At 39.2% G+C, this 57,671-nt stretch carries 55 protein-coding genes, 1 tRNA gene, 3 pseudogenes and 1 riboswitch; of the genes and pseudogenes, 11 read left to right on the top strand and 48 right to left on the bottom strand.

Annotation, left to right across the window (positions count from 1 at the left end; genetic code table 11):
- Positions 1–333 precede the first annotated feature (333 nt).
- The 13 genes and pseudogenes from guaA to leuS form a co-directional block, all read right to left on the bottom strand.
- Positions 334–1,878, bottom strand: a complete 1,545-nt coding sequence (gene guaA, locus BMG01_RS00005) for a glutamine-hydrolyzing GMP synthase (RefSeq protein WP_036067708.1) — start codon at positions 1,876–1,878, stop codon at positions 334–336.
- Between the two features lie 3 nt (positions 1,879–1,881).
- Positions 1,882–2,868 carry an IMP dehydrogenase gene (locus BMG01_RS00010; RefSeq protein WP_004913718.1) on the bottom strand — a complete coding sequence of 329 codons (987 nt, stop codon included), beginning with the start codon at positions 2,866–2,868 and terminating at the stop codon, positions 1,882–1,884.
- 19 nt (positions 2,869–2,887) lie between these two features.
- Positions 2,888–4,021, bottom strand: a complete 1,134-nt coding sequence (locus BMG01_RS00015) for an IMP dehydrogenase (protein WP_004913721.1) — start codon at positions 4,019–4,021, stop codon at positions 2,888–2,890.
- A gap of 183 nt (positions 4,022–4,204) precedes the next feature.
- Positions 4,205–4,301: riboswitch (purine riboswitch) on the bottom strand.
- Positions 4,302–4,375: 74 nt separating this feature from the next.
- Entirely contained in the window at positions 4,376–5,659 is a 1,284-nt protein-coding gene (locus BMG01_RS00020) for a C40 family peptidase (protein ID WP_004913724.1), read from the bottom strand.
- Positions 5,660–5,859: 200 nt separating this feature from the next.
- On the bottom strand, positions 5,860–6,045 hold the full coding sequence (locus BMG01_RS00025) for a 2-hydroxymuconate tautomerase (protein WP_004913726.1): 186 nt from the start codon (positions 6,043–6,045) through the stop codon (positions 5,860–5,862).
- A 26-nt stretch (positions 6,046–6,071) separates the two neighbouring features.
- Positions 6,072–7,055, bottom strand: coding sequence for a YitT family protein (locus BMG01_RS00030; RefSeq protein ID WP_004913729.1), 984 nt, complete (start codon positions 7,053–7,055; stop codon positions 6,072–6,074).
- Between the two features lie 124 nt (positions 7,056–7,179).
- A complete protein-coding gene (locus tag BMG01_RS00035; protein WP_004913732.1) occupies positions 7,180–8,397 on the bottom strand; it encodes an OFA family MFS transporter in 1,218 nt (405 codons plus the stop codon).
- 224 nt (positions 8,398–8,621) lie between these two features.
- Entirely contained in the window at positions 8,622–9,515 is an 894-nt protein-coding gene (gene htpX / locus BMG01_RS00040) for a zinc metalloprotease HtpX (protein WP_004913735.1), read from the bottom strand.
- The gene (locus BMG01_RS00045) at positions 9,515–10,063 is read right to left on the bottom strand and encodes a LemA family protein (RefSeq protein ID WP_036066952.1); all 549 of its coding nucleotides are present in this window, start codon (positions 10,061–10,063) and stop codon (positions 9,515–9,517) included. The genes htpX and BMG01_RS00045 overlap by 1 nt, the downstream gene beginning before the upstream one ends.
- Before the next feature lie 10 nt (positions 10,064–10,073).
- A pseudogene (locus tag BMG01_RS00050) lies at positions 10,074–10,988 on the bottom strand (hypothetical protein).
- 1 nt (position 10,989) lies between these two features.
- Positions 10,990–11,838, bottom strand: coding sequence for a hypothetical protein (locus tag BMG01_RS00055; protein WP_004913744.1), 849 nt, complete (start codon positions 11,836–11,838; stop codon positions 10,990–10,992).
- Between the two features lie 114 nt (positions 11,839–11,952).
- Positions 11,953–13,896, bottom strand: coding sequence for a polysaccharide biosynthesis protein (locus BMG01_RS00060; RefSeq protein WP_036067710.1), 1,944 nt, complete (start codon positions 13,894–13,896; stop codon positions 11,953–11,955).
- A 91-nt stretch (positions 13,897–13,987) separates the two neighbouring features.
- Positions 13,988–16,414 carry a leucine--tRNA ligase gene (leuS, locus tag BMG01_RS00065; RefSeq protein WP_004913750.1) on the bottom strand — a complete coding sequence of 809 codons (2,427 nt, stop codon included), beginning with the start codon at positions 16,412–16,414 and terminating at the stop codon, positions 13,988–13,990.
- Positions 16,415–16,760: 346 nt separating this feature from the next.
- On the opposite strand from leuS, the gene BMG01_RS00070 reads away from it, so the two are divergent.
- Genes BMG01_RS00070 through BMG01_RS00080 form a run of 3 tightly spaced genes read left to right on the top strand, consistent with a single transcriptional unit; the run spans position 16,761 to position 18,677 of the window.
- Positions 16,761–17,402, top strand: coding sequence for a phosphatase PAP2 family protein (locus BMG01_RS00070; protein ID WP_036067711.1), 642 nt, complete (start codon positions 16,761–16,763; stop codon positions 17,400–17,402).
- Positions 17,386–17,907 (top strand): hypothetical protein, encoded by a 522-nt coding sequence (locus BMG01_RS00075; RefSeq protein WP_004913756.1) that lies wholly within the window; start codon positions 17,386–17,388, stop codon positions 17,905–17,907. The genes BMG01_RS00070 and BMG01_RS00075 overlap by 17 nt, the downstream gene beginning before the upstream one ends.
- A 2-nt stretch (positions 17,908–17,909) precedes the next feature.
- Positions 17,910–18,677 carry a peptidylprolyl isomerase gene (locus BMG01_RS00080; RefSeq protein ID WP_004913759.1) on the top strand — a complete coding sequence of 256 codons (768 nt, stop codon included), beginning with the start codon at positions 17,910–17,912 and terminating at the stop codon, positions 18,675–18,677.
- Between the two features lie 35 nt (positions 18,678–18,712).
- Here BMG01_RS00080 and BMG01_RS00085 read toward each other — a convergent pair whose 3' ends face one another.
- Positions 18,713–19,153: a universal stress protein gene (locus BMG01_RS00085; protein ID WP_004913761.1), complete on the bottom strand. Its 441-nt coding sequence runs from the start codon at positions 19,151–19,153 to the stop codon at positions 18,713–18,715.
- A 119-nt stretch (positions 19,154–19,272) separates the two neighbouring features.
- Positions 19,273–20,007, bottom strand: a complete 735-nt coding sequence (locus BMG01_RS00090) for an amino acid ABC transporter ATP-binding protein (RefSeq protein ID WP_004913764.1) — start codon at positions 20,005–20,007, stop codon at positions 19,273–19,275.
- Positions 20,008–20,146: 139 nt separating this feature from the next.
- Between BMG01_RS00090 and BMG01_RS11245 the strand changes: the two genes are divergently transcribed.
- Positions 20,147–20,284 carry a hypothetical protein gene (locus BMG01_RS11245; protein ID WP_004913767.1) on the top strand — a complete coding sequence of 46 codons (138 nt, stop codon included), beginning with the start codon at positions 20,147–20,149 and terminating at the stop codon, positions 20,282–20,284.
- 86 nt (positions 20,285–20,370) lie between these two features.
- On the opposite strand, the gene tuf is transcribed toward BMG01_RS11245, so the two are convergent.
- The 3 genes from tuf to BMG01_RS00105 all read right to left on the bottom strand — a co-directional run bounded on the left by tuf (position 20,371) and on the right by BMG01_RS00105 (position 24,602).
- The gene (tuf, locus tag BMG01_RS00095) at positions 20,371–21,558 is read right to left on the bottom strand and encodes an elongation factor Tu (protein ID WP_004913772.1); all 1,188 of its coding nucleotides are present in this window, start codon (positions 21,556–21,558) and stop codon (positions 20,371–20,373) included.
- Between the two features lie 164 nt (positions 21,559–21,722).
- Positions 21,723–22,646 (bottom strand): hypothetical protein, encoded by a 924-nt coding sequence (locus BMG01_RS00100; RefSeq protein WP_004913774.1) that lies wholly within the window; start codon positions 22,644–22,646, stop codon positions 21,723–21,725.
- Between the two features lie 108 nt (positions 22,647–22,754).
- Complete coding sequence (locus BMG01_RS00105; RefSeq protein WP_004913777.1) at positions 22,755–24,602, bottom strand: ribonuclease J; 1,848 nt, start codon at positions 24,600–24,602, stop codon at positions 22,755–22,757.
- 264 nt (positions 24,603–24,866) lie between these two features.
- Between BMG01_RS00105 and BMG01_RS00110 the strand changes: the two genes are divergently transcribed.
- Positions 24,867–25,508, top strand: coding sequence for a hypothetical protein (locus tag BMG01_RS00110; RefSeq protein ID WP_004913779.1), 642 nt, complete (start codon positions 24,867–24,869; stop codon positions 25,506–25,508).
- A gap of 76 nt (positions 25,509–25,584) precedes the next feature.
- Here BMG01_RS00110 and BMG01_RS00115 read toward each other — a convergent pair whose 3' ends face one another.
- Complete coding sequence (locus tag BMG01_RS00115) at positions 25,585–26,199, bottom strand: ECF transporter S component (RefSeq protein WP_004914897.1); 615 nt, start codon at positions 26,197–26,199, stop codon at positions 25,585–25,587.
- A gap of 109 nt (positions 26,200–26,308) precedes the next feature.
- Here BMG01_RS00115 and BMG01_RS00120 point away from each other — a divergent pair.
- A tRNA-Arg gene (locus BMG01_RS00120) sits at positions 26,309–26,381 on the top strand.
- Between the two features lie 5 nt (positions 26,382–26,386).
- On the opposite strand, the gene BMG01_RS00125 is transcribed toward BMG01_RS00120, so the two are convergent.
- The 3 genes and pseudogenes from BMG01_RS00125 to BMG01_RS00135 form a co-directional block, all read right to left on the bottom strand.
- Positions 26,387–27,001, bottom strand: a complete 615-nt coding sequence (locus BMG01_RS00125; protein ID WP_004914894.1) for an ECF transporter S component — start codon at positions 26,999–27,001, stop codon at positions 26,387–26,389.
- Between the two features lie 139 nt (positions 27,002–27,140).
- Positions 27,141–27,800: pseudogene (locus tag BMG01_RS00130) on the bottom strand (ABC transporter ATP-binding protein).
- 32 nt (positions 27,801–27,832) lie between these two features.
- The gene (locus BMG01_RS00135) at positions 27,833–29,296 is read right to left on the bottom strand and encodes an ABC transporter permease (protein ID WP_004914886.1); all 1,464 of its coding nucleotides are present in this window, start codon (positions 29,294–29,296) and stop codon (positions 27,833–27,835) included.
- A 167-nt stretch (positions 29,297–29,463) separates the two neighbouring features.
- On the opposite strand from BMG01_RS00135, the gene mscL reads away from it, so the two are divergent.
- On the top strand, positions 29,464–29,844 hold the full coding sequence (gene mscL, locus BMG01_RS00140; RefSeq protein WP_004914883.1) for a large conductance mechanosensitive channel protein MscL: 381 nt from the start codon (positions 29,464–29,466) through the stop codon (positions 29,842–29,844).
- 77 nt (positions 29,845–29,921) lie between these two features.
- Here the strand turns inward: mscL and BMG01_RS00145 are convergent, their stop codons facing one another.
- The 9 genes from BMG01_RS00145 to murI all read right to left on the bottom strand — a co-directional run bounded on the left by BMG01_RS00145 (position 29,922) and on the right by murI (position 37,387).
- Entirely contained in the window at positions 29,922–30,554 is a 633-nt protein-coding gene (locus BMG01_RS00145) for a deoxynucleoside kinase (RefSeq protein WP_004914881.1), read from the bottom strand.
- Between the two features lie 95 nt (positions 30,555–30,649).
- Positions 30,650–31,240 carry a Holliday junction branch migration protein RuvA gene (gene ruvA / locus BMG01_RS00150; protein WP_004914880.1) on the bottom strand — a complete coding sequence of 197 codons (591 nt, stop codon included), beginning with the start codon at positions 31,238–31,240 and terminating at the stop codon, positions 30,650–30,652.
- Positions 31,241–31,377: 137 nt separating this feature from the next.
- Positions 31,378–32,289, bottom strand: coding sequence for an alpha/beta hydrolase (locus BMG01_RS00155; protein ID WP_004914878.1), 912 nt, complete (start codon positions 32,287–32,289; stop codon positions 31,378–31,380).
- Positions 32,290–32,304: 15 nt separating this feature from the next.
- Entirely contained in the window at positions 32,305–33,366 is a 1,062-nt protein-coding gene (gene queA / locus BMG01_RS00160; RefSeq protein ID WP_004914876.1) for a tRNA preQ1(34) S-adenosylmethionine ribosyltransferase-isomerase QueA, read from the bottom strand.
- A gap of 2 nt (positions 33,367–33,368) precedes the next feature.
- The gene (locus tag BMG01_RS00165) at positions 33,369–34,229 is read right to left on the bottom strand and encodes a metallophosphoesterase (protein WP_036067712.1); all 861 of its coding nucleotides are present in this window, start codon (positions 34,227–34,229) and stop codon (positions 33,369–33,371) included.
- Entirely contained in the window at positions 34,226–35,284 is a 1,059-nt protein-coding gene (gene ruvB / locus BMG01_RS00170; RefSeq protein WP_004914871.1) for a Holliday junction branch migration DNA helicase RuvB, read from the bottom strand. Before ruvB ends, BMG01_RS00165 begins: the two co-directional genes overlap by 4 nt.
- Positions 35,285–35,382: 98 nt before the next feature.
- Positions 35,383–35,919 carry a YfcE family phosphodiesterase gene (locus BMG01_RS00175; protein ID WP_036067714.1) on the bottom strand — a complete coding sequence of 179 codons (537 nt, stop codon included), beginning with the start codon at positions 35,917–35,919 and terminating at the stop codon, positions 35,383–35,385.
- Positions 35,920–35,948: 29 nt separating this feature from the next.
- On the bottom strand, positions 35,949–36,551 hold the full coding sequence (locus BMG01_RS00180; protein WP_004913335.1) for an XTP/dITP diphosphatase: 603 nt from the start codon (positions 36,549–36,551) through the stop codon (positions 35,949–35,951).
- Positions 36,548–37,387, bottom strand: a complete 840-nt coding sequence (gene murI, locus BMG01_RS00185) for a glutamate racemase (RefSeq protein WP_004913333.1) — start codon at positions 37,385–37,387, stop codon at positions 36,548–36,550. The genes BMG01_RS00180 and murI overlap by 4 nt, the downstream gene beginning before the upstream one ends.
- A gap of 86 nt (positions 37,388–37,473) precedes the next feature.
- On the opposite strand from murI, the gene BMG01_RS00190 reads away from it, so the two are divergent.
- Complete coding sequence (locus BMG01_RS00190) at positions 37,474–38,175, top strand: YslB family protein (RefSeq protein WP_004913330.1); 702 nt, start codon at positions 37,474–37,476, stop codon at positions 38,173–38,175.
- A gap of 323 nt (positions 38,176–38,498) precedes the next feature.
- Here the strand turns inward: BMG01_RS00190 and BMG01_RS00195 are convergent.
- The 5 genes and pseudogenes from BMG01_RS00195 to BMG01_RS00215 form a co-directional block, all read right to left on the bottom strand.
- A pseudogene (locus BMG01_RS00195) lies at positions 38,499–39,850 on the bottom strand (gluconate:H+ symporter).
- A gap of 126 nt (positions 39,851–39,976) precedes the next feature.
- Entirely contained in the window at positions 39,977–40,336 is a 360-nt protein-coding gene (gene rplS, locus BMG01_RS00200; protein ID WP_004913322.1) for a 50S ribosomal protein L19, read from the bottom strand.
- 123 nt (positions 40,337–40,459) lie between these two features.
- Positions 40,460–42,160, bottom strand: a complete 1,701-nt coding sequence (locus tag BMG01_RS00205; RefSeq protein WP_004913319.1) for a phospho-sugar mutase — start codon at positions 42,158–42,160, stop codon at positions 40,460–40,462.
- Positions 42,161–42,200: 40 nt separating this feature from the next.
- On the bottom strand, positions 42,201–42,860 hold the full coding sequence (locus tag BMG01_RS00210) for a DedA family protein (protein WP_004913315.1): 660 nt from the start codon (positions 42,858–42,860) through the stop codon (positions 42,201–42,203).
- 26 nt (positions 42,861–42,886) lie between these two features.
- On the bottom strand, positions 42,887–43,867 hold the full coding sequence (locus BMG01_RS00215; protein WP_004913313.1) for a LacI family DNA-binding transcriptional regulator: 981 nt from the start codon (positions 43,865–43,867) through the stop codon (positions 42,887–42,889).
- A 148-nt stretch (positions 43,868–44,015) separates the two neighbouring features.
- On the opposite strand from BMG01_RS00215, the gene BMG01_RS00220 reads away from it, so the two are divergent.
- The 3 genes from BMG01_RS00220 to BMG01_RS00230 are packed head-to-tail and all read left to right on the top strand — an operon-like array spanning position 44,016 to position 46,209.
- On the top strand, positions 44,016–45,032 hold the full coding sequence (locus BMG01_RS00220) for a zinc-dependent alcohol dehydrogenase family protein (RefSeq protein ID WP_004913310.1): 1,017 nt from the start codon (positions 44,016–44,018) through the stop codon (positions 45,030–45,032).
- A gap of 1 nt (position 45,033) precedes the next feature.
- Positions 45,034–45,768, top strand: coding sequence for a hypothetical protein (locus BMG01_RS00225; RefSeq protein ID WP_004913307.1), 735 nt, complete (start codon positions 45,034–45,036; stop codon positions 45,766–45,768).
- Positions 45,769–45,825: 57 nt separating this feature from the next.
- A complete protein-coding gene (locus BMG01_RS00230; RefSeq protein ID WP_004913303.1) occupies positions 45,826–46,209 on the top strand; it encodes a VOC family protein in 384 nt (127 codons plus the stop codon).
- A gap of 77 nt (positions 46,210–46,286) precedes the next feature.
- On the opposite strand, the gene trxB is transcribed toward BMG01_RS00230, so the two are convergent.
- From trxB to BMG01_RS00290, 12 genes are all read right to left on the bottom strand, one after another.
- Entirely contained in the window at positions 46,287–47,246 is a 960-nt protein-coding gene (gene trxB / locus BMG01_RS00235; RefSeq protein WP_004913300.1) for a thioredoxin-disulfide reductase, read from the bottom strand.
- Between the two features lie 132 nt (positions 47,247–47,378).
- The gene (galU, locus tag BMG01_RS00240; protein WP_004913298.1) at positions 47,379–48,254 is read right to left on the bottom strand and encodes a UTP--glucose-1-phosphate uridylyltransferase GalU; all 876 of its coding nucleotides are present in this window, start codon (positions 48,252–48,254) and stop codon (positions 47,379–47,381) included.
- A 16-nt stretch (positions 48,255–48,270) separates the two neighbouring features.
- Positions 48,271–49,281, bottom strand: a complete 1,011-nt coding sequence (locus BMG01_RS00245) for an NAD(P)H-dependent glycerol-3-phosphate dehydrogenase (RefSeq protein ID WP_004913295.1) — start codon at positions 49,279–49,281, stop codon at positions 48,271–48,273.
- Positions 49,274–50,239, bottom strand: coding sequence for an HPr(Ser) kinase/phosphatase (hprK, locus tag BMG01_RS00250; protein ID WP_004913291.1), 966 nt, complete (start codon positions 50,237–50,239; stop codon positions 49,274–49,276). Before hprK ends, BMG01_RS00245 begins: the two co-directional genes overlap by 8 nt.
- A gap of 1 nt (position 50,240) precedes the next feature.
- On the bottom strand, positions 50,241–50,597 hold the full coding sequence (locus tag BMG01_RS00255; RefSeq protein ID WP_004913287.1) for a phage holin family protein: 357 nt from the start codon (positions 50,595–50,597) through the stop codon (positions 50,241–50,243).
- Positions 50,598–50,715: 118 nt separating this feature from the next.
- A complete protein-coding gene (gene phoU / locus BMG01_RS00260) occupies positions 50,716–51,390 on the bottom strand; it encodes a phosphate signaling complex protein PhoU (RefSeq protein WP_004913284.1) in 675 nt (224 codons plus the stop codon).
- Between the two features lie 58 nt (positions 51,391–51,448).
- Complete coding sequence (gene pstB, locus BMG01_RS00265) at positions 51,449–52,219, bottom strand: phosphate ABC transporter ATP-binding protein PstB (RefSeq protein ID WP_004913281.1); 771 nt, start codon at positions 52,217–52,219, stop codon at positions 51,449–51,451.
- Positions 52,216–53,058 carry a phosphate ABC transporter ATP-binding protein PstB gene (gene pstB / locus BMG01_RS00270; protein ID WP_004913279.1) on the bottom strand — a complete coding sequence of 281 codons (843 nt, stop codon included), beginning with the start codon at positions 53,056–53,058 and terminating at the stop codon, positions 52,216–52,218. Before pstB (BMG01_RS00270) ends, pstB (BMG01_RS00265) begins: the two co-directional genes overlap by 4 nt.
- A 7-nt stretch (positions 53,059–53,065) precedes the next feature.
- Positions 53,066–53,950, bottom strand: coding sequence for a phosphate ABC transporter permease PstA (gene pstA, locus BMG01_RS00275; protein WP_004913276.1), 885 nt, complete (start codon positions 53,948–53,950; stop codon positions 53,066–53,068).
- On the bottom strand, positions 53,950–54,873 hold the full coding sequence (pstC, locus tag BMG01_RS00280) for a phosphate ABC transporter permease subunit PstC (RefSeq protein WP_004913273.1): 924 nt from the start codon (positions 54,871–54,873) through the stop codon (positions 53,950–53,952). Before pstC ends, pstA begins: the two co-directional genes overlap by 1 nt.
- Positions 54,874–54,926: 53 nt before the next feature.
- On the bottom strand, positions 54,927–55,808 hold the full coding sequence (locus tag BMG01_RS00285; RefSeq protein ID WP_036067717.1) for a phosphate ABC transporter substrate-binding protein PstS family protein: 882 nt from the start codon (positions 55,806–55,808) through the stop codon (positions 54,927–54,929).
- A 197-nt stretch (positions 55,809–56,005) separates the two neighbouring features.
- A complete protein-coding gene (locus tag BMG01_RS00290; protein ID WP_004913267.1) occupies positions 56,006–57,346 on the bottom strand; it encodes a cell wall metabolism sensor histidine kinase WalK in 1,341 nt (446 codons plus the stop codon).
- Positions 57,347–57,671: the final 325 nt, after the last annotated feature.

Consider the following 57,671-nt stretch of genomic DNA (forward strand, 5'->3'; position numbering starts at 1 on the left):
GACAGTGCGTTCTTGAGATGATAAACTAGTCATGAGTCGCAGTTCCTTTATGGTTGTTTTAGACAATTACCATTAAAGGCGCTGCGGCTTTTTTATTCAAGTGTTCGGTTTAATTTTACAATCTACCATATATCATGCCTCATTTAATTTTCAAATATCGTCTTTTCTTGCTGATACTCACTATTAAAATGACAAGATTTCATCGTTATCGATTAATTATCATGTTGCCTAATTGATAAATTGCATATTCATTAACTATAAAAAGCAAACATGTTGTCCATGTTTGCTTTTAAAAATTTAAAACGTAAAAAACTTTTGTTTTGATTAGTTGGGTTATTCCCACTCAACAGTTGCCGGTGGCTTAGCGGTAATATCATACACGACACGGTTAATATGTCCTACTTCATTAACGATTCGTGCTGAGATTTTTTGAAGTAATTCCCACGGAATATGAGCAAAGTCAGCCGTCATACCATCAACAGATGTGATTGCGCGAATAGCAATTGTATAATCATACGTACGGTAATCACCCATCACACCGACCGAGCGGACACCAGTTAATACGGTGAAATATTGCCAAATATCACCTTCAAGACCAGCTTTAGCAATTTCATCGCGTAAAATCCAATCCGAATCACGCACAATTTCTAATTTATCTTCGGTAATATCGCCAAGAATACGGATACCCAGCCCTGGTCCTGGGAAAGGTTGACGCCAAACCATTTCATGAGGCATATTCAACTTTTCACCTAACTCACGAACTTCATCCTTGAATAAAGTATTAAGAGGTTCAATCAACTTAAATTGCATGTCTTCAGGTAACCCGCCAACATTGTGGTGAGACTTAATAGTTTGTGCAGTATCTGTACCCGACTCGATGACATCTGTATACAGTGTGCCTTGTGCTAAAAACTCAATCCCATCAAGTTTTTTAGCTTCATCATTGAAAACTTGAATAAACTCATTACCAATAATTTTACGTTTTCTTTCCGGATCTGTTACACCAGCTAACTTGTCCAAGAAACGCGATTGTGCATCAACTTTGATAATATTCAGACCAAATTTACCACCAAGCATGGACATGACTTGTTCAGCTTCATTTTTACGCAACAAACCATGATCTACAAAAATGGAAGTTAATTGATTCCCGATTGCACGATGCAATAAAACTCCAACAACGGAAGAATCAACACCACCTGACAAACCAAGTAGCACTTTTTTATCACCAACGATTTCACGAATTTTGGCAATTTGATCATCAATGAACCCACTCATGTCCCAATTTGCCGTCGCACCAGCAATATCTTTAACAAAGTTCTGCAAGATTTGCTTTCCGTTCTCCGACAATGTTGTCTCGGCGTGGAATTGGACACCATAGAGACGTCGCTTCTCATCAGCAATGGCTGCAATCGGTGTTTTGTCCGAACCACCAATTACTTCAAATCCTGCCGGCAATGCGGTCACATTATCAGAATGGCTCATCAGAACCGTCTGTGAAACTGGCGTATTCGCCAAAAGTCGCCCCGCGTGTTCAGTATGATTTAAAATTGTTTGCCCAAATTCACCATTACCTGGATTTGCTTCGACTTTTCCACCTAAGTTTTGCGCCATTAATTGCATGCCATAACAAACACCCAAAACAGGGACACCTAACTCAAATATTTCATTATCAATTGTAAAAGCATTTTCTTCATAAACGGATTTAGGACCGCCAGAAAGAATAATTGCCTTTGGATTGTAATCTCTAATTTCTGAAGCCGTCATTTTTCGTGACTTTAATTCAGAAAAGACACCCATTTCTCGAAAACGACGAGTAATGAGTTGATTATATTGACTACCGTAGTCAAGAACTAAAACTTTATCTAGTGCGTCAGCCATGAATTATCCTTTCGCGTAGTTAGGGGCTTGCTTGGTGATTTCAACATCATGCGGATGTGATTCACGAAGGCCATTATCTGTAATCTGCACAAACTTAGCATGTAATTTTAAATCTTGAATTGTTGCAGACCCAGTATAACCCATACCAGCCCGAAGGCCACCATCAGTTTGGAAGATGGCATCATCAATTGCCATATCACCGCCCTTAAACGAGCCATCTGCTTCCAGAACTTCTCCTTTTAAAAGATCCGAAACAAGCGTTGCATCTGCACCAGCAGCCAATGCTTTCACGACATCCCCAGAGTAATGAACACCGCCAACAGCAATGACTGATTTGTTGTCATAATTAGATGCTACATCTGCTATACCCATCGTCACTGTCAAAAATGGATAAGTCAAATCATTTGGCAAGGATGAATTGACACAGCGTCCTGCTAGAACCGCGTCGGCACCAGAATCATAGATTTGTGCAGCTACATTTGGATCCTCTATAACACCAACAGCTACCAACAACTGTGGATATGCTTGTCTAGTTGCCTTTATGATTGTTATTACACTATCATCCAAATCAGCGTGTAAATAGAAGAAAATAGCGTTCACACCAGCATTTACCAAGGCGTCTACACGCTTGCTAGCGTCAGCACCCAACCAAACTTCAGCACCAACAACCAATTTTCCTTGATCATCTGTCAAAGCATTTGGAAATTTTTGTTCATCGATGACAGTAGATTTTGCTGACTTGACTAGTTCAACTTGTTCATCCACTGATTCTTGTTGCACAAAGATACCCAAGCCACCATTAAGTGCAATTGGTACAACCCGTTCATCTGTTTCAGAATCATACGCTTCAGAAATTAGTGGTATATTTAATTTGAAATTTGGTGCTAATTGACTTGTTAATGAGACTGTATGTGGTAAAACATTTGAGGCGCCTGGTACAAGTAAAGCTTGATCATAACCTAGGCCAATAAATTGAGTTGATTCAGACATGATTTCTCCTAAGATTAATTTAAAAAAGAGTGGGTGCTTTTTGTGTCAAAATGGCTTCAAAATCAACAGCTTGAGTAGATTTTGCTAAATGATCATTTGCCACTAGTCCAGCTACCGCTGATTCACCTACTGATGCCATTTCTTGACGCATACCTGTCAAAATACCATTTAACACATCAACCAATGCGCCTTTATAGGCAACTCTAGCTTCAATACCTTCTGGCACCATCTTATTTGCTTCATTAACTTCGCCTTGAAAATAACGATCTTTTGAGCCATTTTCCATAGCAGCAATCGACCCCATACCACGATAACTTTTGTATAGGCATCCGTTATCTTCAAACGAATCGCCTGGTGTTTCTTCTGTACCAGAAAACATTGACCCCAACATCACAGCATTACCACCAGCAACCATTGCTTTGACAATATCTTCAGGTGTTTTGGCACCACCATCAGCTATGATTTTTTTCCCCCGCGAAGCGGCTTCTTTGGCGGCCTCACGTACAGCAGAGATTTGCGGTACACCAATACCTGCTACAACTCGAGTCGTGCAAATTGAACCAGGACCAATACCAACTTTGACAACATCTGCTCCGGCATCATATAGGGCAGCAGCCCCTTCGCGCGTCGCAATATTACCAGCAATAATATTAAGTTCTGGGAAGGCATTACGAACTTCTGAAACCTTACGCAAAACACCTTCTGAGTGCCCATGAGCGGAATCTAAAACAATGGCATCAACACCAGCTTCTGCCATAGCAGCAACGCGATCAACAGTATCATTTGTCACACCAACTGCACCAGCAACTAGCAAACGGCCTTTAGCATCCACGGCAGCTTGGGGATAATCTTGTCGTTCAAATTTTGCTGTCTTAACTTGGAGCACCTGCTCCGCCTGTTGGGCAATCGTCATATTCTTATGAATAACACCCAATCCACCCAATTTAGCAATTTCAATGGCAAATCGTGCCTCAGTTACAGTATCCATCGCTGCCGAAAGCAGTGGGATATGTAAATTCAACGTTGGTGTCAACTCGGTTTCCAGATTAACCTGATCGACCTTAACTGCCGAATTTTCCTCTGGCACTAGCTTGACATCTTCAAACGTTAATCCCATTGGGACAAATTTACCTTTTGAATTAAACTTTTCCATCATATTCTCCAAAAAAATTTATACTTGTAAATCCCATCGTCATTCATTGTGACACACACTAAGAAATCGACATGATATACATTCGCTAATCAGGCCTTTTTGCCAACACAATTGTCAACAGATCCGCCAAAAAATAAAAATAAAAAAACACTTGGGATACACAGATCCACAAATGCTTTTGAACGGTCAAAAACACTTGCGGATAGTCACGTCATTTGGTGCGTGGTAGAGACTGCTGGCCATTTTCCAGCACTATATCTGCAAAGTAATGTTTTAATTATTGGTTTCATGTTACACGCTTTTATGAGAAAAAGCAACTGGTTATATCAGAACAAACAGTTGCTTTTGAGTAAATTATTGTATACTACCTGCAAAACTAGGCATAAAATTAGCTGAAATTGTTTCTACACGCACGTTCATACCTGGTTGCGGTGCGGCAACATACTGATTTCCTCCAATATAAATGGCCACGTGATATGAAGCACCTTTGGTTCCCCAGAACAGCAGATCACCCGGCTGCGCTTGTAAAACTGCCTTTGTTTTTGTGTAAGATTCCTGTAAAACGGATGAATGTGGCAACGAGATACCAGCCGCCTTTTCGAATACATAACTGACCAAACCAGAGCAATCAAAACCAGTTTGGGGTGTATAACCAGCCCAAACGTAGGGAATGTTTTGAGTTGCTAACTGCTTAGCTAATGAAACAATGGCAGCACTAGCAGTTGTAACGTTTTGGTTGGCTGCTGGTGCCACAGACTCTGATTGCTCAGACTGTGATGCAGATGATGAAGCACTAGCACTTGAGCTTTGCGCTGCAGAAGCCGTAGAGTCTTGGCCTGCCTCACTTACAACAGACGATGTAGTAGATTCCGATACTGTGCTAGCATCTGGTATATTAGCAGATGACGATGTGCCTGTTGTTACCACATCTGTATCATCACTACTTTCAGTAGCTGTTACAGGTGTCGTTGGAGTAGCCTCGCTAGCCACTGATGTCGGAGCAGCTGCGCTTGAAGTTGAAACATTTTGAGTTACCGGTGCAGCACTGGCTGTCGAAGTAACCATTGATATTGCCTGAGCAGAATCAGCATTTGCCTCAGTACCATCCGTCTCATTGGCCGAATCTATCTCTGTGCTGCCAGCATTAGTGTCTATTGCGCTGTCTGAACTGCCAACTGTTGAAGCAGTTTCAACTACTTCGGGTGCTACAGACGTAGCATTCTGAGTTGCTGGTTGATCTGTCGGCAACGTCAAAACTTGACCAGCAGAAATCAAATCAGAATTATTGTTGTTGGCAACTAATGCGTCAACACTGACTTTATGGTCTTGAGCAATTGACCAGAGTGAATCACCTGCTTTGACACGGTATGTCGTTGCTTTCTTTTTAGTATTGGTTTGGGCAGCTTTTGTTTCTGCTGGCGTATTGACATGTAGCACTTTATCTTTTGGAATCGTCAAATTTGCCTTTGACAAACTGACCTCATTCGATTGCGCTAAGCCAGTTGCTTCAGCAACTGAGCTTACGGCTTTATCCACTGCGTTTTTTACTTGGTCAGCATTGACGATACTTGAACCAACGCCAACAAGACCGAGCACACCAAGGCCAGAAGCAATAATTTTTTTATCCAGACGTTCCATATATTCACCCTTTCCGCCTATATCAAAGTAGCCATAGCTACTTTGATAAAATTCTCAAATCTTAAGTTTCTCTTAACATATTAAGTTTATCATGTAAAACCTTAAGAAAATACCAAAAATTGATTATTTCATCAAATTGTCACATTTTGATAACATTACGAAAAAAAAACAACCCCGTAGGGGTTGTTTTGCTAAATAACTTATTGGTCACTTTTAAGAACACCGCCGACTGCGTAATGATCTTTTGGCATTTCTCTTAAAATAACATGTACTGCTTCGCGTGAAGCCCCGGCATCCGTAACGATTACATCGGTAATATCTTTAACCATTTTAGCGAGTTGTTCGTGTGAACGTCCTTCTAGTAATTCAACTTGTACGATAGGCATAAATAGCCCTCCTTAATATTTAAAATCTATTTTACCTGATTATCGTTCACATTTTCAAGTTGAGATTCTAATTGTTTCTCTGCTTCAATCTGTGCCTCAATCGTTTCAACTTTTGGAACAGCAATAGCTTTTTTCATTTGTAATTGTCTGTCAGAATCTAAAAACTCACCAGAAACATTAACTGTGTTCAATAAGTTAACAAAGGCCTTAGGATCAGCGCGATGGACAATTTCTTGCATTTCAAATAATTCGTAACGAGAAATCACCATCATCAAGGTAGTTGATTCTCTTTTTGTGTAAGCACCTTTGGAGGGCAGGATAGTAATACCACGTATCAAATCCTTATGAAGCGCTTCTACAACGTCATCCCCTTTTGCGGTGACAATCATCGCAGTTAGTTTCTGATATCCTGTATACAGAGTATCCACAACTCGACCTGTTGCGTAAATACCAATTAACGTAAATAGGGCATTCTGCCAACCAATGAAGAAACCGGCAACAATAACCACAACACAGTTAATAATATTCATTAACGCGCCCACAGACTTACCGGTTCGCTTTTGAACAACCATTGCAACAATGTCCATACCACCAGTCGAAAAACCGTATCGCATCGCTAAACCAATTGCAACACCTAACAGCAATCCACCAAATAATGCTGCCAGCATTGGATCAGTCGTCAACGCTTTTGTGGGTGCTAAAATTTGAATAATTGACACAAATATGGCATTTAAAAAACTTAAGATTGTAAACTTTCCACCGATTAATTTCCAACCAACAATTCCGATTGGCACGTTAAATACCATCATAAACGTTCCAGTTTGAACATTCATATGAAGAGTATGTTGCGCAAATAACGATAGCAACTGCGAAATACCATTAAAGCCACTTGAAAAAATATTATTAGGAATTAAAAACGCGTTCAATGAAATAACTTGAATGATAGAACTGGCAATAAATACGACAGCTGTTAAAAAGATTTTTCGCCAATTAAATTGAATATTTGTCATTGATATGATTCTCCTAAAATACGTGGTCACTTACCTACTAATCATATCAAATTGTATTTGTTTTGTATGCTTTTTAAATGAAATTAGTCACCAGAAAGTAGAATTAATTCAGACATATTTAACGCTAAACGATTAACATTTGGGTTGGTTTCACCATAAATCGTGAAATCAAATAGGCGATGACATACAAAATGCTAATTGCCAAAAAAACAGTTTGGTATGGCATACCTAAGACGTGCACAATATAACTCGCTAACTGATTACCAGAAAGTCCAGCTGCTGCCCATGCAGTGAGGGCTAACCCATGGATTTTAGAGATTGCTTTCATACCAAAGCGATCTGCTAGTAGAGGTGGCAAGGCAGAAAAGCCACCACCATAACCAGCATTAATTAAAAAGAATGTCCCAACCAATACAACAGGCATTAAAAAGTTACCGCTAGGCAAAAAATAAGATAACAATGACATCACGATTGAAATGCCAAAAATCAACTGATAAACACTGTTTCTATCTTTAAGTCGATCAGATAATGTCGCAAATCCAATTCGACCTGAAGCATTGAAGAAAGCATCAATACTCAAGATTGTTGTGATTGCACCAATTGAGAATACTGCACTCCCACTTTGTAACGTCAAATTCGATAAAATATCTTTTTCTTGGGAAATAATCGCTAAACCAGCCGTTATATTCAGATAAAACATCAACCAAATTCCAACAAATGTCATGTTCCCCATTAATTTTAATGGTTGAAATGGTGTTTGTAGCGGTTTCTCTTGCCAATCAATTGGTTTATGAATCAGCAGCGTACCAATCAACATCATAAGTGCAAAAACAACTGATAACAAGATAAACATCTGCCATAAACCGATAGATTTTTGCAGCGTCATCATAACCGGTGAAAACACCATTTTAGCGAGACCGAATCCAGCAACCGCCAAGCCGGTTCCCAATCCCTTATTATCTTTAAACCACAACATTAAATTTTTAACTGGGGTTAGATACCCAATTCCTAATCCAATACCCATGACAATCCCATAAAAAATATAAATACCGATTAATGACCGTTGTTGAATACTGAAACCAGTTCCTAACATACCTGCAACAAAAAATAACGTTGCTAATAAGGCCGATCGTTTAATATTTTTTTCGACATAATGTCCCAGTACGGCAGCCGAAAGTCCTAAAAATAATATCGCGATGGAAAATGCCCATTCCACATCAGGCACACTGGCACCAATATAATCAGCGACTGACTGTTTAAAAACACTCCATGCATAGACAGTACCAATACTGCCATGAATTAGAAGTGCCGGTAAGGCTGCTCGTAGCCATTTATTTTCCATTGGATTCTTTCTCCTGTGTTATATTCTGAATTTGTTACTTTTATATTTAACCATATTTGCAATACGAATGTAAAGCATTTTACGTATATTATTTTCATAAAAGTTGTAAAATAACTTTTTTTACGAACTATAATCAGTTTATATTCTTTTTAAATAATATAAAAGCAAACTTTACCACATTACATCAAAAAAAAGCATCCATGAAATGGACGCTTTCGAAAAGATTACATTTTTTCCAACCGTGCAATCCGTTCTTCAATTGGTGGATGCGTATCGAATAAATGTTCTTTATTTTTTAAAGGGTTACTAATATACAGCGCTGCTGACGATGGATCAACATCTTGCATTGGTTCTGCACCGCCTAATTTACGCAAAGCTGATATCAATCCCTGTGGATTTCGTGTCAACTCAACACTACCGGCATCAGCAAGATATTCTCTATTTCGAGAAATAGCCATTTGTACGGCTACCGCAGCTAGTGGCGCGAGTACCATCATCAGAATCGAAAATATCATCAGAATTGCCTGCAAGCCACCGCTATTGTTGCGATCATTGTCTCTGCGCCGTTCCCCACTCCCCCAAAACCACCAGTTACCACCGATATTAGTTAGCAAAGTAATGGCGGCTGAAAGTGCTAATGCTATTGTAGAAATACGAATATCATAATTACGAACATGACTCATTTCATGCCCAATGACACCCTCCAACTCGCTTCGCGTCATTATACGCAAAAGACCTGTTGTTGCTGCTACTGCCGCGTGTTTGGGGTCATTACCAGTTGCAAAAGCATTGGGGCTTTCATCTGCAATCACAAATACTCTAGGCATAGGGACTTGTGCAACCATTGCCATGTCCTCTACGGCATGCCACAATTCTGGTTGTTGGTCAGCATTCGTTATTTCTTGACCATGATTCATAGCCATCACAACAGCAGTTGAATTACTAATCATTATTGCTGTGTAAACGGCACCAATAATAATCGCAGCTACAACACCATAAACCAAAGAATCAAGCAATAGATAACCCACGGCTGCACCCACGAGCGCAACCAGAACAAAAAAAGCCACTAATAACACAATGGTACGTCGTTTATTTGATTGTATTTGCTGATACAACATTAAAACTTAACCGTTGGTACTTCTTTCTCTGCTTCAGGCACTTGCAAAAACTCACTAGGCTGGAAATGATGCACACCGGCGACAATATTTGTAGGAAATGATTGCAATCTTGTATTGTAGTTGGCGGTAGTGGCGTTAAACAATTGTCGTGAATAAGCAATTTTGTTCTCAGTATTTGTAAGCTCTTCTTGGAGCTTGTTAAAATTAGTATTGGCTTTTAAATCTGGATAAGCTTCAGCACGGGCAAAGAAACCAGATAACACACCACTTAATTGATTTGAGGCGGCCATTTTATCTGCTGGAGTTGTTGCCGCTGCAACATCTTGACGCAACTGTGTTACTTTAGTTAATGTCTCGCTTTCGTGCTTGGCATATCCTTTAACTGTTTCAACCAGATTAGGAATCAAATCATTTCGGCGCTTTAATTGCACATCAATTTGGCTCCACGATTCTTGCGTTTGCATTCGAGCTTTCACAAGACCGTTGTATATAGCGATCCATGCTAACGCAATGACTGCTATAACTACTATTACGATGATTATTGTCATAATTTCCCTTTCATTCTACAAAAACTTCTCGATGATCTTTTAAACCAACCTGATCTATCCACATATTGTACCATTGTGCCAAAAAAGGCAATTGTTGAATCAGTGAATACAGTGTCACATCTTGGTTATTATCTATGATATCATAATGCCAAAAACTATGCCCCTTGTCATCACGATTTTGAATTATATCAAGTGTCACATCTCCAATTTTTAGCGTAGCACCTGTTTTTTGTCCTTGATGGCTTTTTAACACAAAATGCTATTTTGCAGCCGCCACAAACAGACTATCAAGAACGTCAACCGGTAGGTCCTTACCTCTCATGGTCAAATCGAGGTTATTCTTGGCGTCAATCCCTATCACATCTACATCGTAATCCAATTCTTTCAGTTGTTCGGCAATACCTGTCAAACGCTGTTGGAACGATTTCAGGGCTGGCAAGCCGGCCAACTGTAATGCCTCTGTCTGAACCAATTGTGCAAATTGGTCGGTATCAAGGTAAAAGCGACGACGCGACATATCCCAATACAGTATTCGCAAATTTTGCGAAATTTCTTCGAGGTAATAACCACCCGCTACCAAAGGCGCTGCTGTGAATCGAAATGATGCATTTGGAAACTCAGCAAAATGAAGCTCCGCAACCTTTTGCAATTGAGGCAGTACGACGCTTGTCTCAGATAAAGAGGCCATGCTTGATAGCTTTGCAAAAGCAAGTGTCACCCAATGTGTACTTGGATACCAATGTTCACTAGCAACACGAAGAATTGTCGCTTCATGAACATCAAATTCAAGGATTTTATTAACGACTTCTAAGATATCAGCTGTTGTTTCAGCTTGAGACAATGTTTCCACTAATACCTGCCACCGTTGCATCACCATTAAATCTTTTTTTAATTGTTGCGCATACTCAAAATTATCGAAAGTCATATCACTTCTTCTGCAATAATGCGTTTAAATAATCTACATAAAGATGACTAATCTTTTCACCAAATGCTTTGACACTTTCAAAATAAGTTAAAATTTGTTCCAGCTCTAAGTGATGAATCGCATCATCTTTTTCTAATTTTAAAATTTCAGCTTGATGAGACTGTAATTTCTCTTTGACTTCAGGTACCCGTTGTTGAGAAGCAAGCAATAATTCACGTTTATTTTCAAGTTCTTCACGAGCTTTTTTATCGGTACGACCCAGTAAACCAGACTTATTTTCCTTCAATTGCGCCAATTGATCCTCAATCACTTGAACCTCAAGTTTTCGCTTCGTCTCATCATCTAAAAACGCCTGCAAACCCGTCATGATTTGCTTAATTTCACGGACTTGATTATCGTTATTGTTCACCCCATCTGGCAATTGCGAGACATTGTGCAAGGCCAACATCATCTTTTGATCAACCTCTAAGGTCAAAGCCAAAACATCAAGCGTGCCAATTTGACGATGGTTCCACCAATCACCTATAAAAACTTGATAAATTGCAGGTTCACCATCAATTGCTTCAAATTCTAGAAATTGAAAATGCACCTTTAAATAGTGAATCAATTCTGGCGCAAGAAAGGTGGCTAACTCATTGTGAATATCAGCAACCATCTGTGCTAGGCTGGCGTTACTGTCTGCATGCGCTCTTTGTCGAACTTGCTCATTAAATTGCTGAGAATCTAATAATTCATAAATTTGCGGCAACTGATGAGCCATAATTGCGGACTGTAACTGTCCGAGATACATTATCTTACTATCAAGCCGATTAATTAATTCCGGCTGCAATACAGTTTGTGATTCTGTCATTTGATATGCCTCCGTTGAAACAATAGTTTAAAACCTAATTTTAGCATACCGTATATAACGTCTAAAAAATACCATCTTTAGAATATTTTATGTTATAAAAAAAACGATGAACAATCATCGCTTTGGACGTAATATTTTTGGCACAAATCGCATCTTTGATCCTAATAAGTCATCGGCCACCCCAATACGAATATAGGCCATAATCAGAATAGCGCCACCGATGAATACTGCAACAAACGTTGTAATCGTTACTGATAACTTTGTATCCATCGGGAAGACAAAATTACTGAAAAAGAAAACAATTAGTCTGGCAATTACAGCCATCATAGCAGACGCAACAAACATACGCCATAGCTCGCGCCCGATTGTACTAAATGAAACACCGTACATTGACTTCAAAAAATCAAGCATATAGGCGATTGCAACAACCATGCCAATGACACTAGCCATTAAAGCACCCATTCCTTCAAAAAAACGAATTAACGGTATTTGCAAAACAATTTTAATTACAAATCCTGCTATAAAAGCTTTCATCACAATTGACACTTCTGATAATGCTTGTAGCACAAAAGATAGTAACATGAATAGACTAAATGCAATGGCTAAAATAGTCGAATATTGTAACAAATAGATACCGTCTTGATTTGAAGCCCCAATTGGATAAAACATTTTATATAACGGTCCAGCAACAGCATACATTCCCAATGCACTTGGCAACATGATTAAAGCAAATAATTTCATAACTTGCTTAAGTTGAGTTTGAATGTCAGCATGTGTTAATGTCGCTTTACTACCTGATAACATAGGCAAGGCAGTTGCCGCAATACTAGTTGAAAAAGGCACAATAATCATGATCAGTTTGTTGGGATTAGCACTGAACAAAGCAAACTGATTTAGTAATTCAGTATTAGAATTGGCAAAAAAATGGTTCATAATATCAAAGAAAGAATACTGATCAACCAGTTGGAAAAGCGTAATAGCTGATCCAATAATAATAAACGGCCATGATTCTCTTAAAATATTTAGAACTAGACCAAATGTTGGGGCGTGATGTGTCGGTTGCGCATTTTCAATTGGTTGCACCAAAATGTGACGATACCTGGCCCAGCCCCATATAAGAACCAACATACTGAAAATAGCACCGATAAACGCTGCAAAGGTTGATTGAACGACGACACCCGTCCAATTTGTAGGATTAGATTTTAGAATAACGACCGCTGTGATAAGCATATACGCGACTCGAGCAATTTGTTCAATAACTTGTGACATCGCTGACACACTCATTAATTGGTGCCCTTGAAAAATACCACGAATCATCGACATTAGCGGGAAAATTGCCACTGCAGGCGCCAACGAATGCAATACTGGTATTACATTAGCATTACCGTTAGATAACCATGGCGCCGCAATATATAAGATGGCGCCAAAGAGAATGCCTAAACCAATCCCAAGCCAAATTGATTGACGTGTGAGTTGCCGTGAACGATAAATATCATGTTTAGCAGCTAATTCCGCTACAATTTTAGAAATGGCCGCTGGAATACCAAACGTTGCAATGGCCAAAAAAACAGCATAAACATTATAGCCTTGTGTAAATAAACCATTTGCTCGGTTACCGTACACGCCCAACATCGCCATCCAAGGCAAAATGTACAATGCACCAAGAATACGTGACACCATGTTACCCACTGACAACCACGCGGAGCCTTTCACTAACGTCGCTTGGTTGTCACTGACAGCAGCTGTATCTGAAGGGGTTACAGGTTGTGATTGCGTATTTGAAGTCTCTGCTACTGTCAAACTGGGCTTCTTTTGAATGATTTTCTTACGTGCCTGATCATTTTTTTGCTTTAATAACGCAATATCAGCATTTGACATGACTATTTTTTGATGAGACTGAGGGGCTACTCCACCGGAATGTGATGGTGACTGTTTGTTCTGCACACGCTTACGTGCACGAGCTAAAATTTCCTCAGCACTCAACATTTGTCCATCGACGTTAATTTTATCGACGCGATTTCCGCTATTGAGATTTTCTGGACGTTGATCATCCGACATATTAAGTGACCCCATTTTTTGATATGTACCCTCACCTAAGTGAGGATTTGCGCAACATTCTAAATTGACAAATGCCACAACATGTAATTTCTTAGCTTACTACAATATTAACAAACTTACCAGGAATCGCAATAACTTTACGAATTTCTTTGCCGTTAATGAAGTTTTGGACATTATCATCTGCTTTAGCAGCTTCGACCATAGCATCTTTGTCAATATCTATGGCGACAGTTGCCTTACCACGTACTTTGCCGTTGACCTGGAAAATAATTTCGGCTGTGTCTTCAACAAGTTGTTTTTCATCATATGTTGGCCAAGGTTCATAACTAACACCTTCCGTATGACCAAGTTTTTGCCATAACTCTTCAGCCAAAAATGGTGCAATCGGTGCTAACATTTGTACAAAGCCATTCATATACTGAATTGGCAAAGCATCTGATTTATAAGCTTCATTCACGAAAACCATCAATTGTGAAATAGCCGTATTGAAACGCATATTTTCTAAGTCGTCAGTTACTTTTTTCACCGTCTGATTATAAACTTTATCTAAATCACCAGGGTTAACTGTCGTTACGTGATCACGCAACTTTCCCTCATCATCAACTAGTAATCGCCAAACACGATCCAACCAACGACGTGAGCCAGCAACACCTTCTTCAGACCACGGTTTACTTTGTGTTAATGGTCCCATAAACATTTCATATACGCGTAGTGTGTCGGCACCATAATCATTAACAATCTCATCTGGATTAACCACATTGCCTTTTGATTTAGACATTTTTTCATGATTTTCACCTAAAATCATGCCTTGGTTAACAAGTTTTTGGAAAGGTTCTTTAGTAGGTACAACACCCAAATCGTACAAGAACTTATGCCAAAAACGGGCATACAATAAATGCAAAACAGCGTGTTCAGCACCACCAACATACAAATCAACATTCATCCAGTATTTCAACTTTTCTGGATCTGCTAAAACCTTTGAATTATGTGGATCCACATAACGCAGGAAATACCAAGAAGATCCCGCCCATTGTGGCATAGTGTTGGTCTCACGTCGTCCTTTAACACCATCTTCTCGTGTCACATTTAACCACTCAGTTGCATTGGCAAGTGGCGATTCTCCTGTTCCTGAAGGCTTCAACTGATCTTGTGTCATTTCTGGCAGACGAAGTGGCAACTCTTCCTCAGGTACGAGAGTTTGTGTCCCGTCTTCCCAATGAATGACAGGAATCGGTTCACCCCAATAGCGTTGGCGAGAGAAAATCCAGTCTCTCAATCGGTAATTGACTTGTTTATGTCCTGCGTGATTGTCTTCCAACCATTCAATCGCTTTATCAATAGCCTCTTGCTTGTTTAATCCGTCCAAAAATCCAGAATTGATATGCGTGCCATCACCAGTATATGCGGCTTCATTAACGTCGCCTCCAGCAATTATAGGTGTAATTGGCAAATCAAATTTCTTAGCAAAGGCATAATCACGTTCATCATGAGCTGGTACCGCCATAATTGCACCTGTACCGTATGACGCCAATACATAATCAGCAATCCAAATTGGCAATTTTTCGCCATTTATAGGGTTAATACCGTAAGCACCAGTGAAGGCGCCCGTCTTGTCTTTATTAAGATCAGTCCGCTCAAGATCAGACTTTGTGGCAACAATCTCCTGATATGCAGCAATTGCTTCTGCTTGATCTGGTGTTGTAATTTTTTCAATTAGGTCGTGCTCGGGCGACAGCACCATATATTTAGCGCCGAAGAGCGTATCAGGTCGTGTGGTGTAGACTTCGATTTCGTCATCAAAACCATCAACTTTGAAGTTAACAGAAGCACCAGTTGATCGACCAATCCAATGCCGTTGTTGTTCTTTAATCGCTTCAGGCCAATCTAAATCTTCTAAATCATCTAACAAACGATCTGCATACGCAGTAATACGCAAAACCCATTGCTTCATAGGTTTGCGATAGACAGGATAACCACCACGTTCAGTCTTACCGTCAACAACTTCTTCATTGGCAACAACAATGCCACCACCCGGAAAATCTGGGGCCCAGTTAACCATAATCTCATCTTCGTAAGCCAAACCCTTTTCGTACAACTTTTCAAAAATCCATTGTGACCACTTATAGTATTCTGGATCGGTTGTATTAATTTCTCGTGACCAGTCAATCGAAAAACCTAAAGACTTGATTTGCTTTTTAAAAACTTGGACATTTTTATTTGTAAAACCAGCTGGATTATTACCAGTTTTGATAGCATATTGTTCAGCCGGCAACCCAAAAGCATCCCAACCAATTGGATGTAATACGTTGAAACCATTGGCGCGCTTGTAACGACTAACAATGTCTGTTGCCGTATACCCTTCTGGATGTCCAACATGCAGCCCTTGCCCTGAAGGATAGGGAAACATATCCATCACATAATACTTTGGTTTATCTGATTGATCTGGCGCTTTAAAAGTTTGATTATCCTCCCAATATTTTTGCCATTTATGCTCAATTTCTTTGTGATTATATGCCATAATTTATTCCTTTGTGTGCTTTATTTAAGTTGGAACATCAAGAAACCGTTAGATTAACCACCTTCAAATAAAAAAACCTATGCCATGCAAAAAAGCATGACATAGGGTGAAATTTGAATTCACGGTACCACCTATGTTCACGTACGACTACGTCTCTAATTGCCTTAACGCGAGCATACGTTACAGACTACTTGACATTTCACCCGTAATTCAGTCAACCGAGTTCCGTATTTTGTTTGATAAGTTTACAGCGCCACTTATTCTCTACAACCCCGCCATACTTACTAATGTTGACTGTAATGCTTTCATTATATCACATCTTTACGCAATCGGGTATAATCATTATATGCGTAAAATACAAAAAATTTCTATTCTCCCTTGCATATCTTTGGCAGTTTTTATTACTTTAACAGTTGGTGTTTTATTAAAAGCTAAGTTCATTCAGCAATTTGACAACTTTGGGCAGCAATTAATTCAACATTACGATCATAAACATAATTGGTTTTTCACGACGATTACTAGTATTGGTAATGTCAGTTGGTGTGCAATTATTCTGATAACTATTTCACTTTGGCTCATCTACCACCATTTTTATCGCGAAACACTATTTATTGGATTTAATGTGATTGTGTTTGCAGGATTAAGCAATCAAATTGTTAAAAACATTATCACCCGACCGCGCCCAACACCTCATTTAGTCCCTACATCTGGATTTAGTTTCCCGTCTGGTCATGCAATGGTATCTGTTTTGTTGTATGGTAGCTTGATTATCATCTTACATCGCCATCTAAAGTCTAATTGGCAACGTCGTGTAGCTTCCTGCTTATTACTTGGATTAATTATTTTAATTCCCATTAGTCGTGTTTATGTCAACGTTCACTACCCGAGTGATATAGTCGCTGGGATGGCAATTGCATACACAATGCTTTATATCAGTCAACAACTATTTTTTAACAATAAAGGAGTACCTGATGATTCCCTCAAGTAACACATTTACACATCAAATAATTGAACAAAATATTAAAATCGGTGATTTGGTTTTGGATGGAACAACAGCTAATGGCGTTAATACACGTTTTTTAGCAACACGCGTGGGCAACGAAGGTCACGTATTGAGCTACGCAACAACAAAAGATAACGCCAACGCCGCAGCCGCATCTCTCTTCATGAGCGGGCTATCAGAACGTGTCACTCTGCTTGGTCATAATCTGACGCAGCAATTAAGCACTGATATGGGTGAACGAAAACAAATTAGTATTGCAATTTTTGATTATTCATCTGATACAGAGAACACAAATGACAAACCACCACATTTTATCAATCAAATTGACTTGGTTTTGCCAAAACTAACACATGGTGGTCTCTTGATTACAAAATTTAATGCAACGCCAAAAGATTGGCTAGATTATTTGTCAGAACTTATTCCAGAAGATTTCAATCAAGCTAACTATACGACATCTGCAACTCAGACATTTATCATTGAAAGGATTTAATCATGAAAAAATTTGCACCACAAATCATAATGGCGGTGATTCTTGTACTACTAATTGCTGGTATTGTTGGCTACCAGCATTTCGCTAACTCAGCAAACTCAGCGACTTCAACCACAAAAAAGGATCCAAAGTTAGAAAAAGTTGCTTTGCCTCAATTGACTAATGCTGTATCTGAGAATGAAAGTGAAGTAACGCTGCATACGAGTTATGGCGATATCACTATCAAACTATTCAACAAATATGCACCATTAGCTGTTGAAAACTTTATCACCCATGCCAAACAAAGTTACTATAACAATACAATTTTTCACCGTGTGATTAACAACTTCATGATTCAGGGTGGTGACCCCAAAGGTGACGGCTCAGGCGGAGAGTCAATTTGGAAAGGTAAAGACAGCAGTATTGACAGTGGTAATGGTTTCAAAAATGAAATTAGCACATCACTTTATAATATTCGTGGCGCCGTATCAATGGCCAATGCTGGAGCAGACACAAATGGTAGCCAATTTTTCATCGTTCAAAATAAAAAGAATCTCTCAAAGCAAGTCGATGAAAATAATTACCCTTCAAAAATATATGATGCCTATAAAAAAGGCGGTGTGCCTAGCCTAGATGGTGATTACACAGTATTTGGTCAAGTAATCAAAGGCATGTCAGTAGTAGACAAAATTGCTGAAGCAAAGGTTGAAGACAGTAGTTCAGGAGAAGCTTCAAAACCAGTTGATCCTGTCAAAATTACGAACATCACGATTATTAAAGAGGCCAAATAAAAAACACCAAATGATTTTCAACATTTGGTGTTTTTTTACTTTTCAGAAGTACGCATGATGAGAACATCTGTATTAGCAACTTGTGTCACAAATGATGGAACAGTTCCCGCCATTGCCCGTTGTAGTCGACTCAACCCTGTTTCCCCAATCACAATCAAATCATTTTTGTGATCCTTAGGAAAATGTCGAGCAATAACTTGCTTTGGTGATCCAAAACGAACATGAACATCAACATCAGTGTGACCTAAACTCTGCGCATATTCATAAGCTTTGTTAATTGACGCTTCAGCATCTTGCTCCATTTGATAAACAACATCATCACTCATCGCAATTGAACCAAAATAGCCACCGCCATTGGTGTCAACAACAGTTAAAATGTCAATGTGTGCTTCTGGAGCAAATTCAACCACCTTTTTTATTAAAATGTTTGATACATCTGATCCGTCGATTGCTACTAAAATATTCTGATATGCCATGACCCAACCTCTTATCGTTCTTGATACTTTTATTATAACGCTATTTCTTCGAAAATGTAAGCGCTTTTACTAACTTACATCATTTTCAGTAAATTTAAGTATCAACCGCAATCAAGAGATTATAGAACTTTCTGTAAAAAATCTTGTGCGCGTTCTGTTTTGGGCGTTTCAAAGAAAGTTTTAGGTTCAGCAATTTCCTGAATGCCGCCATCAGCCATAAACCAAACTTTATCTGCAACTTCTCGGGCAAATCCCATCTCATGTGTGACCACAATCATTGTCATGCCATCCTCAGCCAATTGTTTCATTACCGCCAATACTTCACCAACCATTTCTGGATCTAATGCACTAGTCGGTTCATCAAAAAGCAACATATCTGGAGACATGGCCAATGCACGTGCGATTGCAACACGCTGCTTTTGTCCACCAGAAAGGCTTGCGGGATATTGGTCCGCCTTGTCAGAAAGTCCGACCTGCGTCAATAACTGCTTGGCTGTTTCTGTGGCAATTTTATCATCTTGCCCCTTAACTTTAAGGGGTGCTAATTTAATATTTTCAAGAACTGTCAGATTTGGGAATAGATTGAACCCTTGAAAAACCATACCCATTTTTTCACGCAATTGATCAAGCTGATTTTCATTTAAACTAGTCAGTTGGTTTTCCTCAAACAAAACCTCGCCACTTGTTGGTTTATCTAACATATTGATAGCTCTCAAGAATGTTGATTTACCAGCACCTGATGGTCCAATGACAGCAATTACCTCGCCTTTCTTTACATTAACGTTAATATCTTTAAAAACTATTTTGTCACCAAACTTTTTTGTTAAATTTTCAATCACCAATAAATCAGCCATATCGCTCTCCGTTTCGAATTATTAATTTATATTATACATGATTATCATATATATGCAGTTTATATACATAATAATTTGAATAAAATGTATATTTTTGCATAAAAAATAATGTAAAATTAAGAAAAAGTGGAGGATCATAATGGCAAAAATTGTTAATCGTGAAGAAACACAAACAACCCCGATAGATGACTTATTCATTTTACCAAATGAAAAGGAAGATGATGTTGCACGAACAGCTGCTTTAGGACGAGACAGCGAGACTGAGACACATAAATAATCACACCAAACAAGTATGCAATAGCATACTTGTTTTTTTATAAAAAAAAAGGACACGCAATGCATGTCCTTGTAAAACTAATAATATTAGTCTTCGATTTCAGTAACTGTACCGGCACCAACAGTGTGGCCACCTTCACGAACAGTAAACTTCAAACCTTGTTCGATGGCAACTGGTGAGATCAATTCGATTTCGAATGTCACTTGGTCACCAGGCATAACCATTTCAACACCTTCTGGCAACTCAACAACACCAGTAACATCTGTTGTGTGGAAGTAGAATTGTGGACGGTAGTTTGTAAAGAATGGTGTGTGACGACCACCTTCTTCTTTGCTCAAAACATAAACTTCGGCTTTGAACTTCTTGTGTGTTTGAATTGAACCTGGCTTTGCCAAAACTTGACCACGTTCGATTTCGTTACGATCAACACCACGCAACAATGCACCAATGTTGTCACCCGCTTGAGCTTCTTCCAAAGTCTTACGGAACATTTCGATACCAGTTACAGTAGTCTTCTTAACTTCATCCTTCAAACCAACGATTTCAACTTCAGTACCAGTAGTCAATACACCACGGTCAACACGACCAGAAGCAACTGTTCCACGACCAGTAATTGTGAAGACGTCTTCGACAGGCATCAAGAAAGGCTTGTCAGTTTCGCGCTTTGGTTCTGGAATGTATGAATCAACAGTATCCATCAATTCTTCGATAACCTTAACTTGTTCAGGGTCACCTTCCAAAGCCTTCAATGCTGAACCCTTGATAACAGGAATATCATCACCAGGGAATTCATATTCAGACAAAAGTTCACGAACTTCCATTTCAACCAAGTCGATCAATTCTTCATCATCAACCAAGTCTGTCTTGTTCAAGAACACAACAAGATAGTCAACACCAACTTGACGTGCCAACAAGATGTGTTCACGCGTTTGTGGCATAGGACCATCAGTTGCAGCGACAACCAAAATAGCACCATCCATTTGAGCGGCACCAGTGATCATGTTTTTAACGTAATCCGCGTGACCTGGGGCATCAATGTGGGCATAGTGACGCTTCTCAGTTTCGTATTCGATGTGAGAAGTGTTAATAGTGATACCACGTTCTTTTTCTTCAGGCGCGTTATCAATTTCAGCAAAATCAGTTGCTACTTTACCTTGCTTTTCAGACAATACCTTTGAAATAGCAGCAGTCAAAGTCGTCTTTCCGTGATCGACGTGTCCAATAGTACCAATGTTAACGTGGGGCTTAGTGCGAACGTAAGTTTCCTTAGCCAATGTAGTTTCCTCCAAAATTCATTTTTCAGTAATTCTGAAAAATGTTTATAAATATATTTTACAACGCAAGCCGTCAAAAGACAACAAGTAACTTGCATTTTTCCGGCTCTTGAAGCCAAAAATTATTATACCGACTTATTAAGAAAATGTAAACACTTTTAACATTAATTTTCAAAAAAGCTGTTTGTAATTTCATTTACTTTATCATGCCAATATTTTTGCAGTCCAACTTCAGTATGATTTGATTGTCCATAGTAGTGATCTAGACTGCTATCAACCCAGCTGTCAGCATCAATAATCACGTCGTCAGTTTGTGGGTACAAAAGTGTTAGCTCTAATCTCATTTGATGGGCTAACATTTCCAACGCTACAGGATCTTCTTGACCCAATCGATCGTCAATTAATGTCGCAATTTTTTCAAAAACTTCGGAACTCGTCAATGGATTAATTTGGTCAAGACGGATAGTGTAAAGTTGTTCATCTAACCAGCGATATTGAACGGGTTCTTGAATATCTAGCTTTTGTAAATCTTCTAACAAAGTTGCGCGTATTAGCGGCAAGGCAAATGGATCAACTAATAAAAATTTAGCGCCGATAACAAAATCAGCCACCGGTAGCCTTCTAGCAGCCTCGTAACGATTACGTTGCGCATCCAAGTCGTAGTCGCTCATGTGATAAAACTGACGACTAATCGTTGCTAAAGTTGTTGCCATTGTTTCTTTCGCATGATTTTCAGCCGTTCTGATTTCATCTAAAATTTCTGACTGTGTCTGTTCATCATCCCATAACATCGCCAATTGTTGCGCATAAACAAAGCTCTGATTTTGGACTGCCAGTGCAACTATCATGCGAAAATGTGTTTCATCATCGAGATATTCTGCCAAAAAATCGTCAGCATAAGAAGATGCTAATTGATATTGTTCATCCATAAATAAGGCTGTCACTAAGCGATTGTTAATATCAAAAGTCTGCAAACTTTCATATAAATCAGCCAGTGTTTCTGCTGCATCGTGCCAGTTTTCTTGTTTCATTTCCACCTGCGCACGGTTAATAAGTTCCTGTGTTTCTGGCGTAATATGGTCAGTCATTTTTTCGGTCACATAACAAATTATGACAATTAAAACTCAACTCATAATTGTTACGATACTCCTTTCTTGATTAGTCAAAAACCCAACTCACTTGAGTTGGGATTTTTGTTATTCAGCCGCTTTAGGTTGCGGACGGCGATTGTTTGGACGACGTGGTCCTTTCTTAACAGCCTTTGTCACCTTAGTAACATTGGGATTATTTGGTTTTTTTGGTGTTTGGCGCTTATTTGATTGTGCACCAGACTGTGTCGCCGTTGACTTATGGTTATTTGGTCGTCTGTTTTGATTAACTTCCATTACCACGGGCATCACCATTGGGCGACGACGAGTCTGTTCAAACAAGAATCTTGAAAGTACTTCTCGAACACTATTTTTCAGCTCATTCCAGTCAAAATTCTTCGTATTATTGAGGTAGTCTTCAATTTGTTTAATCGTCAAGTCTGAAGCTTCTTTCATTAAGTCACGGTTTGCTTTAACATAGACAAAACCACGCGACGTCAGCTTAGGTTTTGAAACAACTTGCCGTTTTTTACGATCAATCGTCACAACAGAAACAAAAATACCATCTTCAGATAAAATGCGTCTATCACGTAGAACCACATTCCCTATATCCCCAATACCAGCGCCATCAATTAGTGTTTCACCAATTGTAAATGAATCTTGTAACTCAAAGTGATCATCTAACCATTTGAATTGATCACCTTTCATAGCCATCATGATATGGTCTTCGGGAATATTGACTTCTTCAGCAGCGTCTTTTGCGGCCGTCATCACGCGATACTCACCTTGAATAGGCATAAAATACTCTGGTTGCATAATGTTAATCATCATTTGTAAATCATTTCGTGAGGCATGACCACTTGACCGCATATCATTACTGATCTGTTTAACATCTGCTCCCTGCTTAAACAGCATATCACGTGTCTTCGCAACAACACCCTCCATTGCAGTTGAAGGCGTCGTTGTTATAAACACTAAGTCCTCTTCGCCAATATGAACATACTTATCCTCGCCATTAGCCATACGATTCAAATGTTTAATTGGTTCTCCCATTCGACCGGTTTCTAGAATGACGGTTTGACCAGCTGCCAAATTTTTGGCATTTTTCAAATTCACAAAAAGCTTATTTTCAGGGATTGGCAAATCCAACTTTTTCAAACGAATTGCTGTTCTCACGACATTTTCAATATCGTTCCCTGACAAAACCAGTTGCCGTTTTGTTGCAGCAGTGGCATTGATTACTTGCTGAATTCTTTGAATGTTTGAGGCAACTGCAGCAACAATAATACGCTTCTTTTTATTGTCTCGGAAAGTCTCTAAGATATAATCGCCAATTTTCGATTCATTAACTGAGTCAGCGCCACCTTCTGTACCAGCCGCATCGGCCAACAATGCCAAAACTTTACTTTGCCCAACTTCAACTAGACGTGCAATATCTGTCCGATAGTAACTTTCAGCAGTTTGGTCGAATTTGAAATCGCCAGTATATACAACTTGCCCGTATTCAGTCCCTAGCACAATCCCTAGCGATTCTGGAATTGAGTGTGTAGTATTGAAAAATGATACCTTGACATCGCCAAAATCAATTTCCGTTTTTTCATTGACAATATGATAATCGTCGTAATCTTTTAAGGCGTCTTGCTCCTTGATAGCCAGTTTAGCTAATTCAATCGTTAACTCAGAACCAAATATTGGCACATTTACTTGTTGCAGAAAATAAGGTAATGCCCCAATCGCATCAGCGTGTCCATGTGATAAAAATACACCAGCAATTTTATCTGTATTTTTGATTAAATACTCAAAATCTGGTACAACCACATCCACACCGAGTTGATCAGTTTCAGGATATTTCAACCCAGCATCTAAAATAAAAATTTCGTCATTCACAGTCACAGCATACATGTTTTTCCCGTTTTCACGGACTCCGCCAAACGGAATAATACTTAAATTAGTCATAATTCTTCCTTATAAATGGTATTGGAAAATAGCAAGCAACAACGTTGTTTGCTTTTTCTTTTTTCGTATAAATCTTAACAGGATTCTACTGGTCTTAAAACACTGAGGTCATCCTTGTTGCTTGTCTCGATACGTCACTAGTTTCTATTTTAACATACTTTTCTCTCATTTTCTGTTATTATTGGTGTAGCATACTTTCGGTTATTGCTAGTGGATCAGATAATTGGCAATGGCCACCCTACTTCAGAAAGGAATTTATTTTTCATGCAGCGTCAACCCTTTAAAAAGTCTCACAAAAAGCGGAATTTAATTATTGCATTAGTGATCATCGTCGTCCTGTTGATTGTCAGTTTCACAGTTCTTGGACACCAATCAAATAACATCAAAACAACAACTTCATCATCAAGTACCAGTTCAAGTAAAAAGAAAAAAACGACGGCAAAAAAAGCAACCTCTAGTTCAGAAACTACAATGGTATCTTCTAGTAGTGAAGTTGTTTCGGCTGAAAGTTCAAGCACTGTGACTGTGGCACAAGCACCAGCGAGTGCTAGTAGCGAAGTTGCGGCTGCTATTAATAGTGCAAAGCAAAATGCAACACAAGCACCTGTTGATAGTTCAACCAACAGCAGTAGTGTTTCATCAAGTGCCACTTCAAGTAGTGTTGCAACCAGTGTTGGTAATTGGACACTTTCAGCATATAACAATTTAAGCTTAGGTAGCGTCTCGTATGATAGCGTTCAACAAACTTATGGCGCCCCAACCTATTTGACGGCCGATAACCAATATGCCTATGCCACGTGGCAAAGTCAAAGCGGCGCCAAAGTGGTCATTGTATTTACACCGAGTGGCAGTGAAACTAACGTCCAATTGATTGCTAGTAGCAAATCACAAACTGGACTTCAATAATATAAAAAGTCAATTTCAATATCGAAATTGACTTTTTATATTATCACGAAGTTGATGATCATCAAAGCTTTGTATTTTATCCATTAAGGCCAGCCCTTTGCGCCATTGGCACTATAACATTGCCAATAAAAGTAACAAGAATAACACCAGTGATAACTTCAAATAAACTATTAAATGATACGAGACTAACCAGCCATCCTAACAAATTATGATTCGGAATACCAGTAAAATTGGTTTTCATCACTGTAAAACCTACTACTGTGAATAATACCACACCTACTGTATTGATGAGAGCAGATAATGCCCCTAAAGCACCCAAACCGAGTGTACGCAAACCAGCCTTTTTCTGACGAAGCCACCGATTAAATAACCAGCCCACAACAGCACCAATCAAAATTCTTGGAACAAGCGCGGTGAAAGGATTTTGAAACATCAATGAACCAATCGTGCCAGGAGTTGACCAAGCTTGCCATAAAGTAATCACACCCCAAAAACCACCCAAGAACGCACCCCACTTGCCACCTAAAATGATAGCCGCTAGTGCCACAGTAAATTGAATAATTGTAGGCTGCGCGCCGACAATCACAGCGCCTAGTGGAATGTATCCGAGCCATGGCACTAACACTTGTAGCAAAATAATCGCCATAAAAAAGGTCGCTACAATCAAATATTTTGTCTTATTATTGGTCATGATAATCACCTCTTATACTTATCTATTGTTAGTATACATTATTCCATTGAAGATTTCTCAATATAATATTTGTTTTTATCGCCTAAAATCGGTATAATTTATGAGTACCGCGTCCATAGTTTAACGGGATAAAACGGGGACCTCCTAAGTCTTTGCTCCCAGTTCGAGTCTGGGTGGACGCATTTAATTACCCTTTAATGTCAGCTTTTTCTGCAATGAGTAACAAAACACCAGCAACAAGGCCGACTTCAATAAAACCAACTATCATTTCAAAAATTGCATTAAATGAGACAATACCGACTAACCAAGGCAAGATACCATGTGTCGGAATACCAGTAAAATTGGTATGCATGACGGTGAACCCAAAAGCTGTCAACAATACGACACCCGTTGTGTTAACTATCGCAGCAACCGAGCCTAGCAAGCCTAATCCCAAAACCTTCGTACCTGCTTGACGATTGCGGAATAAGGTGTTGAATAGATAGCCAACTAACAAACCAACCAAGACTCTTGGTACAATCGCTGTCAACGGGTTTTGAAACATCAATGAACCAATCGTACCAGGATGTGTTAACGCGTTTATAAATGATAATACACCCCAAAAACCGCCAATAAATGCACCATACTTGGGCCCTAATATAATCGCCGCGATAGCGACTGTAAACTGAATAATTGTCGCAGAGGCGCCAACAACAAATGCGCCAAGTGGTAGCATTCCTAACCATGGTACAATCATTTGAATTAGCACAATAGCCATAAAAAAGGTCGTTACAACCAAATATTTTGTCTTTTTGGTACCCATGTTATTCTCCTAAATGGTTTATGCCATATACTATACATTTAAAAGATAGGGTTGTCAATTAAAAATGCCTGTTTGAAAACTCAAAACAGACATTTTTTATAAGCTTATTGTAATAAAGGCGATACGTATGATAGTAGATTCAAACAACTGTAAACTGACGATTTTTGAGACTGATTTGAATATCAGCAGCTTTGGCAACGTTTGGTTCGTGAGTAACAATTATGACTGTTTTCCCAACTTCGTGAGCCAGTTCTTGAAATATACTAATCACCTCTTGTGTATTTTCTTCATCTAAATTACCAGTGGGCTCATCAGCAATAACAATTTTGGCGTCCACTGCCAACGCTCTGGCAATAGCGACACGTTGTTGCTGACCACCAGATAATTGTTGTACATTTTTGTCAGCCAGTGAGCTGTCAATGCCAAGTTTATTAAGCGTGCTGTATATATAATCTTTATCCCCAGTATGCTTGGATTTTGTCATTGATAAAGCCGAAGCAACGTTTTGAGCGGCAGTCATATAATTTAGAAGATTGTAAGCCTGAAATATAATGGCTACTTTTTGGTTCCGATATTTGGTTAAGCCATAAGATTAGATATCCTGATCATCTAGTGTAATTGTTCCCTCGGATGGCGTATCCAAACCTGCCAAAAAGCTTAACAACGTTGTTTTACCAGAGCCTGATTGACCAACAATACTATAAAGTGTGCGGGGCTCAAATGTCATATTAACATTTTCATATAAAGGGCGTTCCTGCGCGTTATATTGATGTGTCAAATTTTTGATTGCTAATGTCATTGACTAACTCCTTTTGTTTTTTCACGTGGTCCTTATTCATTTGACAAAATCTTTTTGGGCTTCAAGCGGAAGATTGGTGTTGACCCTGCAACAACTGCGATAGCGATAATACCTAATCCTAGTCCACCTAATTCAGCCATCGCCGAACCACTTAGCTTCGTCTTTAAGGTTTGTACTTGGCTACCTGTTGCTGACATTGTGTTGCGATTCGTTTGACCAGTTGTTGGTGCACCAGATCCGCCGCCATTTCCACCACCAAATCCTGCACCGGCTGTGGTAGTCTGTGTAGCAGTTGTTTGCTGTGAAACAAGTTGTTTACCAACAGCATTACCAACAAAATTACCAGCAACACCTGCAATGACTAGTGAAACAACTAATATAGCAAATAATTCAGAGAACAATTGCAGTACAATTTTAACTTTGCTTTCACCTAATGACATTAATACACCAATTTCATGACGACGTTCACGAATCATCAATACAGTGATCAAGGCAAGAATAATTGTGCCAGCAATACCAACAACCCAAACAATTTTATTGGCAAAACTTTGAACGTTTTTCATTGGTTTCATCAGCAAAGCATATGTTTCAGAACTTGAGGTTAAACTGAAACTACTTGATACTAATTTTTTAGCAGCTTTTGTAAAGGCAGCTTCTTTAGAAGAGTCCGTCAGTGTGTAAACAACACTTGTAACTGTGGTACTGTCACCATTTACCGTACCAGCGAATGTATAACTACTGAAAATAGTATTGGCTGGATCAGATTGTTGGCCTGGACCACCTTGTGACGAACTGCCAGAAGTTGTCTTGGCTTTGTAGATACCGACAATCTTCATTTCGTATGTCTTAGAAGTCGTGGCAGTTGTTTTGACTTTAATGGTATCACCAACTTTTAGCTTATTGCTTGTTGCTAATTCACTTTCAATTACCACATTATTCGTATTTTTATCTGCTGATGTTATGCCCCTACCAGAAGTAATCGTATAGGCTTTTGACTTGAAATTAGTTTCGGCAGCTGTTGTGGATACACCACTAATGGTAATATCACCTTGGGTGGATGTATCACCTGATGGCCCGCCTTGAGCACCTCCACTTTTTGATGTTGTTGTAATCGCTGTGAAACCACTCGCATTCACAGAAGCACTGTTACTAAACTGATATCCTGCCACATTACTTAGCGCAGCTATTTTTTCAGCTGTGGTTATACTAACCCCAGGCAAGGAAATAGTTGGTCGCGTCGTCGAGGAACTGCTGCTTGACGATGATGCACTTTCCTGACTTTTTCGCATTGCCGCAAAGGCTTTTTCACGATTAGCGCTTAAAGTAACAGTTGTTCCTGCAGCATTTTTAGCACTATTAGTTGCTTGAATCGCCGCATTTTGGATAATTATACCCGCTAAAACAAAGATCATAATCGCACTCATCACCAAGGTAATGAGTGCAGTTCGACCAATTTTTTGCCGTAAATACAAACCAGCTCGTTTGATAAAATCCATGATAACACTCCTTAAACTTACTTAATGATGACAATATATCAACCAAAAGTTAAACTTATATCAATTAAATGAAAATTAAATGAACAAAACTGTTAATATGTTGGTAAATCAACGATTATCCTGTATGATGGAGTTATATTAGATTAGTAAGATTAGAGGATATTTTTATGTTATCAGAGTTTAAAGCATTTATTATGCGCGGAAACGTGCTTGATTTAGCAGTCGGTGTTATCATCGGTGGTGCATTCACTGGTTTGGTTAAGTCATTGACAACTAACTTGATTGGACCAATCATCGCTTTTGCAACTGGTGGTCATTCAGATTTGGATAAGTTACAATTAGTCATTAGCAAAACGTTAACTTTCAAGTATGGCGCTTTCTTAAACGATTTAATTAACTTCTTGATCACAGCATTTGTTGTCTTCATACTAGTCAAGGTAATTAACCGTGTCTTCAAGGCTAATAAAGAAGAAGCTGTTAAAGTTAATCCTGAACTGGAAGTTTTGACAGAAATTCGTAATTTATTGGAAACAGAGAAAAAAGCTTAATATGTACTTTTAACCTACCATGTTCATTGTGGTAGGTTTTTTTGTTCGAAAAAAAACACCACGATGTGGTGTCAATGTTAACGAATTGCTTTTAGAGCGTCATCAATTTGGTTCAGAATCACTTGTTGATTGTCTTTTTGCTCTAAATCGTATGTTTGTAAATCAATTTTGAGTTTTGGCGAAGCATCATAATCATCAAACCAATCGCGGTAAGCTGACCACATCTTGAAATAGTAATCACGCAATCCCTGATTGTTTTCAAATTGTTCATAGTTGCGACCGCGCTTTTTGATGCGATACAAAATCGTTTCAAAATCAGTCTCCGCATACACCATCAAATCAGGTGCTTTTTTAGGCATTTTTTGCAGTTCAGCCATCATATTATCAAGTAAGCTTGTATAGACATCCATTTCAGCATCTGAAATATTGCCATCTTTATGATTTTCCTCAGTGAACAAAGCGTCTTCATAGATAGAACGATCCAACACATTGTTATCATCAGCAAACGCTTGTTTAATCATGTCAAAACGACGATTCAAAAAATAAATTTGAAGCAAGAAGCCGTATTGCTTTGGATCTGAATAGTAAAGGGGTAGCACAGGATTATCACCTACTGGTTCATAAAATGCTTGTGTACCCATATGCTCTGCAATTAAGCCTGTTAATGTCGTTTTCCCAACGCCGATCATGCCCGCAGTAATAATCACCATGACGACCTCCAATAATTTATTAGCTTACTTATCATACAAAAAAAACGCCTAAATAACAAGGTCAATTCTTGGACGTATTGGCAGTAAAAACCGAACTATTTCACCAACATCTTCAAACCAGAACGAATATAACCATCCGTGGAATCACTTGTTTGACTTAATTGCTCACCTACCACTTTAACATCTTTTTTAGTGTAGCCAAGTGCCAAGAGTGCTTCCAGTGCATCATCAAGTGCACGAGAATCACTTGACGCTGTGGATGATGTTGCCACGCCATTTTCAACCGCTAGATCATCTAATTTACCTTTTAAATCCAATACAATTTGTTGTGCAGTTTTTTTACCAACACCTGGAAACTGTGTTAAATATGCGCTGTCATCATTTGCAACCGCATTGACTAATCCAGTAGCATCAGCGCTGGCCAAAATAGCTAAGGCGCTTTTAGGCCCAATACCAGAAACATTTAAAAGCTTGTTAAACAATGCCTTTTCATTCGCATCAATAAATCCAAACAAACTGATGTCATTTTCTCTGACAATTTGTTGCACATAAACATGTGATTCAACATTTTCCTCAAAACGGTAGGGGTTCGCCGTATAAAGACGATATCCAACGCCACTCCGTGAGGCAATCACGATATAGGCTGGTGTAATATTAGTAATTAATCCGTTAATATATTCGTACATATTCACATTCTCTTTCACTATTAGTGTCATTTTATCAGAAGATTAAGCCATCTGTTTTTCCATATTTTTTCTTGACATCGGCTATTAAATCAGCTTGCTTGAACTACTACCCAAACAAAAGCGTTTAATAACGCGACTTATACGTGTTGATTCAAAAAAGTAGCAACTCGTTCAATATATTCTTTTGGATATTCCTCAAAAGCAGCAACATGACCTGCGCCCTTTGGCAACCATACAACGTGCTCTCCCTGATGTTGCCCGATCAATTCGTAAACCATTTTTGTCGGCACAAAATCATCAGCCAAGCCATGAATAAACAATGTAGGCAATTGACTTTTTGCAATTAAAGGACGAGCGTCTGCCTGAGAGTATTGAAAACCAGCCCGCCAACCAGACATCCAATTTAACACATTTAAAACAGGAAAAGCCGGCAAATGAAACATATGTCCCGCCTGATATTTTAGTTCATCATAGGCACTTGTATATGCCGAATCAGATATTACGGCTTTTACATTATTTGGTAGCTTTTCACCACTGACTGACAGAACCGTTGTGCCTCCCATGGACATCCCCATCAAAACAATTTTCTGACGTTGATCCTTCTGACAGACCATATCAATCCACTGCAGATAGTCAAATCGATCCAAATAACCAAACCCAATAAATTTACCGCCTGATTCGCCATGCGCCCGATTATCTGGAATTAAAACGTTAAACCCTAAATTGTAAAACAAGTCACCAAAAGTTGCCATTCTAGCTTTTGTTATACGCCAGCCATGACTCAAAATAACGGTCTTTTCACTGTGCTGATTAGCGACATACCAAGCTTTCAATGTCAAGCCATCAAACGTAGTTAACGTCCAAGTCTCTCGTGGTAATCGATTAAATCTTTCTTGATTAGCAAATAAGACATTATCCGGATACACATCATCTGGAACAACAGTTTTTTCACTAGCCACTGTGGCCATTCTAAAAAGTTGATTCGTGCCAAGAATAGCACCACCCCAAGCCAAACTTGCGGCTAAAAGTGTTGTTGTTCTTTTTTTCATTCATTTATACCTCTATTATTTGTGAATGAACATGGCATCTCCAAAACTGAAGAAGCGATATTTATCTTCAACAGCATGTGCATAAGCATTCAAAATGTTATCACGGCCAGTAAAAGCAGCCACCAGCATGACAAGCGTTGATTTAGGTAAATGGAAATTGGTTATGAATGCATCCACAACAGTCCAATGATAACCGGGCTTAATGAAAATATCAGTCCAACCAGAATCAGCTTTTAATTCACCGTCAAATTTTGACCCAATTGTTTCTAACGTCCTGATTGACGTCGTACCAGTAGCAATAATACGTCCGCCATTAGCACGCACTTCATTCAATTGATCCGCTGCCTCTTGACTTAATTGATAAAACTCACTGTGCATCTTGTGATCGTCAATATTTTCTTCATCAACTGGTCTAAATGTTCCCAACCCAACGTGAAGTGTTAGCTCAACTGTTTTAACACCCTTAGCTCGAACCTTGTCTAATAATTCAGGCGTCCAATGCAACCCTGCGGTTGGCGCGGCAGCGGAACCATCTACTTTTGAATAAACAGTTTGATAACGCTCTTGGTCAGCTAACTTTTCTTTAATATAAGGTGGCAATGGCATTTCACCTAACTGCTCCAATAATTCCATGAAAATCCCATCATAATGGAATTCAATATAGCGACCACCATGCTCCAATTCGCCAACAACCGTAGCTGTCATAATCGGATTGTCTAAGTCATCCCCAAACACAATTGTCGAGCCAATTGGTGATTTTTTTGCCGGTTTGACCAATGTTTCCCAAACGTCACCATGATCTTGTCGCAACAATAGGACTTCGGCATGACCACCTGTCTCTGGTCGAGCCCCATGTAAACGTGCTGGCAAAACGCGTGAATTATTCATCACAATTGCATCTCCGGCGTTGACATAGTCCAAAATATTATAAAAATGCTTATCCTCATATTGACCTGTCTCTGCGTTAAGGACCAACAAGCGTGAGGCATCCCGCTGCTTTAAAGGCGTTTGTGCAATCAATTCTTCTGGTAAATCATAATCAAAATCTGATAAAGTATAGTGTTTCTCTGTTGTCATTATTAGTTTCCTTTTCCGCCGCTGTTACCAGCCAATCCTGTTGCTTTTTCAAATTCATATCCTGTCTGTGAGACAGCTGCTTTTTCGTCAACTGACAGCTGTTTGTTCACGTTAGGAATGTCAAATCGGTCTAACACGTCTGCATAAGTTAAATGATTCTTGTTGAGATATTCAACCAATAAGGCGAGTTCATGCCGTTGTATGGGTGTCGGTTTATTGATGGTAATGACTTCATCAAATGCCCGCTCGACTTGTCGGTCAAATCGCTTATTTTCCGGCTCAATCACATATGATTGTTCAATCATTTCTAACCGCTTTTTTAATTCCGGCCATAACTTATCAAATGACAATGGTTGACCAAAAGGATATTGTTGCATCAAAACAGAGTCAAGCGATAAATTGACCATACTAGGGCTTTCGTACTCTGCTTCGTGAATGTGACCGTGCACCGACAAAATTGGATATGGCAAATCAATTGCGTAATGGCTTAACCAAACCTGAATGCCATTTATTTTAATAGTCTTTGCCGTATCTACCACCTCAATGAGTTTTGTTTCAGGTGCCTTCAAGGCAGCTTTTAGTTGGTCAGAATGATCATGATTGCCTTTGAAAAAAACTTTTTCCCCTTTTAGGCGAGCCAATTGTGCTACAAAATCTTGCTTCTTACGAAACATACCCAAATCACCTAAAAAATACACAACATCATCATCGTTTACCGTAGCGTTCCATTGGTTTTCAAGATACTCATCCATATTCGTAACTGTGGGATCAATACCTAAATTACGCAATGCATCTGCTCTTGATTTATCAAAATATAAAATTTTCTCATGATTAAAATGTGTATCAGAAATGATAAAGTTCATGTTAGTTCCTCTTGATAAGGTATGCCAAGGTGCTCATAAGCTGCTTGCGTCACCACACGCCCACGCGGGGTGCGTTGCAAAAAGCCAATCTGCAACAAATAAGGTTCAACCATGGACTCTAATGTTTCAGCTTCTTCACCAATATTAGCCGCAATTGTATTTAAGCCAACTGGCCCACCATGATAATAAGCAATCATCGTTTCCAAAAATTTATGATCTGTTTCGTCTAAGCCACGATTATCAACACGTAATTTATCCAATCCAACACTAACAATTTCTTTATCGATTGCTTGTTTCCCTTGTACTTGTGCAAAATCCCTTACCCGTTTTAATAAGCGATTGGCAATTCGCGGTGTACCGCGTGACCGTAGAGCAACTTCATAAGCACCTTCTGGCTTAACAGGTGCATTCAAAATATCAGCTGTACGGACCACAATATGTTGCAACTCTTCTGGTGTATAAAACTGAAGCGCGTTAATGATACCAAATCGATCCCGCAGTGGCTTCGATAACATACCAGGTCGGGTTGTCGCACCGATTAGCGTGAAAGGTGGCAAAGGAAAATGGACTGCACGGGCAGTCGGCCCTTGCCCAACCATAATATCAACAAAATAGTCTTCCATCGCTGAATACATCATTTCTTCAATGTTGGTTGGCATCCGATGAATTTCATCGATAAACAAAATATCACCTGGCTCAAGTTCGTTTAGCAATGCCACTAAATCACCTGGTTTCTCAATAGCAGGACCTGATGTCGTCTTGATATGGACCCCCATTTCATTAGCAATAATCATCGCTAACGTAGTTTTGCCTAATCCTGGTGGGCCAAATAACAGTACATGATCCAGCGCCTCTTCTCGTTGCTTGGCAGCAGCAATATAAACAGCCAGCTCTTCTTTGAGTGGTGTCTGTCCAATATACTCACGTAAATGTTGTGGCCGTAATGATAATTCATCGCGCTGCTCTGCCGCGTTGGCTTCCGCATCACGTAATAGTTCATCAACCTCAGTATCTTCTTCGTACCATTGATTAAATTGTGGTCCTTTTTCTATCATATCAATTATTATACACGTTTATGACAACGTAAAAAAGCCATTCTATCGACGATAAAATGGCTTTTTAAAAAGAATGGATAATCCACAACACGTTACTATTACCGTGCAACAATCACTGTCAAATCAGACAAATCCTCATGTCGACGATTATAAAACTTCACTGTATATTGTTTGTCACTAACTGTCAAAATAGCATACGTACCACCCAAGTTAGCGTGTAATCCTTTGGGAATAGTGGTAGAGCCAGGATTAATAAATAGCTTACCTTGATAGGTAACAGCGCCTTCTTTATGCGTATGTCCAAAAAGCACCACTTGCGCGTGCGCCTTATCTGCTGCCTGATTCATTTGTTGTAAATTAGCCCAACCTAATAAAGAAGTAGCATCATACAGGTGACCATGTGTTTGGAAAAAGGTAATGCCATCAATCGTTGTTGAACGTGCATCAACGAAATCGGGATCCCCATCCATATTGCCAATCACGGTAGAAACGCCTTCAAACACTTTATCATCAGCAGATAATTCCGAATCACCATTATAAAAAATACCATCAACTTGAGATTGCCAATGTTCTAAAATATCCAAAAAAATGCTACGATCACCATGAATGTCTGATACGATTAAAAATTGACTCATAATTATGACTTACCCTTTCATTGCTAAACTTAATTTTCAGCCAACCATTGTGGTAATTGCTTGCCAAGTGACTGTAACGCAAGGCCGCGATGACTAACAGCATTTTTTTCTGAAGCCGTTAATTCAGCAAAAGTTCGGTTGAACTGTGGCACCCAAAAAATGGGATCATAGCCAAATCCATTATCACCATGTCGTTGCGTTGTAATCACACCGTCAATGATACCAGAGGTGACCAGCCGTTGCCCGTTAGGCGATAACAATACAATCACACTGTGAAAATGTGCCGCGCGGTTGGTAGTATCACCCATCTTGGAGAAAACTTTTTCGATATTTGCGTCATCATCATGATCGCCTGCATATCTAGCAGAATAAACACCCGGTTCACCATTTAATGCATCAATCGTCAAACCTGAATCATCAGCTAAAATGTAGTCATTAGGCGCGATTTTTGCGATTGTGGTAACTTTTTTTGTGGCATTTTCTTCAAATGTTTGACCATCCTCAATGATTTCTGGTACTTTATCTAATTCACGCAACGGTACGACTTTCAAATCAACATTGATATCACGTAATATTGATTCTAGTTCTTGCATTTTGTGTTCATTATTACTGGCAATGATCAGTCTTTTCATACGCTTTCGTCCTCTAAATGATTATTGGTTATAACTAGATGACGAACATCCAGTGGCTGTGCTCGTGACAACCAGTTCGTCGCAATTTTTTCGAACAGTACTTTATCACCCGTTGTATGATAAATATCATGATCATGTCCATGAACAACATCTGAATGCAGGTTGTGGGTGTCAAGATATTGGTTAACAACTGTCACTGTTTCAGCACCAGCATCAATTAGCTTGACTTGACTTCCCACGGCTGATTGTATAAACGGTGCTAAAAGCGGAAAGTGTGTGCACCCTAGAATAAGCGTATCAACTGTGTTATCAGTGAAATGACTTAAGTGATTTGCCACTAATTCTTTGGCGTGTTCAGACTGATAGTCATCGTTTTCAACCAAAGTGACAAAATCAGGCTCCGGCTGGGCTTGTATGACAACGTTTGGTGCCAATTTAGCCATTTCTTTTTCATAAATACCACTCGTTACCGTACCTTGCGTGGCAATTAAACCAATATGATTACTTTTAGTCATACGAACAGCTGCTTCAGCACCAGATTGAATCACACCAATGACAGGAATTGATAACTCGGCTTGCAGCAATGGTAATGCCCGGGCTGTTGCTGTATTACAAGCAATCACAAGTAACTTAATATGTTTTGTTTCAATCAAAAAATTGGCCATCTGAAAAGTATAATCAATCACTTCTTGAGCTGGCCGTGGGCCATACGGCATACGTGCTGTATCGCCAATATACATAAATTGTTCGTTGGGTAGTTGTTCTTGGGCGGCTTTAACAACAGTTAAACCACCAATTCCAGAATCAAGGAACCCAATTGGATTATTTTTATTCATATTATTAATTATGAACGGCTTAATTAAAAATGCAAGCATTTCACAGTCATAATTGTGTATAATGAAATGAAAGGATTACCGCACTTATGGACATCAACGATTACGATAAAATTTTACAAACAAATTTTCAAGTTAATAGCTTCGCGCTTAGTCTTTTGCGGGATGGTTTACTCGTTAATTTATTACAAGAAGACTATCCTCACATTCTGTACTGGGCTGGAAAAGAAATTGCACGCCAATTTCCAACTGACACTTTAACTTCTGTCAAAGAATTTTTTGCTGATGCAGCTTTCGGCGATCTCGAGATCAAGTCTCAAGATAGTAAAAATCAACGTTGGGAATTGACCGGCGATTTAGTCAAACAACGTCTTAGTTTGAATAAAAACGCTGATTTTAGCCTAGAAGCAGGTTTTTTGGCACAACAGCTTGAGGTTCAAACGGGTGCTATCGCTGAGGCAAACTTTAAATATCTCAAAAAAAATGAAGGCGTGTCATTTGAAGTTGTAACAGACTTAACCGAAACAGTTAACGTAGAAGATATTAAGCAACGTGTTGCCGCTCGTGAAACTTTCTTAAAGAAAACTCATGATACAACCGAAAATGCAACTATGGTTGAGGTTCGCAATGATGATGATATCTCCCGCGAACAATCTATTACCGATTCTCTCTTAGCTTTTAATTTCGATGACACATTGATGCCGACCGAAGAACACTCAAGTCTAAGCGCTTTGTCTGGTGAAGAAATTGATCCATTCAATGTGCCCTCTCAACCAAATCAAAATAAATAAGCCACTAATTTTTTGACAATAAAGAAAGTTTTCCATTTTCTTCTCACATGTCTAAATTAGCGGCTTTTATTATGATATTTTTTTGTAATAAAAAATCCCTTGACCTAAGAGGGGGATGGTCAAGGGGATTGATAGCCGAAGCTATCGGTGTTCAATCAGTAATTGGGGGAACTGATTGAAACATTACTGGGGGGGAGTAATGAAACTCAAATGTTATTTGAGTATGTTTCTATTATAGACCAACTATGACAAAAAAACGTATCTACATTTTGACAAAAACGTTACAGAAAAATTACGTTAAAGGTTGTCACATAAGTTAACAATTACACAATAAGATTCAATATCAGGGCCATCCCCAGCCCTACGACAGCGATGATCGTCTCTAATACTGTCCATATCTGTAGTGTTTGCTTAACATTTAAATCAAAATACTCTTTGAACATCCAAAAACCAGCATCATTTACATGTGAAAATGCTAACGAACCTGCACCAATCACCAATACCATCAATGCCGGATTGATGCCTGAAGCAGCCATTAATGGTTGAACGAGTCCTGCCGCGGTTAAGGCAGCTACCGTAGCCGATCCCAATGCAACACGTAATAATACAGTAATTAACCACGCCAAGATTAGAGGCGAAATTGCTGAATGAATGAACAAATCCGAAATTTGTTTTGAAATACCACCATCAATCAAGATTTGCTTGAAAGCGGCACCACCACCAATAATCAACAATAACATAGCGATTGATTTAACCGCATCTTCAACCGTTACCATCATATCTTTCGTTGCACGGCCTTGGTGCCAGCCCATTGCCCACAAAGCAAATACCAAAGAAATAATCATTGCGGCAACCGGGTTGCCAATCATAGTAATAAAAGCGTCAATACCCTTTGGATTTTTAAAAGGTTGGCCATCATTGTAGATAATAGTATAAACTGTTGTAATCCCCATCAATAAAACAGGAAACAACGACGTTAAAACTGAAATACCAAAGCTAGGCGTCTCATCAATCTGAAATGCTTTTTGTTGTCCAAAAGCAGTCAGTTGTTTTTTGACCACAAAAGCATCTGGTGCAAATTTTTGTGCTAATTTTGTGAAAATAGGTCCAGCCACAATGGCAGCTGGAATAGCCACAATTAGGCCATAAACCAACACAGTCCCAGGATTAGCACCTAGTGCGCCCGCAATAGCTGTTGGTGCTGGATGCGGTGGCAAAAACCATGCGTTACTGACAGCGCAGCGGCCATTGGAATACCGAGGTAAAGTAATGGCACCGACGCTTCTAAAGCGATTGCAAAGACAATCGGAATCAATAAAACCATACCAACTTCAAAGAATAACGCAATACCGATGATAAAGGCCGCAACCATAATGGCTAACTGAACACGCTTTTTCCCAAATTTGGCAATTAGTGTGTGAGCAATGCGATAAGCACCGCCAGCATCAGCTACCAACCTGCCTAACACCGCGCCAAAACCAAACACGATTGCCAACTCACCGAGCGATGACCCAATACCATTTTGAATCGATGTTGGAATTTGATCAAGCGGCATACCTAATCCAGCGCCAACTAAAGCAGCGGTTAAAATCAGCGAAATAAAAGTATTGATTTTAAACTTAATAATCAATACTAATAAAAATAGGATTCCCGATCCTAATACAACAAATGACATCATATGCATTCTCCTAAATAATATGCTATTTTCTGTAACCGCTTTCATTTTATCACACAATTCATATTTTAGGTCAAATTTTGTCGCAAAAAAAAGCATCTCAAATTGAGATGCTTTTTCAGTAATTTAAACGTCGCGACGACGTTCTTTAATACGAGCTGCCTTACCTTGCAATGCACGCAAGTAGTACAACTTTGCACGGCGAACTTGACCAAAGCGCACAACTTCAATCTTGTCAACACGTGGTGAGTGCAGTGGGAAAGTACGTTCCACACCAACACCTGAAGAAATCTTACGAACAGTGTAAGTAGCTTGGATGCCAGCACCCTTACGCTTAATTACAACACCTTCAAACAACTGAATACGTTCGCGTGAACCTTCAACAATTTTAGCATACACTTTAACAGTGTCACCGGCACGGAATTCAGGAATATCAGTACGCAATTGTGCTGATGTTACATTTTCTAAAATACTATTTTGACGCATTGGTCATTCTCCTATTCGACAATCTTGCACTTGCCCGTAGGCTAAACGCACAGCGGATTACCGTTAATATGGCAATTAATAGCCATGTAACAGTATAGCAGACATAGCCCCTTGTGTCTAGTACTACTTAGCGTGGGTCATTAAATCACTGGCAATTTTATCAATTTTAGCTTGAGAAGTAGCTTGTGCATCCGAAACAACACCAATATAGAACTTTAGTTTTGGTTCTGTACCGGAAGGTCGAACCGCAACCCATGATCCATCTGCTAGCCAATATTTCAAAACATTAGCTTTAGGTTGCTTGAGTGCCACTGTTTCACCCGTATTATCAGTTTCTATTGAAGATAAGAAATCTTGTACGCGTGTTACACTGACCTCACCGATTGGTTTTGGCTGATTATCACGGAATTCAGAAATAATAGTTGCCATTTCATCATTGCCATGAATACCCGGAAAGTCTAAACTAATGGTTTTTTCTTCAAAATAACCAAACTTTTCAAATAGTTCGTGAACGCCATCTGCAAAAGTTTTACCCTGAGACTTGTAGTATGCAGCCACTTCGGCAAATAATACGAGTGCCTGAATCGCGTCTTTATCATGAGCAAAAGGCTTCACCAAGTAGCCAAAACTCTCTTCAAAACCAAACAAAAATTCGTGTGATTTCGTTGCTTCAAATTCATCAATTGTTGCTGCAATATACTTAAATCCGGTCAAAACATCTGCCGTCACAACACCGAAACTTTCAGCAACAGTTGATGCAAATCTTGATGAGACAATTGAAGTTACAATAGCACCATTTTCGGGTAATGACTGCGTATTTTTCTTAGCCGTCAAAAGATAATTAACTAATACAGCAGCAATTTGATTGCCAGTAAGCACTTGGAAACTACCATCTGACAATTTAACCGCAGCGCCCATACGATCGGCATCCGGATCAGTAGCGACAACCGCGTCTGCCCCTTCGCGCTTTGCATATTCAATCGCAAGTGTTAAGGCTGCTGCATCCTCAGGATTAGGCTTTTTGACCGTCGGGAAATCACCATCAATCACAGCTTGTTCTTTAACAACAGTATAGTTAGTGAAACCAGCCTGTTGCAGTGCCTTTTCACCAATATATTGGCCCGTACCATGAAGTGGTGAATAAACAAACTTTAGTGAAGTCCCTTCACGTGCAACTAGTTCAGGATCAACTGTTACTGTTTTCATTTTTGATAAGTAGAGGTTATCAATATCGTCATCAATCATTTGAACATTGGCGCTTTTCTCATCCAATGAAATATCAAAAATATCAGTAATACCTTCCAACTCTTTCACAACTGCTGCAACAGCGTCGGGAACCATTTGGCCCCCATCTTCACCATAAACCTTATAACCATTGTATTCTTTAGGATTATGTGAGGCAGTAATCATGATGCCGGCAAACGCTTTCAATTCACGTACGGCAAATGATAGTTCAGGTGTTGGGCGCAATGATGTAAATAAATAACTCTTGATACCATGCGCAGAGAGTACCTGTGAAGCATCTGCAGCAAACTCAGGAGAAAAATGACGCGAGTCAAAACTGATTGCCACGCCACGCTGTTTTGCCGCATCCCCTTGTGAAGTAATATAGCGCGCCAATGCTTCAGTTACCTGACGAACAGTATAAATGTTCATGCGATTAGTACCAGCCCCAAGTAAGCCACGCATGCCTGCAGTACCAAAACTCAAGTTTTGATAGAAAGCATCTTCCTGTTCTTCTGCTGAATATGATGCCAAATCAGTTGCCAAATAGTCAGGCAAATTTGCTGATTGCCACTGTGCCAGTTTTTCTTGATAACTCATGATTAACCTTCTTTTCCCATTTTCTTAAATTATAACAAAATTATTTCCGTGTGAACAACGCCAAAATCCAGTTTCTAAACTTTTGCATTCTTAAAACAGTAATTGCTATCACAGCAATTACGATAAAAATAGTCACAGTCACGGACTTTGGAATCTCCAAATGGCCTACAAAATAACCAATTGAGACAATACTGGCTGACCATAAAATACTAGCAAAAGCAGCCATTCGTAAATAAACTGGAAAGGCTAACCCCAAACGATGTGCTAATAATGGCACAGCAACGCGAATAAAGGGTAAAAAGCGGCCTAACACAACGAATAGCAACCATCTCTTGGGATGAAAATCTTTAGCGATTTCATCAGTCAAACTACTGTGTGAATATTTTTTAACCCAGGGTATTTTAGCGACTTGTGTCGTAATGAACGCGCCCAACCAATAATTAACAGCATCTCCTAAAAAAGAAGCAATTGCAAAAATGCCAATAACCAAAAGCAATTCACCAATATTATGATGGGCGCCAGCCAAACTTCCTACTGTAATCAAAATCGTATCACCAGGAATAAATCCTGTCACAATCCCAGCAGTCTCAATAAATATCAATACAAACATGATACCAAATGCTGCTAATGTGAAATGATGATCACTGGCGATTAAATGTTCTAGCCAGTTGGGCAATGCAGTGAGTGAATTTAGAAACATTTTCCCCTCCGAAATGTTACCAAAAATTAGTCTTTTGGTAAATACAGTGACACTGGCAGCAAACTATCAGGCGTCATTGTTGTTCTTGGTGTTTTAATCAGTGCAAATAATACCTCTATTAACTGTGATGCAGCCGCTGCAATCGGTTGAACAATTGTTGGCAAATTTGGATGCAAACGCCGGACAATTGGTGTCCCGTCGTATCCAATAATGTTAATATCCTCTGGCACTCTTTTACCAGCCTTCTGCAAAGCATTTTCTAGTTGAATAGCAGCCACATCATTATAGGCAAAGACCCCCTCAATGCCATTCTTAATGATATAAGACACCATATTGTCGATGTCCTTACTTGTAGCAAACCCTTGTAAACTATAATTTTGTCTGACAACAGGAATCGAATTCTGTTGTGTAGCACGTAAAAATCCTGCGTACCGTTGATGGGTTGGTGATTCTGAGCCATCATCATCACTTAACATTAATAACCTTTTTGCACCAGTAGACAATAGATACTCACCAGCTAAATAGCCACCTTGTTCATTATCCTCGCTAACAATTGGCACGTTATCTGCCAAGTAACGATCGTAAGAAACAATTGGTAAAAAGGTGTTTTGATACTCACCAATACCCAAATTATGTGAAGAAGTAATGATACCTTCGACTTGATTCGCAGCCAACATTTGAAGGTACTGACGCTCTTTTTCAACATTATTAGCTGAAGTTGCAATAATGACCTTATACCCTAACTCAAATAGCTGTTGCTCAATCTCACTCGCCAAAGCTGTAAAAAAGGGATTTTCCATGTTCGGAAAAATCAATCCGATAAATTGCGATGATTTTCCTTGCAGCGAACGCGCCATGGCATTAGGTTGATAATGCAACTCTCGCATAGCTTCGTGAACTTTATTAATTGTTTTTTGGCTTAATGAACCATAGTTATTGATGACGCGCGATACCGTTGTTACTGAAACACCAGCTAACGCCGCAACATCACTTAATTTTGCAACCATTGCAATCCTCCATACTCTCTTAATATTCTATCACATGGTCTATTCCCCTTACTAAAATAAATGTGATAAACGTTTGACTTTGTCGTGCTAAAGGTTTACCATTGTCCTCGTAAGTTAATTTAATCACAAATAAAAAAGGAGAACAAACATGGAAGCACTTGTGTTAACTGGTACAAAAAAATTAGAGGTTGAGAACATTGAAAAGCCTGAGGTAAAACCCAATGAAGTTTTGATTCATACGGCATTCGCTGGTATTTGTGGTACTGATCACGCTTTGTATGCCGGCCTTCCCGGCTCAGCAGATGCTGTGCCACCAATTGTGTTGGGTCATGAAAATTCCGGTGTTGTAGCTGAGATTGGTTCTGATGTTACAAACGTTGCTGTTGGTGATCGTGTAACAATTGATCCTAATATTTACTGTGGCCAATGCAAGTATTGCCGTACTGCACGTCCAGAACTTTGCGAAAACTTGTCGGCTGTTGGTGTTACACGTAATGGTGGATTTGAGGAATACTTCACGGCACCTGCATCAGTTGTTTACCAAATTCCTGATAACGTTTCACTTAAGTCAGCTGCCGTTGTTGAGCCTATTTCATGTGCGGTTCACGGTATTCAACTACTTAAAGTGACACCTTACCAAAAGGCATTGGTTATTGGTGATGGCTTCATGGGTGAGCTTTTTGTTCAAATTTTGCAAGCTTATGGTATTCACCAAGTCGACTTGGCTGGTATTGTTCCTGAAAAGCTCGCTATGAACAAAGAAAAGTTTGGCGTGAAAAATACGTACAATACCAAAGATGGTGATAAAATTCCTGAAGGTACTTATGATGTTGTCGTTGAAGCAGTTGGTTTACCACAAACACAAGAAGCAGCCATTGAGGCTTCAGCCCGTGGTGCTCAAGTTTTGATGTTTGGTGTTGGTGGCCCCGACGCAAAGTTCCAAATGAACACTTATGAAGTCTTCCAAAAGCAATTGACGATTCAAGGATCATTTATCAATCCAAACGCCTTTGAAGATTCATTGGCATTGTTATCATCAGGCAAGTTAGACGTTGAATCGTTGATGTCTCACGAACTAGATTACCAGACTGTAGATGATTTTGTGAATGGTAAATTAGGTGTCGTTTCCAAGGCAGTCGTCAAGGTTGGTGGCGAAGAGGCATAAGATGGCAGAAAATGCGCGACATCATAATCCACGAAGCATTTCAATGAGCAAATCACTTATGTTTTTTGGCATTTCATTGATTTTAAATGCGATGGGAAATGTTTTGACGCTCGTCACAGCTTCACATATAAAACCCGCTTTTTTGGGATCAGCTTATTGGACAGCTGCAGAGGCTAATCTAGGTCAAGCCTTACTAGGAAATAATTCACTTGTTTTATTTTGGGCATTCCTAGTTCTCGGCATGCTTATTTCATTTCTAAATGCGCTATTGATGAAAAAGTTAGATTGGCATCGTATTATTGGTAATTTCTTGTTTATGTTACCATTTTCAATTTTTATTCAATGGTTTTCAAATATTTTCAATCAAATTATGCCAAATGCTAATTCAGTGGCAGCAACTGTGTTGTATACAGTAATTAATTTTATTGGTGTCGCCTTCATTGCCGTTGCCATTTCGATTTATCAACGTGTGAATTTAGTATTACACCCAGCCGATGATTTAATGCAAATCTTGCGTTTCAAATACTTTCATGGGTCAGCTTTCAAAGCCATGTGGGCATCTTACATTCCACCAACGATTTTTGCAATCATTGCTTTTGTAATTACTTTACCTAATTTGTATAATTTCGGTTTAGGTACTATTTTCGCATTCCTATTTCAAGGCGGCATTACGGGCATTGCAGATAAATATGTCTTCAAGAATTTAAAGCATCAGGCAATAGATGTTGGTAATTAAAACAATTATTTTGTAAAATGAACATATCAGTAGCAATACTACTAGAAAGGTATTATTATGGCATTTTCAGACTATTATAGTGGCGTACAGCACATTGGTATTCCTACGTCATCTTTGGCAAAATCAGAGGCTTTTTGGACAAAGCTGGGCTTTAAAAAGACTGGCGATTTCCCCGTTGGTAAAGTTATCTTCATGCAACGTGGCAACTTAGTCATCGAAACTTGGGCAGGAGATGAAGTTGTTGGTAAACCAGGTGCAATCAATCATATTTCAATGGATACAACTGATGCTGATGCCGCTTTTGTGGCAGCAAAAGCGGAAGGATTTGATTTGCTTAACACCGAGGTGCAACATTTGCCATTTTGGGAAAAAGGAATCAAGTTCTTTAACTTACAAGGACCTGATGGGGTTATTGTAGAATTTTGCGAAATAGTTAAATAAGCAAAAAGCGCCTATTGGCGCTTTTTTATTTTCTAAATTAAATCAATAAAAAATACGCACAGTGATGTGCGCATTTTTCATTCAGTTGTGATCGTCTGAACAGTGGTTTCTAAATGGCTGATGTAGTCATAGACTCCTTGTCCAGCCAAGCCACCATCACCAACAGCCGTCGTAATCTGTCGCAAATCTTTGACTCTGACGTCTCCTACTGCGAAGATACCAGGAATTGCTGTCTGCATCTTCTCATCAGTTAATATCCATCCCTCAGAGTCGGTAATGTCGAGATTCTCGAAACCTTGTGTATTTGCTTTTAATCCAACGTAAACAAAGACACCTGCTGCATCAATATGTGCTTTTTCCTGTGTTTGATTATTAATAATATCAAGTCCTGTGATTTTGTCATCATCACCAGTAATCGCTTCCACTTCTGTATGCCACATAAATGACATTTTTGGATTCGCAAATGCCCGATCTTGAATAATTTGTTGTGCACGCAGTTTATCACGACGATGTAGAACAGTAACAGACTTTGCCAAATTAGTAAGATAAAGTCCCTCTTCAATTGCTGAATCACCACCACCAACAACAACAACATTCTCATCACGGAAGAACGCACCATCACAGACTGCACAATAACTCACGCCACGACCTTGATATTCTTCCTCGCCATCAGCTCCTAAGTGAATATGCTCAGAGCCGGTCGCGATGATAACCGCTTTGGCGACATAATCGTCCATGTCAGTATGAATATACTTCAAGTCATCCTTTAATTCAACACGTTCGACTGTCCCAAAACCATATTCAGCACCGAATTGTGTTGATGATGAATACATTTTTTCAGCTAAATCGGGTCCTAAAATCGAATCAAAACCAGGATAATTTTCAACTTCAGCCGTATTATTCATTTGACCGCCATAAATACCACGATCAAGCATTAGAACTGATAAATTGGCACGTGAAGCATAGGTCGCTGCTGTCATGCCGGCAGGACCTGCTCCAACGATAATAACATCATATATTTTAATATTTTCTGGCATCACCACACCTACACTTACTTTTTGTTAAGACTATTGTACTCGTTATTATATGAAATGTCGAGGGCAAAACCTGTCATTAGATATTTTAATAATGAATATGAAAAAACGAGAACTAGTCTCGTTTTTTAGTGATTAAAGTTTAGCCGCTAACTCCTTGATGTAAGCGCGCAGTGCATCTTTAGTCTGTGGGTGTTTCAAGCCAAATTCAATATTTGTCTCTAAGAAACCAATCTTTGAGCCAATATCGTAACGACTACCCTTGAATTCATGAGCATATACATGTTGGCGATTATTCAAAGAATCAATTGCGTCTGTCAATTGAATTTCGTTGCCCTTACCAGGCTTTGTATTTTCCAATTCTTCAAAAATTTCTGGTGTTAGCAAGTAACGTCCAATAATAGCTAAATCTGAAGGTGCTTCTTCTGGCTTTGGCTTTTCCACAAAACTCTTAACACGGTATAGACCGTCATCGTTAACTTGAGCCGCCGGATCAATCACACCATATTCAGATACTTGATCATGAGGCACCTTCATCACGGCCAAAGTTGATTCTCCAGTTTCTTCATAACGCTCAATCAACTGCTTTGTCAGTGGCACTTCATCTTGCATCAAATCATCACCAAGTAACACAACAAAAGGCTCGTCACCAATGAAAGCCTTGGCTGTCAATACAGCGTCACCTAGGCCTTTAGGATGTGATTGACGTATGAAATACATATTGATATCTGTTGTTTCTTCAACAACTTTCAGTAAAGCATCCTTACCCTTTTCCCGCAAATTATTTTCCAGTTCAGGATTTGAATCAAAATGATCTTCAATTGAACGCTTTGACTTACCGTCCACGATAACAATATCTTCAATGCCAGATTCAATTGCTTCTCTTACAATATATTCAATTGTTGGTGTGTCAACAATTGGTAGCATTTCTTTTGCTAATGCTTTTGTTGCAGGTAGAAAACGTGTACCTAACCCTGCTGCTGGAATAATTGCCTTACGTACTGGTTTCATAATTTTTCTCTTTTCTTTAATCTTCACTGCGCAAATTTCGTTGCATTAATTGCGCAATCGCACTTTGCAATGGTAGTTGTTCATATAACACTTGATAAATTGCTTTTGTAATAGGCATATCCACTTGATGTTGCACAGAAAACTCATAAACAGCTTTAGTCGTGCTAACACCCTCAATGACCATTCCCATAGCCTCTTCCACTTCAGCTAACGATTTACCAGAACCTAATTCTCGACCTGCTCGATAGTTTCTTGAATTTGGCGACATGCCTGTCACAATCAAATCGCCAATGCCAGCCAGCCCCAAAAAAGTTTCGGGTTTAGCACCCATTGCCTGACCCAAAGCGCGCATTTCTACTAATCCACGTGTTAGCAATGCCGCTTGTGCATTAGCGCCATAGCCTAAGCCAATCAATGCGCCAGAGCCAATCGCGATAATATTTTTTAACGCAGAAGCTAATTCAGAACCTAATAAATCGTGGTTCGTATAAGGTCTAAAGACATCATTTGCAAAAATCGCTTGGATCAGTTCAGCAGCTTTAGGATCATCACTGGCAATTGAAACAGCTGTCAAATCATGTTTAATAACATCTTCAGCGTGTGACGGACCTGACAGCATCGCCAAAGCAGTACGGTATTGTGCCGGTACTTCCTCAGCCAACATTTCTGAAATGCGTTTAAATGTCACAGGCTCTAAACCTTTTGTTGCATGTGCCAAAATAACACGATGATTTTGTTTTGCCAAGACATCTGCTAGTTGATGTGCGACTTCACGAACTGCTTTGGTTGGCACAACGCTGAGCACAACGTCAACGTCAGAGACGGCTAGTGCCATATTGTCAGTAGCCATCAAACGCTCATTTAATATTGCTTTTGGTAGATATTTTTGATTTGTATGCTGATTGCTTATTTCTCTGGCCTGATCAGCGTTATGGGTCCACAAACGCACTTCTTGATGATTTTCGGCAACAACATTAGCCAAAGCTGTTCCCCATGATCCGGCGCCCAATATGGCAATTTTAGTCATTTTTGTCACCTGCTGCATCAATTTTTTCGTTCTTCGCCATTTCAGCTGTCATACGTTGCTCTAATGTTTGTAACGCGTCAATACCCATATTTGCGGTTCTAAATTTAACGGCAGCTGCATCAATTACACTAGCTGTATTACGTCCTGGCGTCACTGGAACCACCATACGCTTGATTTGAACACCCATAATTTCTAATGAATCATTATCATTTCCTAATCGATCAAAATTGGCTTCACCAATTTTACCATTTGAAAGATGAATATTCAGAGCGATGGTAGCATGTGACCGAACAGATACGGCACCATAAACTTGTTGCACATCAATGATGCCTACGCCACGAACTTCCATCATGTTTCGTAAAACACCGTTTGGTTCACCAATTAGGCGCTCTTCATCTTCTTGATAAATATCAACACGATCATCAGCCACCAACCTTGCTTTACCTTGTTGAATTAACTCAAGTGCAGATTCCGTTTTTCCTATACCGGCATCACCTGTAATCAATACACCAAGACCATGGACATCAATCAAAACACCGTGGACATTTTCTCGTGGGGCTAATTGTCCGCCAAGATAATAAGTCATATTTGATAAAATACGAGATGATGTTAGCGTTGAAGTCAAGATTGGAATATGTGCTTCTTGTGCCGCTTGTTTCAACTCGTCACTAATCGGTAAACCAGTTGACACAACAAACGCTGGTGTTGTCGTATCAGCCATTCGTCGATACACCATCAACAATTCGTCATGATTCATACGTTCTGAAAAGGAAGTTTCTGTAATTCCTAACAACTGAACACGCTCTGGTGCGTAATAGTTGAAATAACCAGTCATTTCCAGTCCAGGACGTGAAATGTCCGCCGTCGTGATTTCTCTGTCAAGAAATTGCTCACCTGCAACAATTTTAAGACGCGTGTTAGCCACTAATTGTTCTACTGTTACTGAATTTTGTGCCATTTTAATTTCTTTCTACTTGCACATGCAAATCATTGGTTAAAATTGTGTTGATAATTGATAAGATGAAAGCAATCAGCATTGCCCACCCGAAACTGGTAAATTCGAATCCACCAACAACATCAGCCGTTATTTCAAGGAGGAACGCGTTAACAACGATGGCAAAAAAACCAAACGTTATAATAGTTAACGGTAACGTTAGAACTGTCAGAATTGGCTTAATGATAGCGTTTAGTATTGATAATACAAACGCTGCAAACAATGCCGAAACCCAATTATCAACTCGAAATCCAGAAGTGAATATCATTGATAAAACCAAAAAGCTCAACATGTTTGTTGCTAATCGAACAATAAAGCGCATCGAAACCCCCGTAAGATTTTCTATGAAAACGGTTACTATATTGATACAATAACACTTTCACATAACAATTATACCAAATGTAGACTATAAAAAAAAGCGCCTTACAGACGCTTGACTGTTAAATAAAGAAATTGTAACCTGGATTCAATTCGATAATCTTACCAGTGCGCTTGTAGACAATCCATTCCGCAATATCGGTTGTGTAATCACCAATACGCTTCAAATAGCCAGCAATCACCAAATAATCAGCCGCTGAATCAACTAAATCAGCATTTTCTTTCATACCGTTTACTGAATCGGTTCTGACTTTAGCAGCACTTTGTGACAACTTATGGTTAGCTTCAGCTATTGATTCAGCGCCAAGGGCGTCATTTTTAACATAGTATTCCATAACCTGAGAAACCATGTTAGCTACCATTTCACCTATAACACCAAGTTCTTGCTCAATGCTAGCAATATGCTTTGTCCCTTTAACACGAATAGTTGAGTTAGCAATATTGCGCGCCTGATCTCCCATTCGTTCCAAAACTGAAACAGCCTTTAAAATTGTGACAATTTCACGCAAATCTGTGGTGACAGGTTGATATAGTGCAATCATCTCAAACGTTTTCTTTTCAATGGCAGCTTCTCGTTCATTGATTTGATGATCATTTTCTAAAATTTGACGCGCACCCTCGCGGTCATGATCCACAAATGACTGAACAGCTTTTTGAATAGTTTGAGACACTAGCATACCCATTTCTGTAAATGAGCTATCTAAATCTGCTAATTCTTCATCAAATAATCGACGCATAACAAACTCCTCCATGACTTTGTGTAATGTGGTCTTGCAATATGACTTTTGGTTTCAACTAACCAAAACGTCCAGAAACATAATCTTGTGTTTCTTGCTTTTGGGGATTAAGAAAAATGTGCTTCGTCTGATCAACTTCAATCAGATCACCACTCAAGAAGAAAGCGGTTCGATCAGAAATTCTTGAAGCTTGTGACATTGAATGTGTCACAATAATCATGGCATAATCTTCTCTTAATTTCAACAATGTCTCCTCGATATTACGACTCGAAATGGGATCAAGTGCTGAAGTGGGTTCATCAAGTAAAAGCAAATCTGGTGACATTGCCAATACACGCGCAATTGAGACACGCTGCTGTTGACCACCGGATAAGCCTAATGCTGATTTGTGCAAGTCATCTTTGACTTCATCCCAAACTGAAGCTTGCTTTAGTGAACGTTCCACTGCTTCATCCAATATCGCTTTATCTTTAACGCCATCTAAACGCAATCCAAAAATAACGTTTTCATAGATTGAGAAAGGAAATGGATTTGGTTGCTGGAAAACCATACCAATTTGCTTGCGCAAATCAACTGTATCAGTCGTTGGTGCATATATATCAGTACCATTAAAATTAAATGAACCTGTTACAGTCACACCATCTTCCAAATCGTGCATCCGATTTAATGCGCGTAAATATGTGGTTTTTCCTGAACCAGAAGGACCAATTAGAGCTGTGATACCCTTGTTTGGAAAGTCCAAGTCAATACCATGCAAGGCTTCTTTTTGACCATACCAAAGACGAACATCACGTGTCGATAAAATTGTTTTTTCTTGTTTGTCTGTCATCCGAAATTACCTGATATATAATCATTTGTCAAAGCGACTTTAGGTCTTGTAAATATTTTACGCGTTAAGTCATACTCAATGACCTTACCTAAATGGAAGAAAGCCGTGTAATCACTAATACGGGCAGCCTGTTGCATGTTATGTGTCACAATAATGATTGTGTATTGATTCTTTAATTCAATCAGCGTGTCTTCGACCTGAGCTGAAGAAATTGGATCCAATGCACTTGAAGGTTCATCCAACAAAAGAATATCGGGCTTCAGTGCCAAAGCACGTGCAATAACTAATCTTTGTGCCTGCCCACCGGACAAAGCTAAAGCTGATTTATTTAATTCATCTTTAACCTGATCCCACAATGCTGCTTGTTTTAAACTGGTTTCAACTATTTCGTCCAACTGTTCTTTTGTGTAGTTGCCGCGTTGCGTTAACGCAAAAGTAATGTTGTCATAGATTGATTTTGCAAACGGATTAGGCCGTTGAAAAACCATGCCAATATGGCGGCGCATCTCATAAACATCAATATTCTTAGTGTTAATGTCAACACCACGATACATAATTTGACCATTAACGGTGGCAACATCATCATTCATACGGTTCAAAGATCTTAAAAATGTTGATTTACCAGAACCCGATGCACCAATAAGGCTGGTAATCTTATAGCGCTCAAATTCCAAATCACCTTCGCTCAAAGCAAGATTATCCCCGTAAAACACTTGCAAATCATGCGTAGAAATCGCAATTTCATGCTTGTCAGCGTCCATATTATAGATATAACGTTCAGGAGCGTCTTCTCTAATAAAATCGCTGGCAGGTTTAAATTCAAAGTTAGGATTTGTCATAGTCGCCTCACGAACTAGTTAATTTCTTATACAACTTCATACCTAATTTACGAGCACTAAAGTTGAACAGTAATACAACAATAATTAATACTGCTGATGCACCAGCAGATACAGCGTTGACATCGGGCATAATGCCTTCAGAATTAATTTTCCAAATATGAACCGCTAAAGTTTCTGCTGGGCGCATTGGGTTCAAGGGACTTGAAATATTAAACGGATTCCAATCACCAAAATTTAAAGCTGGTGCAGATTGTCCAGCTGTGTAGATTAGTGCGGCAGCTTCACCAAACACACGCCCAGCTGACAACACAACTCCTGTTACAATTGAAGGCACAGCCGCGGGTAAAATCACGTGTAAGACTGTTTCCCAACGTGATAATCCCAATGCAGATCCTGCTTCACGTTGTAAATCTGGAATTTGCGCCAAACTCGTCTCAATCGAACGTGTCAGCAATGGTAAGTTGAACAAAGTTAGCGCAATGGCACCAGACAAAATCGAAAATCCTAATTTAAATTGAACAACAAACAACAGGAATCCAAACAAACCAACAACAACAGATGGTAATGAACTTAGAATTTCAATTGCCGTGCGAACAATCGCTGTAAAATAATTTTTCTTAGCATATTCATTTAAGTAAATTGCTGCCCCCAATGCGATTGGAAAGCTAATTACCATAGCCAAAATCAATAAATAAAATGAGTTGAAGAGTTGTACTCCAACACCGCCACCTGCCTCAAAAGCACGGGCAGGTGAGGTTAGAAAGTGCCATGAAAGATGTGGTACACCTCTTACAAGGATAAACGACAGCATCGCAAACAAAATTAATGCGACAATACCAGAAATGGCGTAAATAAAACCAGTAGCTATCTTATCAGCAGTTTTTGCTTTCATTACTTCATCGCTCCTCTACGTCCAATTGCACGCACAATTAAGTTAAATACCAATGACATGATTAACAAAATCATTGCCAACGTCCATAATACATCATTCTGTAATGATCCCATGACAGTATTACCAATTCCCATCGTCAAGACAGAAGTTAATGTTGAGGCAGGAGTCGTCAAACTATGTGGCATCAACGCTGCGTTTCCAATGACCATTTGGACCGCCAAAGCTTCACCAAACGCTCGAGCCATTCCAAACACAATTGCTGTTAGGATACCAGGTGTTGCGGCGCGCAAAACAACCTTGTAAATCATTTGCCAACGCGTAGCACCAATTGCTAGAGCAGACTCGCGATAATGACGTGGCACAGATTTTAATGTGTCGACGGTCATCGAAGTAATAGTGGGCAAAATCATAACGAAAAGTACAATTGTACCTGATAAAATACCAAATCCTGAACCGCCAGCAATTGTTCTTATAACTGGTACAACAACTGTTAAACCAATAAACCCATAAACAACTGATGGAATACCAACCAACAATTCGACAATAGGTTGCATAATTTTGGCGCCGCGCTTTTGTGCAATTTCAGTCATGAACAAAGCAGTACCAATTGCAAATGGTGTTGCGACAATGGCAGACAAGAATGTTACTAAAAACGAGCCCAAAATCATTGGCAAAGCGCCAATATAAGGCTTTTTTGTTGCGGGATCAGTTACAGAAGGATTCCATGTTGTGCCAAATAAGAAATATTTCACATTGACACCATCTTTATAAAAAGTTGACAAGCCACGACTCAAAACAAAAACGAAAATTGAAACAACAACGATTGCAATCAAGATCAATGCTGTCATGCTGATTGCACGACCAATAGTATCTTTTCGAGTTGATTCAGAGCGTTGCATTAGTTTTTTTGTGATATTATCCATGTTTTCTCCACGGTGAGTGTTGTTGCGCCAATTAGCGTCAACAACGAACACGTTTATTTTTCAACCACTTGACCATTAACACTACGACTAATTTTCATGTCATGAATTGAAATATAGCCCAACTTTGGCACTAAAGTAGATTGAATTTTTGTTGATGTGAGATACTTTAAAAATTTACCAACTTGAGCATTGGGTCTCCCCTTAGTGTAAACATGCTCATATGACCAAATGGCGTATTTGCCAGTGGCAACATTTTGATTATTAGGTTTTATGCCGTTAACACTAGCAGCCACAACAGACGAGTCGATGTAACCAAAAGCAGCATAAGAAATTGCGCCTGGCGTTGTCGCCACAATTGAGCGTACCATACCTGATGAGTCTTGCTCCTGAGCTGAAATACTTTCAGCACCACCTAAGGCCCATTTTTCAAAAGTCGCCCTTGTACCAGAACCAGTTGCACGATTGATAATGACAATGTCAAGGTTTTTACCACCCACTTCTTGCCATTTCGTTATTTTACCTGTAAAAATAGCTTTTAATTGCGCTGTGGATAGGTTTTTAACACCGTTGTCTTTATTTAACAAAGGTGCAATACCCACAACAGCAACTCGATGATCTACTAACTGACTGGCTTTAATGCCTTCTTTTTCTTCAGCAAACACATCTGAATTGCCTAAATCTACGGCGCCTTGTGAAACTTGGCTGAGCCCTGTTCCCGTACCGCCGCCTTGAACGTTAATAAATATACCAAGATTTTCTTTAGCATATTCTTCGCCCGCCGCTTCAACCAATGGTTGAAGCGCAGTTGATCCAACAGCCGTGATTGAAGTGCCAGATGCGCTTTTGTCACGTGTGGCATAGGCCGTTCCAAGTGCTGCAACAATAGCCACGACAACGATTGAAGATATAACCGCGCCGCGATGTGATTTCGACATGTTAATGCCTCCCAAGATTTACTACTACGTTTTAATTATCTTAAACTTGTGTAAAAATCAGAACGCCTTTTTGTAAAGTTTGTGTAAAGAAAATCGAATTATTGAGGCTGTTTGTTCCCTTTTTCGGATTACCGTCGCTATTTATACTTCCTATAATTTTTTAGATACAAAAAAAGAAGATTTTCACGATATCTTCTTTACAAAGGCAATGTCAATGTAATACTCGTACCAACACCTACTTGGGATTTGACTTGCAGACGACCATTATGTTTTGTCACAATTTCATTAACAATTGCTAATCCTAAACCGGTTCCACTAGCAATTTTTCGTTGTCTAGATTCATCTCCTCGGTAAAATCGTTCAAAAATACGTGATTGTTGACTCAAAGGAATACCAATTCCCGAATCGCGAACATTCAAAGACCACTGTGAGTTATCTTTTTTAGCCGAAACCCATACTTCGCCATTTTCAACATTGTACTTGACTGCATTGGTCAATAAATTTTGAATAATCGTTGTTGCATCCTCTGCAACACCGACAACTTCAAGCTGATCATCCACATCATTGTGAATTGTGACACGTTGACTATTAATTTTTTGAATCTGCTGATTGACGATTTCAGACACTTTAATAATTGAAACTTCCCCATCTGCTTTATGTTTAAGACGCGACAGCGACAAAATATCATTTACTAAATCAGAGAGGCGTTGTGACTCATTTGCTACGATAGTCAAAAATTGAGCACGTGTTTTTGGATCGTCACCCGCGGGTCCTTGCAATGTTTCAACAAATCCTGTAATCGCAGTCAACGGTGTTTTAAATTCATGCGAGGCATTGGCCAAAAAGTCAGCCTGCATGCGCTCAATTTGCAAAACACTCGTCAAATCGTAAAGCATAATCATGACTTCACCCTCAGCGCCAGATTGATGATATAGTGTGCTAGCATCGTATTGCCGCGTTTCACCATTGATTGTTAGGTTTAGAATTGATTGTTGCTTTGATTGTGTATTAAAAGTTTGGCTAATTAACTCAGACAATGTAAATTGACGAATTATCAAATTTTCTGAAATGGGTAATTTTGGTAAAGATACCCCCAACAGATCAGCAGCTTTTTGATTAAAAACATCAATCGTATGATGTCGATCAACATTTATCACGCCAACAGGTAAACTAGTGAGTAACGTTTGGTAGTTGCCAACATCACGTTTATTATCATATTGAGAGTGCCGAACATACGTCTGTAATGCATTAAAAGATTGCAATAAATCATAATAAGGTGATTCAGGTGATGCTAATACCCCCCTCGGTGTCTCGCCAGCCAACGTGTCTTCCATCCGCTTCTTCATGACAGCTAGTTCAGTTGCATCACTCATTTCCCACAGTTGAGAAAGCCAAGCTTCAATAATTGAAATCAAAATCACGATAAAAATTAAGGCTGTTAAAGTCTGCCTTGTCAATGACACAATTTGAGTTAAGGAGATCAGTAAAATCAAGTTTAAACCCAAAATAATAATGAATTTTTCAAATTTATTTTTCATACGTTTATCATATCATCTTCGTTACAAAAATCAGCACTAATTTGATTCACAAAAAAAACAGGTGCTACCCTGTTTTGAGTAACTGCTATCATTTAATTATTTGTCAGTAACTACCATATATGAATTAAAAATTCTAATATGCACTTATACCGGACTTATTATTGTATTAACAACCTATAAAACTCACTAAAATATGCTGTCATGTCCCCAAATTTTCCCCAAATAAAAAACGCCGCCCAGATTAATTTCTAGTCGGTGTTTTCGATTCTGATCGCAACAAAAAAACAGCCAGCTTTTACACTGACTGAACGCGTTTGGGGGTGTA

Origin of the sequence: Leuconostoc sp. BM2 (assembly GCF_002095565.1) — a bacterium.
Lineage (GTDB): Bacteria > Bacillota > Bacilli > Lactobacillales > Lactobacillaceae > Leuconostoc > Leuconostoc falkenbergense.

What these genes read in the sequence shown, in the direction of transcription:
- guaA (WP_036067708.1), bottom strand. Translation starts at nt 1,878, where the DNA reads ATGGCTGACGCACTAGATAAAGTTTTAGTTCTTGACTACGGTAGTCAA.
- BMG01_RS00010 (WP_004913718.1), bottom strand. Translation starts at nt 2,868, where the DNA reads ATGTCTGAATCAACTCAATTTATTGGCCTAGGTTATGATCAAGCTTTA.
- BMG01_RS00015 (WP_004913721.1), bottom strand. Translation starts at nt 4,021, where the DNA reads ATGGAAAAGTTTAATTCAAAAGGTAAATTTGTCCCAATGGGATTAACG.
- BMG01_RS00020 (WP_004913724.1), bottom strand. Translation starts at nt 5,659, where the DNA reads ATGGAACGTCTGGATAAAAAAATTATTGCTTCTGGCCTTGGTGTGCTC.
- BMG01_RS00025 (WP_004913726.1), bottom strand. Translation starts at nt 6,045, where the DNA reads ATGCCTATCGTACAAGTTGAATTACTAGAAGGACGTTCACACGAACAA.
- BMG01_RS00030 (WP_004913729.1), bottom strand. Translation starts at nt 7,055, where the DNA reads ATGACAAATATTCAATTTAATTGGCGAAAAATCTTTTTAACAGCTGTC.
- BMG01_RS00035 (WP_004913732.1), bottom strand. Translation starts at nt 8,397, where the DNA reads ATGGAAAATAAATGGCTACGAGCAGCCTTACCGGCACTTCTAATTCAT.
- htpX (WP_004913735.1), bottom strand. Translation starts at nt 9,515, where the DNA reads ATGTTGTATCAGCAAATACAATCAAATAAACGACGTACCATTGTGTTA.
- BMG01_RS00045 (WP_036066952.1), bottom strand. Translation starts at nt 10,063, where the DNA reads ATGACAATAATCATCGTAATAGTAGTTATAGCAGTCATTGCGTTAGCA.
- BMG01_RS00055 (WP_004913744.1), bottom strand. Translation starts at nt 11,838, where the DNA reads ATGACAGAATCACAAACTGTATTGCAGCCGGAATTAATTAATCGGCTT.
- BMG01_RS00060 (WP_036067710.1), bottom strand. Translation starts at nt 13,896, where the DNA reads ATGTCGGATGATCAACGTCCAGAAAATCTCAATAGCGGAAATCGCGTC.
- leuS (WP_004913750.1), bottom strand. Translation starts at nt 16,414, where the DNA reads ATGGCATATAATCACAAAGAAATTGAGCATAAATGGCAAAAATATTGG.
- BMG01_RS00070 (WP_036067711.1), top strand. Translation starts at nt 16,761, where the DNA reads ATGCGTAAAATACAAAAAATTTCTATTCTCCCTTGCATATCTTTGGCA.
- BMG01_RS00075 (WP_004913756.1), top strand. Translation starts at nt 17,386, where the DNA reads ATGATTCCCTCAAGTAACACATTTACACATCAAATAATTGAACAAAAT.
- BMG01_RS00080 (WP_004913759.1), top strand. Translation starts at nt 17,910, where the DNA reads ATGAAAAAATTTGCACCACAAATCATAATGGCGGTGATTCTTGTACTA.
- BMG01_RS00085 (WP_004913761.1), bottom strand. Translation starts at nt 19,153, where the DNA reads ATGGCATATCAGAATATTTTAGTAGCAATCGACGGATCAGATGTATCA.
- BMG01_RS00090 (WP_004913764.1), bottom strand. Translation starts at nt 20,007, where the DNA reads ATGGCTGATTTATTGGTGATTGAAAATTTAACAAAAAAGTTTGGTGAC.
- BMG01_RS11245 (WP_004913767.1), top strand. Translation starts at nt 20,147, where the DNA reads ATGGCAAAAATTGTTAATCGTGAAGAAACACAAACAACCCCGATAGAT.
- BMG01_RS00100 (WP_004913774.1), bottom strand. Translation starts at nt 22,646, where the DNA reads ATGACTGACCATATTACGCCAGAAACACAGGAACTTATTAACCGTGCG.
- BMG01_RS00105 (WP_004913777.1), bottom strand. Translation starts at nt 24,602, where the DNA reads ATGACTAATTTAAGTATTATTCCGTTTGGCGGAGTCCGTGAAAACGGG.
- BMG01_RS00110 (WP_004913779.1), top strand. Translation starts at nt 24,867, where the DNA reads ATGCAGCGTCAACCCTTTAAAAAGTCTCACAAAAAGCGGAATTTAATT.
- BMG01_RS00115 (WP_004914897.1), bottom strand. Translation starts at nt 26,199, where the DNA reads ATGACCAATAATAAGACAAAATATTTGATTGTAGCGACCTTTTTTATG.
- BMG01_RS00125 (WP_004914894.1), bottom strand. Translation starts at nt 27,001, where the DNA reads ATGGGTACCAAAAAGACAAAATATTTGGTTGTAACGACCTTTTTTATG.
- BMG01_RS00135 (WP_004914886.1), bottom strand. Translation starts at nt 29,296, where the DNA reads ATGGATTTTATCAAACGAGCTGGTTTGTATTTACGGCAAAAAATTGGT.
- mscL (WP_004914883.1), top strand. Translation starts at nt 29,464, where the DNA reads ATGTTATCAGAGTTTAAAGCATTTATTATGCGCGGAAACGTGCTTGAT.
- BMG01_RS00145 (WP_004914881.1), bottom strand. Translation starts at nt 30,554, where the DNA reads ATGGTGATTATTACTGCGGGCATGATCGGCGTTGGGAAAACGACATTA.
- ruvA (WP_004914880.1), bottom strand. Translation starts at nt 31,240, where the DNA reads ATGTACGAATATATTAACGGATTAATTACTAATATTACACCAGCCTAT.
- BMG01_RS00155 (WP_004914878.1), bottom strand. Translation starts at nt 32,289, where the DNA reads ATGAAAAAAAGAACAACAACACTTTTAGCCGCAAGTTTGGCTTGGGGT.
- queA (WP_004914876.1), bottom strand. Translation starts at nt 33,366, where the DNA reads ATGACAACAGAGAAACACTATACTTTATCAGATTTTGATTATGATTTA.
- BMG01_RS00165 (WP_036067712.1), bottom strand. Translation starts at nt 34,229, where the DNA reads ATGAACTTTATCATTTCTGATACACATTTTAATCATGAGAAAATTTTA.
- ruvB (WP_004914871.1), bottom strand. Translation starts at nt 35,284, where the DNA reads ATGATAGAAAAAGGACCACAATTTAATCAATGGTACGAAGAAGATACT.
- BMG01_RS00175 (WP_036067714.1), bottom strand. Translation starts at nt 35,919, where the DNA reads ATGAGTCAATTTTTAATCGTATCAGACATTCATGGTGATCGTAGCATT.
- BMG01_RS00180 (WP_004913335.1), bottom strand. Translation starts at nt 36,551, where the DNA reads ATGAAAAGACTGATCATTGCCAGTAATAATGAACACAAAATGCAAGAA.
- murI (WP_004913333.1), bottom strand. Translation starts at nt 37,387, where the DNA reads ATGAATAAAAATAATCCAATTGGGTTCCTTGATTCTGGAATTGGTGGT.
- BMG01_RS00190 (WP_004913330.1), top strand. Translation starts at nt 37,474, where the DNA reads ATGGACATCAACGATTACGATAAAATTTTACAAACAAATTTTCAAGTT.
- rplS (WP_004913322.1), bottom strand. Translation starts at nt 40,336, where the DNA reads ATGCGTCAAAATAGTATTTTAGAAAATGTAACATCAGCACAATTGCGT.
- BMG01_RS00205 (WP_004913319.1), bottom strand. Translation starts at nt 42,160, where the DNA reads ATGAGTTATCAAGAAAAACTGGCACAGTGGCAATCAGCAAATTTGCCT.
- BMG01_RS00210 (WP_004913315.1), bottom strand. Translation starts at nt 42,860, where the DNA reads ATGTTTCTAAATTCACTCACTGCATTGCCCAACTGGCTAGAACATTTA.
- BMG01_RS00215 (WP_004913313.1), bottom strand. Translation starts at nt 43,867, where the DNA reads ATGGTTGCAAAATTAAGTGATGTTGCGGCGTTAGCTGGTGTTTCAGTA.
- BMG01_RS00220 (WP_004913310.1), top strand. Translation starts at nt 44,016, where the DNA reads ATGGAAGCACTTGTGTTAACTGGTACAAAAAAATTAGAGGTTGAGAAC.
- BMG01_RS00225 (WP_004913307.1), top strand. Translation starts at nt 45,034, where the DNA reads ATGGCAGAAAATGCGCGACATCATAATCCACGAAGCATTTCAATGAGC.
- BMG01_RS00230 (WP_004913303.1), top strand. Translation starts at nt 45,826, where the DNA reads ATGGCATTTTCAGACTATTATAGTGGCGTACAGCACATTGGTATTCCT.
- trxB (WP_004913300.1), bottom strand. Translation starts at nt 47,246, where the DNA reads ATGCCAGAAAATATTAAAATATATGATGTTATTATCGTTGGAGCAGGT.
- galU (WP_004913298.1), bottom strand. Translation starts at nt 48,254, where the DNA reads ATGAAACCAGTACGTAAGGCAATTATTCCAGCAGCAGGGTTAGGTACA.
- BMG01_RS00245 (WP_004913295.1), bottom strand. Translation starts at nt 49,281, where the DNA reads ATGACTAAAATTGCCATATTGGGCGCCGGATCATGGGGAACAGCTTTG.
- hprK (WP_004913291.1), bottom strand. Translation starts at nt 50,239, where the DNA reads ATGGCACAAAATTCAGTAACAGTAGAACAATTAGTGGCTAACACGCGT.
- BMG01_RS00255 (WP_004913287.1), bottom strand. Translation starts at nt 50,597, where the DNA reads ATGCGCTTTATTGTTCGATTAGCAACAAACATGTTGAGCTTTTTGGTT.
- phoU (WP_004913284.1), bottom strand. Translation starts at nt 51,390, where the DNA reads ATGCGTCGATTATTTGATGAAGAATTAGCAGATTTAGATAGCTCATTT.
- pstB (WP_004913281.1), bottom strand. Translation starts at nt 52,219, where the DNA reads ATGACAGACAAACAAGAAAAAACAATTTTATCGACACGTGATGTTCGT.
- pstB (WP_004913279.1), bottom strand. Translation starts at nt 53,058, where the DNA reads ATGACAAATCCTAACTTTGAATTTAAACCTGCCAGCGATTTTATTAGA.
- pstA (WP_004913276.1), bottom strand. Translation starts at nt 53,950, where the DNA reads ATGAAAGCAAAAACTGCTGATAAGATAGCTACTGGTTTTATTTACGCC.
- pstC (WP_004913273.1), bottom strand. Translation starts at nt 54,873, where the DNA reads ATGGATAATATCACAAAAAAACTAATGCAACGCTCTGAATCAACTCGA.
- BMG01_RS00285 (WP_036067717.1), bottom strand. Translation starts at nt 55,808, where the DNA reads ATGTCGAAATCACATCGCGGCGCGGTTATATCTTCAATCGTTGTCGTG.
- BMG01_RS00290 (WP_004913267.1), bottom strand. Translation starts at nt 57,346, where the DNA reads ATGAAAAATAAATTTGAAAAATTCATTATTATTTTGGGTTTAAACTTG.